Annotated in this window: 3 protein-coding genes; all 3 read left to right on the forward strand. The window is 75.9% G+C overall.

Features of this window, described 5'->3' with window-relative positions; all coding sequences use genetic code 11:
- The first annotated feature begins 29 nt into the window (after positions 1 to 29).
- The gene (locus tag ACGF5C_RS32485; protein WP_393307877.1) at positions 30 to 6149 is read left to right on the forward strand and encodes a type I polyketide synthase; all 6120 of its coding nucleotides are present in this window, start codon (positions 30 to 32) and stop codon (positions 6147 to 6149) included.
- 26 nt (positions 6150 to 6175) lie between these two features.
- Positions 6176 to 35914 carry a type I polyketide synthase gene (locus ACGF5C_RS32490; protein ID WP_393307879.1) on the forward strand — a complete coding sequence of 9913 codons (29739 nt, stop codon included), beginning with the start codon at positions 6176 to 6178 and terminating at the stop codon, positions 35912 to 35914.
- Between the two features lie 339 nt (positions 35915 to 36253).
- The coding region (locus tag ACGF5C_RS32495; RefSeq protein ID WP_393307881.1) for a type I polyketide synthase at positions 36254 to 42833 on the forward strand (6580 nt) is incomplete at its 3' end.

Raw genomic sequence — 42833 nt, forward strand, 5'->3', positions numbered from 1 at the left:
GGCAGGTGGCGCGGGATCACGTTGGGGTGGTGTATCGGGCGTTCGATCTGAACGAGGCCGGTGGGGTGCGGATCGGGCAGATGTTGTCCGAGTTGTTGGCCTTGTTTGAGCGGGGTGTGCTGTCGCCGTTGCCGGTGCGGGTGTGGGATGTGCGGCAGGCGCGTACGGCGTTGCGGCACATCAGTCAGGCCCGGCACGTCGGCAAGGTCGTCCTTCAGGTTCCGGCGTCGGTGGATTCGGACGGCACGGTGCTGGTCACCGGGGCGTCGGGCACCCTCGCCGGGGTCGTGGCCCGGCACCTCGTCGTCACCGGTCAGGCGCGTCGGCTGTTGCTGGCGTCGCGTCGCCTGCCTGCCGAGGGCAGCGACTACGCCGCGCTGGTCGCGGAGCTGACCGAGGCGGGTGCGACTGTCGTTCCCGCCTCCGTGGACGTGAGCGACCCGCAGCAGGTCGCCGACCTCGTCGCCGGGGTCGACGCCGCTCATCCGCTGACCGCCGTCGTGCACTGCGCGGGTGTGCTGGCGGACGCGACGATCACGTCGCTGGATGCCGGTGCTGTGGCCGCTGTGATGGGGCCGAAGGTCGACGGGGCGTGGGCGCTGCACGAGGCGACCGCCGACTTGGACCTGTCGGCGTTCGTGGTGTTCTCGTCGATCGCGGCGACGCTGGGTTCGCCGGGGCAGGGCAACTACGCGGCGGCGAACGCGTTCCTCGACGCCCTCGCGCAGCACCGTCGGGAGCGGGGCCTGCCGGCGACCAGCATCGGCTGGGGCATGTGGGCCACCACCGGTGGAATGGTCGGCGAGCTCAACGCCGACGACCGCCAGCGGCTGGGCCGGCTGGGCATGACGGGGCTGTCGGCGGCCGAGGGCGCGGTGCTGCTCGACGCCGCGTCCGCCGGTTCCGCGCCGGCGGTCGTGGCCGCCCGGCTGCGGATCACCGCCGACGCCGCCCAGGTGCCGCCGATCCTGCGGCTGCTGGCGCGGGCCGGCGGACGCCGGCAGGCGCGCTCCGGGAAGGCCGGAGACGGGTCGGCCTGGTCCGACCGGCTGGCCGGGCTGTCGCAGGACGACGCCCGTCGGCTTCTGGTGGACCTCGTCTGCGGGCAGGCGGCGGCGGTGCTGGGGCACGCGTCGGCGCAGGCGGTGCCGGGTGGCCGGGCGTTCAAGGAACTGGGCTTCGACTCCCTGACCTCCGTGGAGCTGCGCAACCGGTTGGCCTCGGCGACCGGGCTGCGGCTGTCCGCCACCCTCGTCTTCGACTACCCCACGCCCGAGCGGCTCGCCGAGCACCTGCACGAGCAGTTGGGCCACTCCGCGACGCCGGCCGCGACCACCGTCACCCGGGCCGTCGCCGCCGCCGGCGACGACGATCCGATCGTCATCATCGGCATGGCCTGCCGCTTCCCCGGCGGCGTGTCGAACCCGGACCAGCTGTGGGACCTCGTGGCCTCGGGCGGGGACGCGATCGGCGGCTTCCCCGCCGACCGGGGCTGGGACCTCGACGCCCTGTACGACCCGGACGCCGATCGGGCGGGCACGTCGACGACCCGGCAGGGCGGCTTCCTGTACGACGCGGCCGAGTTCGACCCGGCGTTCTTCGGAATCTCGCCCCGCGAGGCCCTCGCCATGGACCCGCAGCAGCGGCTGCTGCTGGAGACCTCGTGGGAGGCGTTCGAGCACGCCGGCATCGACCCGCGCGACACGAAGGTGACCACCGGCGTCTTCGCCGGCCTGATCCACCACGACTACGTGGGCCGGCTCGAAGCCTCGGAGGAACTGGAGGGGTACCTGGTCAACGGCACGGCCGGCAGCGTTGCCTCCGGCCGCGTCGCGTACGTCTTCGGGCTCGAAGGCCCGGCGGTCACCGTCGACACGGCGTGCTCGTCGTCGCTGGTCGCGCTGCACCTGGCGGCGCAGGCGCTGCGCTCCGGTGAGTGCGACCTCGCCCTGGCGGGTGGCGTGACCGTGATGGCCACCCCGAGCGCGTTCATCGGCTTCTCCCGGCAGCGCGGCCTGTCCCCGGACGGCCGGTGCAAGTCGTTCGCGGCCGCCGCCGACGGCACCGGTTGGTCCGAGGGCGTGGGCATGCTGCTGGTGGAGCGGTTGTCCGACGCGCGCCGTAACGGCCACCGCGTCCTCGCCGTGGTGCGCGGCACCGCCGTGAACCAGGACGGGGCGTCCAACGGCCTTACTGCGCCGAACGGGCCTTCGCAGCAGCGGGTGATCCGCCAGGCGCTGGCCAACGCGCGGCTGACCACGGCCGACGTGGACGCGGTGGAGGCGCACGGCACCGGCACGACGCTGGGTGACCCGATCGAGGCGCAGGCGCTGCTGGCCACGTACGGGCAGGACCGGCCCGTCGATCGGCCGCTGCTGCTCGGGTCGATCAAGTCCAACATGGGGCACACGCAGGCCGCCGCCGGCGTCGCCGGTGTGATCAAGATGGTCCTCGCCATGCGGCATGGTCTTGTTCCGCCGACGTTGCACGTGGACGAGCCGTCGCCGCACATCGACTGGACCGCCGGGGCGGTGGCCCTGGCGACGGAGGCGACGCCGTGGCCGGTGGTGGACCGGCCGCGTCGGGCGGCGGTGTCGTCGTTCGGGATCTCAGGGACGAACGCGCATGTGATCGTCGAGCAGCCGCCGGCGCAGGTGGTCGAGGGCGAGATCGTGGAGCGTCGGCTGCCGGCGGTGGTGCCGGTGCTGCTGTCGGCGCGGACCGACGCGGCGCTCGCAGCGCAGGCGGGTCGGTGGGCGCGCTGGTTGGCTGCCGACGAGGGGCTGCGTCCGCTGGACGTGGCGTGGTCGTCGGTGACCACCCGCCCGGCCCTGGAACAGCGGGCGGTGGTGACCGCCGTCGACCGGGACGAGTTGCTCGCCGGGCTGCGTGCGCTCGCCGCTGGTGAGCCGTCGGGCGCGGTGCTGGCCGGCGCACCGGAACAGCGCGGCCAGTTGGCCCTGCTCTTCTCCGGCCAGGGCGCGCAACGCGCGGGCATGGGCCGGGAGCTGTACGACTCGTTCCCGGTGTTCGCGTCCGCTCTCGACGAGGTGTGCGGGCACCTGGACGGGCTGCTGCCGCAGCCGCTTCGGGAGGTCCTGTTCGCGGAGGCGGGTTCGGTCGAGGCGGGCCTGCTGGACCAGACGGTGTTCACCCAGGCGGGGTTGTTCGCGGTCGAGGTGGCGCTGTTCCGTCTGGTGGAGTCGTTCGGTGTGGTGCCGGACTTCGTGGGTGGGCATTCGGTCGGGGAGATCACGGCCGCGTACGTGGCGGGGGTGCTGTCCCTGGCCGACGCGTGCACGCTGGTCGCCGCTCGGGGCCGGCTCATGCAGGCGTTGCCGGTCGGCGGCGGGATGCTGGCGGTGAACGCGTCCGAGGCGGAGGTGCTGGCAAGCCTCGACGGGCTGACCGACCGGTTGGGCATCGCGGCCGTCAACGGCCCCAACGCCGTGGTCGTGTCGGGCGCCGTCGACGCCCTCGACGAGGTGGAGAAGGTCTGGACGGCGCGCGGCGCCCGGACCCGGCGCCTGACCGTGAGCCACGCGTTCCACAGCCCGCTGATGGAGCCGATGCTCGCCGAGTTCCGCGCTGTTCTGGAGGGCCTCGCCTTCCAGCCGCCGCTGGTGCCGGTCGTGTCGAACCTGACCGGCGCGCTCGCCGACGGCGACGAGATCCGCACCGCCGACTACTGGGTACGGCACGTCCGGGAGGCCGTCCGGTACGCCGACGGCGTCACCGCGCTGCGCAAGGCCGGGGTGGACACGTTCCTGGAGATCGGCCCGCAGAGCGTGCTCACCGCCATGGTCGCCGACGTGCTGCCCGGCGAGGCGGGCGTGCTGTCCGTCGCCGTCCAGCGCCGGGACCGGCCCGAGACCCACGCGCTGATGGCCGCCCTCGGCGAGCTGCACGTCCACGGCGAGCCGGTCACCTGGCGGACCTGGTTCGCCGACTCCGGCGCCCGCCGCGTCGACCTGCCGACGTACGCGTTCCAGCACCAGCGGTTCTGGCCGGAAGCCGCGCCGCGCCAGCAGGCCACCCCGGACACGGGCGGCGACGCCGAATTCTGGGCCGCCGTCGAGAGCGGCGACCTCGCCGCCCTCGCCGGCCAACTCGGCGACGACGCGGCGGTGGACGCGCTGACCCCGGCCCTGCCTGTCCTGTCCACCTGGCGCCGCGCCCGCACCCGCGACGCGGCGGTGAACGGCTGGTCGTACCAGGTGGGGTGGCGGCGGATCGACCTGGCCGACTCCCCGGCGGCGGTCGGGACCTGGCTGCTGGTCGAGCCCGCCGGCGAGCCGTCGGCCGACCGGATCGCCGCCGCGCTGACCGCGGCCGGCGGAGACGTGCGTCGAGTGACCGTCGACCCGGCCACCGCCACCCGCGCCGGCCTCGCCGAGCTGCTGGGCGACGCGTCGGCCGACGGGCCGGTCGGCGTGGTCTCGCTGCTCGGCCTGCGCGACGAGCCGCACCCGGACCACCCGTCCGTGCCGGTCGGTACGGCGGCCACCCTGCTGCTGCTCCAGGCGCTGCACGACGCCGCGGCGACCGCGCCGCTGTGGTGCGTGACCCGGGGCGCGGTCGACGCGGGAGACGGCGAGGCAGTCCGCAGCGCCGGCCAGGGCAGCCTGTGGGGCCTGGGCCGGGTGGCCGGCCTCGAACTGTCGCAGCCGCGGGTGGGCCTGCTGGACCTGCCGGAACGGGACGTCGACCCGGCCCGGCTCGTGGCGGCGCTCGTCGCCGCCGGCGACGAGGACCAGCTCGCGGTGCGGCGCGGCGGCGTGTACGCCCGGCGGCTGACCCGGGCCACCCCCGCCGACGCGGCGGCGGCCGAGCGGTGGCGGCCCTCCGGCACCGTGCTGGTCACCGGCGGCACGGGCGCGCTGGGCGCGCACGTGGCCCGCTGGGCGGGCGGCAACGGCGCCGAGCACCTGGTGCTGACCAGCCGGCGCGGCGACGCCGCCCCCGGCGCGACGGAGCTGCGCGACGAGCTGACCGCCCTCGGCGTACGGGTGACGGTGGCGGCGTGCGACGTGGCCGACCGGGACGCCGTGGCCAGGCTGCTGGCCCGGCTGGACGACGACCCGGCGCCGCTGACCGCGGTGGTGCACGCCGCCGGCCTGAACGACGTCGTCCCGTTCGTCGACACCGACCTGGCCCGGCTCGCCGCCGTGATGGGCGGCAAGATCGCCGGAGCGGCGCACCTGGACGAGCTGCTCGGCGACCGGCCGCTGGACGCGTTCGTGCTGTTCGCCTCGATCGCCGGGGTGTGGGGCAGCGGCGGGCAGGCCGGCTACGCGGCCGGCAACGCGTACCTCGACGCGCTCGCCGAGCGGCGGCGCGCCCGGGGGCTCGCCGCCACCTCGGTGGCGTGGGGGCCGTGGGCCGACGGCGGGATGGCCACCGACGAGGCCCAGCGGGAGCTGGCCCGGCGCGGGCTGCGAGCCATGTCCCCGGCCGACGCGGTCCACGCCCTGCGGGTCGCCGTCGGGCGCGGGCGCGCCTGCCTCACCGTCGCCGACGTGGACTGGGCGACGTTCGGCCCCGCGTACGCCTCGAACCGGCCGCGACCGCTGCTGGCCGACCTGCCCGAGGCCCGGCCGGCCGCCCCGACCGCCGAGGACGAGCCGGGCGACGGCGGGCAGCCGCTGCGCGAGCAACTGCTCGCCCTGCCCCGGGACGAGCAGGACAAGCTCCTCACCGACCTGGTCCGCACCCACGCCGCGGCTGTCCTCGGCCACCCCGGCCCGGAGCGGGTCAAGCCGCAACGCGCGTTCAAGGAACTCGGCTTCGACTCGCTGACGGCGGTCGAGCTGCGTAACCGGCTCACCCGGGCCACCGGGCTGCCCCTGCCCACCACGCTGGTCTTCGACTATCCCGACCCGGCCGCCGTGGCCGGTCACCTGCTCGCCGCGCTGGTCCCCGAGGCCGGGCGGCAGGAGGCGGCCGACCCGGCCGAGGCGGCGGTGCGCCAAGCCCTGGCCACCATCCCGCTGGCCCGCATCCGCGAGGCCGGGCTGCTCGACCTGCTGCTCAAGCTCACCGACGGCGACGACGCCGAGCAGGGCCCGACCGACGAGGACGGCGACTCCATCGACGAGATGGACGCCGACGCCCTCATCCGGCTGGCGCTCGACGGCTCCGAGTCCTGACCCTTGTCCCACGTACGGAGTACATGATGTCCACGTCTGCAGATAAGGTCGTCGAGGCGCTTCGGGCTTCGCTCAAGGAGACCAGCCGGCTCAAGCAGCTCAACCAGCAGCTGACCGCGGCGGCCCGGGAGCCGATCGCCATCGTCGCCATGTCCTGCCGCTACCCGGGCGGGGTGTCCAGCCCCGACCAGCTGTGGGACCTGGTGGCCTCCGGTGGGGACGCCATCGGCGGCTTCCCCACCGACCGGGGCTGGGACCTGGACAACCTGTACGACCCGCAGGCCGACCAGGTCGGCAAGTCCACCACCCAGCAGGGCGGCTTTCTCTACGACGCGGCGGAGTTCGACGCCGACTTCTTCGGCATCTCGCCCCGAGAGGCCCTGGCGATGGACCCGCAGCAGCGGCTGCTGCTGGAGACGTCCTGGGAGGCGTTCGAGTCGGCCGGAATCGCCCCGTCGTCGGTGCGGGGCCAGAAGGTCGGCGTGTTCGTCGGCACCGCCGCCAACGGCTACGGCGTCGGGCAGGACGGCGGCGCGGACGGCGCCGACGAGGGCTACCTGCTGACCGGCACCGTCACCAGCGTCGTCTCGGGGCGGATCGCGTACGCCCTCGGGCTGGAGGGGCCGGCCGTCACCGTCGACACGGCCTGCTCGTCCTCCCTGGTCGCGCTGCACCTGGCCTGCCAGGCGCTGCGGGCCGGCGAGTTCGACCTGGCCCTGGCCGGCGGCGTCTGCGTCATGGCCACCCCCAGCCCGTTCGTCGGCTTCTCCCGCCAGCGTGGCCTCGCCTCCGACGGGCGGTGCAAGTCGTTCGCCGCCGCCGCCGACGGCACCGGCTGGGGTGAGGGCGTCGGCCTGCTGCTGGTCGAGCGGCTCTCCGACGCCCAACGCAACGGCCACCGCATCCTCGCCGTCATCCGCGGCAGCGCGACCAACCAGGACGGCGCGTCGAACGGGCTCACCGCCCCGAACGGGCCCGCCCAGCAGCGGGTGATCCGGCAGGCGCTCAGCAACGCGCGCCTCACCACCTCCGACGTGGACGCCGTCGAGGCGCACGGCACCGGCACCACCCTCGGCGACCCGATCGAGGCGCAGGCGCTGCTCGCCACGTACGGGCAGGAGCGCGGCGAGGCCGACCCGCTGTGGCTCGGCTCGATCAAGTCGAACATGGGGCACAGCCAGTCGGCCGCCGGCGTCGCGGGTGTCATCAAGATGGTGATGGCCATGCGGCACGGCGTCCTGCCCGCCACGCTGCACGTCGACGAGCCGTCGCCGCACATCGACTGGTCGGCCGGCGCCGTCGAACTGCTCACCGAGGCCCGGCCCTGGCCCGAGGCGGACCGGCCCCGCCGGGCGGCCGTGTCGTCGTTCGGCATCAGCGGCACCAACGCCCACGTCATCCTCGAACAGGCCGACCCCGCGCCCGCCCCGGCCCCCGCACCGGAGCAGCCCGGCCTGCTCGCCACCCCCGGCACCGTCTGGTCGCTGTCAGCCCGGTCCACGCCTGCCCTGCGCGAGCAGGCCGCCCGGCTCGCCCGGTACGTCCGCGCCCACGGCGACGTCGATCCGGCCCGGCTGGCCTGGTCGCTGGCCACCACCCGGTCGGCGTTCGAGCACCGGGCGGCCGTGGTGGCCGCCGATCCGGCGCAGCTCCTCGAGGGGCTGGACGCCCTCGCCGCCGGCACCCCGACCGGCACCGTCGTCACCGGCGTGGCCGGCGAGCCGGGGGAGGGCCCCGTCTGGGTGTTCCCCGGCCAGGGCGCGCAGCACGTGGCGATGGCCGCCGGGCTGATCGGCGCCTGCCCGGTCTTCGACGAGGCCCTCGCCGAGTGCCAGGCCGAGTTCGACCGCTGGCTCGACATCGACGTCCGCGCGGTGCTGACCGGCACCGACGACTCGTGGCTGGGCCGTTCCGAGGTCGCCCAGCCGGCGCTGTTCGCCGTCGGTGTGGGCCTGGCGCGGCTGTGGCGGCACGCCGGGATGATTCCCCGGGCGGTGATCGGCCACTCGCAGGGCGAGATCGTGGCGGCTCATGTCGCCGGGGTGCTGTCGCTGGCCGACGCCGTCAAGGTGCTGGCGTTGCGGGTCCGGGCGCTGGCCACCATCGCCGGCACCGGGGCGATGGCCGCGATCGACCTGCCCGCCGCCGAGGTCACCGCACGGCTGCCCGAAGGGGTGACCGTCTCCGTCATCAACGGCCCCGGCACCACGGCGGTCGCCGGGCCGCCGCAGCCCGTCGCCGACCTGGTCGCGGCCTGCGTCGCCGACGGCGTCCGGGCCCGGCTGGTGGCCGTCGACTACGCCTCGCACTCCCCGGCCGTTCAGCCGGTCTCCGACCGGGTACGCACCGAACTGGCCGGCCTCGCCCCGAGTGACGGCGACGTCCGGATCGTCTCCACCGTCACGGGGACCTGGCTCGACGGTTCCCGCATGGACGCCGACTACTGGGCCGAGAACCTCCGCCTGCCGGTGCTGTTCGACACCGCCGTGCGTACCGCCATCGACGCCGGGCACACGGACTTCGTCGAGGTCTCCCCGCACCCGGTGCTGACCATGTCGCTGACCGCGATCCTCGACGACACCGGCACCACCGGCCGGGCGCTGGCCACCCTGCGCCGTGGCGAGGACGCCGCGCTCCGGCTGCTCACCAGCCTCGCCGCCGCCCACGCCAACGGGCTGGCGGTGGACCACCGCCGGGTCCTCGCCCCCGCGCCGATCCTCACCGACCTGCCCACGTACGCCTTCCAGCGGCAGCGCTACTGGCCGGAGCGGAGCACGCCGGCGCTTGCCGGCCCGGTCAGCCCGGACGTCGTCGACGTCGAGTTCTGGTCGGCCGTGGAACGCTCCGACGTGGCCGCCCTGGCCGCCCAGCTCGACGGCGGCGCGGCCGACGCGGAGGTGCTCGCCCCGGCGCTGCCGGTGTTGTCGTCGTGGCGGAAGGCCCGGTTGCAGCGGGCGGTGCTGGACGGCTGGTCGTACCGGGTGCTGTGGAAGCCCGCCGCCCCGGCCGGCGGGGCGAACCTCGCCGGTGACCTGCTCGTGGTCCGACCCGCCGACGACGCGGCCGTGGACGGCTGGCTGGACCTGCTCGCCGCCGCCCTGCCCGACGGGGTGGCCGTGCGAACGCTGGCCGTCGACCCGGCCCGGGTCATCCGGGCGGAGCTGGCCGAGTCGCTGGCCGGGCACCGCGAGACGCCACCGGCCGCCGTGGTGTCCCTGCTCGGCCTCGCCGACGCGCAGTACCCCGGCCACCCCGGCATCCCCACCGGGCTGGTCGCCACCACCCGCCTCGTGCAGGCGGCGCAGGACGCCGACCTGCCCGCGCCGCTGTGGTGCGTCACCCGGGGCGGTGTCGGCACCAGCCCCGCCGAGCCGGTCGCCAGCGCCGCCCAGCACGCGCTGTGGGGCCTGGCCCGGGTCATCGGCCTGGAACACCCCCGCGCCTGGGGCGGCCTGGTCGACCTGCCCGCCGAGCCCGACGCCGCCACCTGGGCGGAGGTCGCCCGCATCCTCGCCGGCGCCGGCGACGAGGACCAGTTCGCCGTGCGCCCCTTCGGCACCTTCGTCCGGCGGCTCGCCCGCACCACCGCCCGCGCCGCCGGGCAGGTCACCCCGTGGCGACCGCGCGGCACCGTGCTCGTCACCGGCGGCACCGGCGCGATCGGCGCGCAGGCCGCCCGCTGGCTCGCCGACAACGGCGCCGAGCACCTGGTGCTGACCAGCCGCCGCGGTCTCGACGCCGCCGGTGCCCGCGAGCTGGCCGACGAGCTGACCGTGACGGGCGTACGGGTCAGCGTGGTGGCCTGCGACATGGCCGACCGCGAGCAGGTCGCCGCGCTGGTCGCCGGCCTGGACGAGGTCGCCCCGCTGACCGCCGTGCTGCACGCCGCCGGTATCACCCAGCTCACCCCGCTCGTCGACACCGACCTCGACGTGTTCGACCACGTCATGGCCGGCAAGGCCGCCGGGGCCGAGTACCTCGACGAGCTGCTCGGCGACCGGCAGCTCGACGCGTTCGTCACGTTCGCCTCGATCTCCGGCGTGTGGGGCAGCGGCGGTCAGGGCGCGTACGCGGCCGCGAACGCGTACCTCGACGCGCTCGCCGAGCAGCGCCGCGCCCGGGGGCTCACCGCCACCTCGATCTCCTGGGGCGCCTGGGCCGAGGGCGGCATGGCCACCACCGAGGAGGCGCAGCGGCTGCTCAGCCGCCGCGGCCTCAACCCGATGCAGCCGGCCGCCGCGCTGCTCGCCCTGCGCCGCGCCGTCGAGCACGGCGAGACCTCCCTGACCGTCGCCGATGTCGACTGGGCGCACTTCGCCCCCGCGTACGCCTCCGCCCGGCCCCGGCCGCTGCTCGCCGACATCGCCGAGGCGCGCGAGGCCCTGTCCGCCCGCCCCGCCGACGGCGTCACCGACTCCGCCACCGAGCTGCGCCAGCGGCTGCTCGCCCTGCCCCGCGCCGAACGGGACCGCCAGCTCACCGACCTGGTCCGCGACCACGCCGCCGCCGTGCTCGGCCACGCCGGCACCGACGCCGTGCGGCCGAAGCGGGCGTTCAAGGAGCTGGGCTTCGACTCGCTGACCGCCGTCGAGCTGCGCAACCAGCTCACCGGCGCGACCGGGCTGGCCCTGCCCACCACCCTGATCTTCGACTACCCCAACCCGGCGGCCCTGGCCGGGCACCTCGTGTCCCTGCTGCGCCTGGACGACGCCGAGGCCGCCGCCCCCACCGCGACGGCGGCCACCGGTGCCCTCGCCGACGAGCCGGTCGCCATCGTCGGGATGAGCTGCCGCTACCCGGGCGGGGTCAGCGACCCCGACGGGCTGTGGGACCTCGTCGCGCAGGGCCGCGACGGCATCACCGAGTTCCGCGCCGACCGGCACTGGGACCTCGACCGGCTTCTCGCCGCCGACCCCGAGGCGCCCGGCCGCTCGCACACCCGGCACGGCGGGTTCATCGACCGGGCCACCGACTTCGACCCGGTCTTCTTCGGCATCTCGCCGCGCGAGGCGCTGGCCATGGACCCGCAGCAGCGGCTGCTGCTGGAGGCCACCTGGGAGGCGTTCGAGCAGGCCGGCGTCACCCCCGACTCGCTGCACGGCACCGCCACCGGCGTCTTCGTCGGGGCTTCCCCGTCCGGCTACGGCACCGGCGACGAGACCCCCGACCTGGACGGCTACCGGCTCACCGGCGGCGCGCACAGCGTGATCTCCGGGCGGGTCGCGTACACGTTCGGCCTGGAGGGGCCGGCCGTCACCGTGGACACCGCCTGCTCGTCGTCGCTGGTGGCGCTGCACCTGGCCGTGCAGTCGCTGCGGCAGGGCGAGTGCGAGCTGGCGGTCGCCGGCGGCGTGAACGTGATGGTCACCCCGGGCGCGTTCGTCGAGTTCACCCGGCAGGGCGGTCTCGCCACCGACGGCCGCTGCCGCTCCTTCGCCGCCGCCGCCGACGGCACCGGCTGGGGCGAGGGCGTCGGCGTGCTGCTGGTCGAGCGGCTCTCCGACGCGCGGCGCAACGGCCACCGCGTCCTCGCCGTGATCCGGGGCAGCGCCGTCAACCAGGACGGCGCGTCCAATGGGCTGACCGCGCCGAACGGCCCGTCGCAGCAGCGGGTGATCCGGGCCGCGCTCGCCAACGCCGGCCTCACCACGGTCGACGTGGACGCCGTCGAGGCCCACGGCACCGCCACCACCCTGGGCGACCCGATCGAGGCGCAGGCGCTGCTCGCCACGTACGGGCAGGACCGGGACGGTCGGGAGCCGCTGTGGCTGGGCTCGATCAAGTCGAACATCGGCCACACCCAGGCCGCCGCCGGCGTCGCCGGTGTGATCAAGATGGTGCAGGCGCTGCGGCACGGCGTCCTGCCGCGCACCCTGCACGTCGACGCGCCCACCCCGCACGTCGACTGGTCGGCCGGCGCCGTCGAACTGCTCACCGAGGCCCGGCCCTGGCCGGAGACCGGCCGGCCCCGCCGCGCCGCCGTGTCCTCGTTCGGGGTCAGCGGCACCAACGCGCACATCATCGTCGAGGAGCCGCCGGCCGAGATCGTCGACGGCGAGGTGGTCGAGCCCGCCGCGCCGCCGCTGGTGCCGGTGCTGCTCTCCGCCCGCGGCGACGGCCTCGCCCGGCAGGCGAACCGCTGGGCCGACCGGTTCGCCGCGCCCGACCGGCCGCGGCTGGTCGACGCCGGCTGGACGTCCCTGACCGCCCGCGCGGCACTGGAGCACCGGGCCGTGCTGCTCGCCGCCGACCACGACGAGCTGACCGCCGGGCTGCGCGCCCTCGTCGCCGCCGAGCCCACCGACGCCGTCGTCACCGGTCGCGCCGCCGACCGGGGCCCCGTCGCGATCCTCTTCTCCGGGCAGGGCGCGCAGCGCGCCGGGATGGGCCGGGAGTTGTACGCGACGTTCCCGGTGTTCGCGTCCGCGCTGGACGAGGTGCGCGGGCACCTGGACCCGCTGCTGCCGCAGCCGCTTCGGGAGATCCTGTTCGCGGCGGCGGGCTCGGCCGAGGCCGAGCTGCTGGACCAGACCGTGTTCACCCAGGCGGGTCTGTTCGCGGTCGAGGTGGCGCTGTTCCGGCTGGTGGAGTCGTTCGGTGTGGTGCCGGACTTCGTGGGTGGGCATTCGGTCGGGGAGATCACGGCCGCGTACGTGGCCGGGGTGCTGTCCCTGGCCGACGCCTGCGCCCTCGTCGCGGCGCGGGGCCGGCTGATGCAGGCGTTGCCGGCCGGGGGCGGGATGCTGGCGGTGAACGCGGCCGAGGCCGAGGTGCTGTCCACCCTGGACGGACTGGCCGACCGGGTCGGGATCGCCGCGGTGAACGGTCCGACCTCCGTCGTGGTGTCCGGTGACCTGACGGCCCTGGACGAGGTGGAGACTGTCTGGCGGGACCGGGGCGTGCGGACGCGGCGGCTGACGGTCAGCCACGCGTTCCACAGCCCGCTGATGGAGCCGATGCTGGCCGAGTTCCGGGCCGTGCTGGAAAACCTGACCTTCTCGGCGCCGCTGGTGCCGGTCGTGTCGAACCTGACCGGGGCGCTCGCCGACCCGCAGGAGCTGACCCGCGCCGACTACTGGGTGCGCCACGTCCGCGAGGCCGTCCGCTTCGCCGACGGGGTCGCCGCCCTACGCGCCGCCGGCGTGGACACGTTCGTCGAGGTCGGGCCCGGCCCGGTCCTCACCGCGCTGGTCCGCGAGGCCCTGTCCGGGGACGACGCCGTCGTGGCCGTGCCGGCCCAGCGCCGGGACCGCCCCGAGCCGCGCGCCCTGCTCACCGGCCTGGCGGAACTCTTCGCCGCCGGCGGCGCCGTCGACTGGGCCCCGGTCTTCGCCGGCGCCGCCGCCACCCGGGTCGACCTGCCCACGTACGCCTTCGCCGAGGAGCGGTACTGGCTCCGCCCCGCCGGCCGCGCCTCCGACGTCTCCGGCGCCGGCCTCGGCGCCGCCCGCCACCCGCTGCTCGCCGCCGCCGTCCGGCTGGCCGGCGAGGACGCGGCCGTGCTCACCGGCCGACTGTCGGTGGCGGCCCAGCCGTGGCTCGCCGACCACGTGGTGGCCGGCGCGGTGATCGTCCCCGGCACCGCCCTCGTCGAGCTGGCGCTGCGGGCCGGCGACGAGTTCGGCCCCTGCCGGGTGCGGGAGCTGACCATCGCCGCGCCGCTGGTGCTCCCCGCCCAGGGCGGGGTGCGGGTGCAGGTCCGGGTCGGCCCGCGCGACGGCGCCGGCTGGCGGGCCGTCGCCGTGCACTCCCAGCCCGACCACGACCCCGACGGCGACTGGGTGCAACACGCCGAGGGCGTGCTCACCGCCGTCGACGGAGGCGACGACGCCGGCCTCGGCGCGTGGCCCCCGGCGCACGCCGTCGAGGCCGACCTCGCCGGCTGGTACGACGCCCTCGCCGGGCACGGCATGACGTACGGGCCGGCGTTCCAGGGCCTGCGGCGAGCCTGGACGGCCGGCGACGACACCGTCTACGCCGAGGTGGCCCTGCCCGCGGCCGGCCCCGACGGGGCCGCCGGCTTCGGCGTGCACCCCGCCCTGCTCGACGCCGCCCTGCACCCCACCGCCCTGCTGCCGGGCGACGGCACCACCGGCCCCAAGGCGCCCTTCGCCTTCGAGGGCGTCCAGGTGCACGCCGTCGGCGCGGACACCCTGCGGGTCCGGCTGACCCGGGCCGGCGCGGCGGTGCGGCTGCTCGCCGTGGACGACACCGACCGGCCCGTGGTGTCCGTCGACTCCCTCGTGCTGCGCGAGATGACCAGCGTCGACCCGTCGGCGGCCGCCCTGGCCGCCCGGTCGCTGTTCCGGGTCGCCTGGCAGGCCGAGCCGCTCACCCCCGGTGCCACGCCCACGGCCGCCCTGCTGGGCGCGGCCACCCCCGCCCTGCCCGGCACGCCCGCGTACCCGGGGGTCGCCGAACTGGTCGCCACCGGCGACGTACCCCCGCTGGTGCTGCTGCCCGTGCCCGCGACGCCGGCCGACCTGCCGTCCGGCGAGCTACCGGCCGCCGTCCGGACGGCCACCGCCGGCGTGCTCGCCGAGGTGCAGGCGTGGCTGGCCGCCGACGTCGACGCCCGGCTCGTGGTGGTCACCCGCGACGCGGTGCGGGCCACCGACGCCGACCCGGCCGGCAACCTGGCCGGCGCGGCCGTGTGGGGCCTCGTCCGCTCCGCCCAGTCCGAGCACCCCGGCCGGATCGTCCTGGCCGACCTCGACCGGGACCTCGACGAGCCCGCCGTCGCGCTGCTCGCGGCCGCCGCCGACGACCCGGCCGCGGCGCAGCTCGCGGTCCGCGGCGACGCGGCCCGCACCCCCCGGCTGGTACGCGCTGAAGCCCCGCCCGCCGACGCCCCGCACACCCGCGGCGGCACCGTCCTCGTCACCGGCGGCACCGGCGCGCTCGGCGGCCTGCTCGCCCGCCACCTGGTCACCGAGTGGGGCGTGGACTCCCTCGCCCTGGTCAGCCGGCGCGGCCCCGACGCCGACGGCGCGGCCGAGCTGGCCGACGACCTCAGCGCCCTCGGCGCCCGTGTCCGGGTGCTCGCCTGCGACGTCACCGACCCCGACGCCGTGCGCGCCCTCGTCGCGCGGCTCACCGACGGCGAACGCCTCGCCGGGGTGGTGCACACCGCCGGCGTCCTCGACGACGCCGTCGTGACCGGCATCGACGCGGACCGGCTGGCCCGGGTGCTCGCCCCGAAGGTCGACGCCGGTTGGTGGCTGCACGAGGCGACCGCCCACCTCGACCTCGACCTGTTCGTCGTGTTCTCCTCGATCGCCGGGGTGCTCGGCTCGCCCGGCCAGGGCGCGTACGCGGCGGCGAACGCCTTCCTCGACGCCCTCGCCGCCCACCGGCGCGACCGCGGCCTTCCCGGCCACTCCCTGGCCTGGGGCATGTGGGACACCGACGGCATGGCGGCCGGCCTCAGCGCCACCGACCGGTCCCGGGTGTCCCGCGCCGGCCTCGGCCTGATCACCGCCCCGGTCGGCGTGGCGCTGTTCGACGCGGCGGTCGCCACCGACGCCGCCGCCCTCGTACCGGCCGTGGTCGACGTGCCCGCCCTGCGGGCGGCGGCCACCGCCGGCGTACCGCCGATGCTGCGTGCCCTCGTCGGCACCGCGACCGCCCGGCGGCAGGCCGGCGGCGGCGCGGCCGGCGGCTGGGCCCAGCGCCTCGCGGCGCTCGCCCCCGACGAGGCCCGCGCCCAGGTCGACCTGCTGGTGCGGGGCCTGGTGGCGCAGGTGTTGGGGCATGGCGGCGCGGAGGCGGTGCCGGCGGACCGGGCGTTCCGGGAGTTGGGCTTCGACTCGTTGACGGCCGTGGACCTGCGTAACCGGGTCAACGCGGCGACGGGGCTGCGGTTGGCGTCGACGCTGGTGTTCGACTACCCGACCCCAGTCGCGCTCGCCGAGCACGTGCACGAGCAGCTCACCGGCGAGGTCGCGGCCCACCCCGACGCGGTGGCCGCCACCAGCGTGGACGAGCCCATCGCCATCGTCGGCATGGCCTGCCGCTACCCCGGCGGCGTGGAGAGCCCCGAGCAGCTCTGGGAGTTGCTGGCCGCCGGCGGCGACGGCATCGGCGAGTTCCCCACCGACCGGGGCTGGGACCTCGACGCCCTCTTTCACCCCGACCCCGACCACGCCGGCACCTCGTACGCGCGGCACGGCGGCTTCCTGGCCGGGGCGGCCGAGTTCGACCCGGCGTTCTTCGGTATCTCGCCGCGCGAGGCGGTCGCGATGGACCCGCAGCAGCGGCTGCTGCTGGAGGCGTCCTGGGAGACGTTCGAGTCCGCCGGAATCGACCCGGCGCGGGTACGCGGCAGCCGCACCGGCGTGTTCGCCGGCCTGATGTACCACGACTACGCCTCGCAGGTGCAGGAGCTGCCCGAGGGCCTGGAGGGCTACATCGGCACCGGCAACTCCGGCAGCGTCGTGTCCGGGCGGGTGGCGTACACGTTCGGCCTGGAGGGGCCGGCGGTCACGGTCGACACCGCCTGCTCGTCGTCGCTGGTCGCGCTGCACCTCGCGGCGCAGGCGCTGCGCTCCGGTGAGTGCGACCTCGCCCTCGCGGGCGGCGTGACCGTGATGGCGACGCCGGGGACGTTCATCGAGTTCTCCCGCCAGCGTGGACTGGCCCAGGACGGCCGGTGCAAGTCCTTCTCGGCCGCCGCCGACGGCACCGGTTGGTCGGAGGGCGTGGGCATGCTGCTCGTGCAGCGGCTGTCCGACGCCGAGCGGGAGGGCCGGCGCATCCTGGCGGTCGTGCGCGGCACCGCCGTGAACCAGGACGGGGCGTCCAACGGCCTTACGGCACCGAACGGGCCGTCGCAGCAGCGGGTGATCCGGCAGGCGTTGGCCAACGCCGGCCTGTCCACGCTGGACGTCGACGCGGTGGAGGCGCACGGCACCGGCACCACGCTCGGTGACCCGATCGAGGCGCAGGCGCTCCTGGCCACGTACGGGCAGGACCGCGACGGCCGGGAGCCGTTGTGGCTCGGCTCGATCAAGTCGAACCTCGGCCACACCCAGGCGGCAGCCGGGGCGGCCGGCATCATCAAGATGATCATGGCGATGCGGCACGGCGTCCTGCCCCGCACCCTGCACGTCGACGAGCCGTCTCCGCACATCGACTGGACCGCGGGCGCGGTCGAGCTGCTCACCGAGGCCCGGCAGTGGCCGCAGACCGGCCGGCCGCGCCGGGCCGCCGTGTCCTCGTTCGGGGTCAGCGGCACCAACGCCCACGTCGTCATCGAGCAACCACCCGCCGACACCCGGCCCGCCCCGGCCGGGGTGGCGCCCGATGCGGCCCGGCCCGGCCCGGTGCTGCTCTCCGCCCGCTCCGACGCCGCGCTCGCCGCGCAGGCCGACCGCTGGGCCCGCTGGCTCGCCGCCGACGAGACCCGGCGTCCGATCGACGTCGGCTGGTCGTCCGTGGTCAGCCGCGCCGTCCTGGAACACCGTGCCGTGGTCACCGCCGGCGACCGGAACGAGTTGCTGGCCGGGCTGCGCGCCCTCGCCGCCGGCTCCCCGGCCGCCGGGGTCGTCACCGGTACGGGGTCCGCGCGCGGCCGGCTCGCCGTCCTCTTCTCCGGGCAGGGGGCGCAGCGTGCCGGAATGGGTCGGGAGTTGTACGACTCCTTCCCGGTGTTCGCCTCGGCGTTGGACGAGGTGTGTGGGCAGCTTGATCCGCTGCTGCCGCAGCCGCTTCGTGACGTGTTGTTCGCTCCGGAGGGCTCGCCGGAGGCGGGCCTGCTGGACCAGACGGTGTTCACCCAGGCGGGGTTGTTCGCGGTCGAGGTGGCGCTGTTCCGGCTCGTCGAGTCGTTCGGTGTGGTGCCGGACTTCGTGGGTGGGCATTCGGTCGGGGAGATCACGGCCGCGTACGTGGCCGGGGTGCTCACGTTGGCCGACGCGTGTGCCCTCGTCGCGGCGCGGGGTCGGTTGATGCAGGCGTTGCCGGCGGGCGGCGGGATGCTGGCCGTGGCCGCGCCGGAGGCCGAGGTGCTGTCCACCCTGGACGGGTTGACCGACCGGCTGGGCATCGCGGCCGTCAACGGGCCGAACGCCGTCGTCGTCTCCGGGGCCGTCGAGGCCCTGGACGAGGTGGAGGCCCTCTGGCGGGGCCGGGGCGTGCGGACGCGCCGGCTGACGGTGAGCCACGCGTTCCACAGCCCGCTGATGGAGCCGATGCTCGCCGAGTTCCGGGCCGTCCTCGACGGGCTGACGTTCCGGGCGCCACTGGTGCCCGTCGTGTCGAACGTGACCGGGGCGATCGCCGACCCGCAGGAGCTGACCCGCGCCGACTACTGGGTCCGGCACGTCCGCGAGGCCGTCCGGTACGCCGACGGCGTCGCCGCACTCCGGGACGCCGGCGCGGGCACGTACCTGGAGATCGGCCCGCAGAGCGTCCTCACCGCCCTGAACGCCGACCTGCTCGCCGAGGACGCCCTGGCCCTCGCCACGCAGCGGCGGGACCGCGCCGCCGGGCAGGCGCTGCTGCACGCCCTGGCCGAGCTGCACGTCAACGGCGTACCCGTCACCTGGACCCAGTGGTACGCCGGGACGGACCCCCGGCGGGTCGACCTGCCGACGTACGCGTTCCAGCACGAGCGCTACTGGCTCGGCATCGGCCGGGCCCGGGCGGGCGACGTCACCGGCGCCGGGCTCGGCGCCGCCGGGCACCCGCTGCTCGGCGCGGCGGTCACCGTCGCCGGCGAGGACATGGTGGTCCTGACCGGCCGGCTGTCGGTCGCCACGCACCCCTGGCTCGCCGATCACGCCGTCTCCGGCGCGGTTGTCGTGCCCGGCACCGCCCTCGTGGAGTTGGCGATCCGGGCGGGCGACGAGGTGGGCGCCTCCCGCGTACGGGAGCTGACCATCGCGGCCCCGCTGGTGCTGCCAGAGACCGGCGGGGTGCGGGTGCAGGTGCGCGTCGGCGCCGCCGACGAGGCGGGCAGCCGGGGCGTGGCCGTCCACTCGCAGTCCGACGGCGACCCGGATGCTGACTGGATCCGGCACGTGGAGGGTGTGCTGGACCCGGCGTCGGCCGACGGGCCGACCCTCGACACCTGGCCGCCCGTAGGGCTCGCCGAGGCGGACCTGGCCGGCTGGTATCCGGGGCTCGACGAGCACGGCCTGTCCTACGGGCCGGTGTTCCAGGGGCTGCGCCGGCTGTGGACCGGCGACGGCGAGGTCTACGCCGAGGTCGCGCTGCCCGACAAGGCGGCCGGCGAGGCCGCCCGGTTCGGCGTCCACCCCGCGCTGCTGGATGCCGCGCTGCACCCCGTCGGGCTGCTGCTCGCCGAGGAGGCCGGCGGGCCGCGCGTGCCGTTCGCGTTCGAGGGCGTGCAGGTGCACGCCGCCGGGGCGCGCGTCCTGCGCGTACGGCTCACCCGGGCCGGCACCTCCGCGCGCCTGGTGGCGGTGGACGAGTCCGGCGCGGCGGTCGTGTCCGTCGACTCCCTCGTCCTGCGGGAGATGACGGCCGTGGTCGCCCCCGGCACGACGGCCCGGTCGCTGTTCGCACTCGCGTGGCAGCCCGAAGACGTCACCCCGGCCGACGACGCGTCCGGCTGGGCGCTGCTCTCCGGTGACCTGCTTGTCGGCGGCGTGGACCTGCCGGCGTTCCCGGCCGTCGAGGCACTGACCGAGGCGGTCGGCGCGGGCCGGGCCGAGGCTCCGCGCGCACTGCTGCTGCCGCTGCCCGCCGCCTCCGAGGGGCCCGTGCCGGACGTCGTCCGCACGGTCACCGCCGACGTCCTCGCCGCCGTGCAGACCTGGCTGGCGGCCGACGTGCTCGCCGACACGACGCTCGTCGTGGCGACCCGGGGGGCCGTGACCGCCCGTGACGGGGACCGGGTGACCGACCTCGCGGGCGCCGCCGCCTGGGGCCTGCTGCGCTCGGCGCAGACCGAGCATCCGGGCCGCATCGTCCTGGCCGACGTCGACGGCGACCTGGACGCGGGCAGTCTGGCCCTGCTGGCCCGGGTCGCCGCCGATCCGGCCGTGACGGGCGGCCAGGTGGCCGTCCGCGACGGCCGGGTGTTCGTGCCGCGTCTGGTCCGGGCGTCGGCCGGGACCGCCCCGGTCCTCGGTGCGGGAACAATGCTGGTGACCGGTGGTACGGGTGCGTTGGGCGCGCTCGTGGCGGAGCACCTGGTCACGGCGTACGGGGTGCGGTCGCTGGTGCTGGTGTCGCGGCAGGGTCCGGCTGCTGCGGGTGCGGATGCGCTCGTGGAGCGGCTGTCGGGCCTGGGCGCGTCGGCGCGGGTGGTCGCGTGTGACGTGACGGACCGGGAGCAGGTGGCCGGGCTGGTGGCCGAGGTGACCTCGGCGGGCCGGCTCGCGGGCGTGGTGCACACGGCCGGCGTGCTGGACGACGGGGTGGTCTCGTCGATCACGGCGGAGCGGCTGGCGGGTGTGCTGGCGCCGAAGGTGTCGGCGGGCTGGTTGCTGCACGAGGCGACGGCGGGTCTGGACCTGGACCTGTTCGTGGTGTTCTCGTCGGTGGCGGGTGTTCTCGGTTCGCCGGGTCAGGCGGCGTACGCGGCGGGCAACGCGTTCCTGGACGCGCTCGCGGCGTACCGGCGGCAGGCGGGTCTGCCGGCGGTCAGCCTGGCGTGGGGCATGTGGGACACCGATGGCATGGCGGCGTCGGTGTCGGAGGTGGACCGGGCCCGGTCGGCGCGGGCCGGCCTGACGCCGATGAGCGTCGAGGTCGGGTTGGAGCTGTTCGACGCGGCCCTGGCCGCGGACCGGCCGGTGCTCGTGCCGGCCGCGCTCGACGTACCCGCGATGCGGGCCTCCCTCGCCGGAGGCCAGGCGCCGGCGGTGCTGCGCGCCCTGGTCGGCGCGACGGTGACCCGCCGACAGGCCGGCCACGGCGGCGACTGGGCCAACCAGCTCGCCGGACTGGACCCCGACGAGGCCCGCGCCCAGATCGACCTGCTGGTCCGGGGCCTGGTCGCCCAGGTGCTGGGGCACGGCGGGGCGGAGGCCGTGCCCGCCGACCGGGCGTTCCGGGAGCTGGGCTTCGACTCGCTGACCGCCGTGGACCTGCGTAACCGGGTCAACGCGGCCACCGGGCTGCGGCTGGCCTCCACGCTGGTGTTCGACTACCCGACCCCGGCCGTGCTTGCCGAGCACCTGTACGAGCAGGTTTCCGGCCAGCTCACCGCCCGGCGGTCGGCCGTGCGTGCCGTCGCCGCCGACGAGCCGATCGCGATCGTCGGCATGGCCTGCCGGTACCCGGGCGGGGTCGACAGCCCCGACCAACTGTGGGCGTTGCTGGCCGCCGGCGGGGACGCCATCTCCGAGTTCCCCGCCGACCGGGGCTGGGACCTCGACGGCCTCTTCGACCCCGACCCGGACCGCAGCGGCACGTCGTACACCCGGCACGGCGGCTTCCTCGCCGGGGCGGCCGAGTTCGACCCGGCGTTCTTCGGTATCTCGCCGCGCGAGGCGGTCGCCATGGACCCGCAGCAGCGGCTGCTGCTGGAGGCGTCCTGGGAGACGTTCGAGTCCGCCGGCCTGGACCCGCAGGGGCTGCGGGGCAGCCGCACGGGCGTGTTCGCCGGCGTGATGTACCACGACTACGCCTCCCGGCTGGCCGACCTTCCGCCGGACGCCGAGGGCTACGTCGGCACCGGCACCTCGGGCAGCGTGCTGTCGGGACGGGTGGCGTACACGTTCGGCCTGGAAGGCCCGGCGGTCACGGTCGACACGGCGTGCTCGTCGTCGCTGGTCGCGCTGCATCTGGCGGCGCAGGCGCTGCGCTCCGGTGAGTGCGACCTCGCTCTGGCGGGCGGCGTGACCGTGATGGCCACGCCGGGGACGTTCGTCGAGTTCTCTCGGCAGCGGGGTTTGTCGGCCGATGGGCGGTGTAAGTCGTTCGCGGCGTCGGCGGACGGCACCGGCTGGGGTGAGGGCGTGGGCATGCTGCTGGTGGAGCGGCTGTCGGACGCTCGTCGTAACGGCCATCGGGTTCTGGCCGTGGTGCGTGGTAGCGCCGTGAACCAGGATGGGGCGTCGAACGGGTTGACGGCGCCGAACGGGCCGTCGCAGCAGCGGGTGATCCGGCAGGCGCTGGCCAACGCTGGCCTGTCCACGGCCGACGTGGATGCGGTGGAGGCGCACGGCACCGGGACGACGTTGGGTGATCCGATCGAGGCGCAGGCGTTGTTGGCGACGTACGGGCAGGACCGGCCGGCGGACCGGCCGTTGCTGCTGGGTTCGATCAAGTCGAACATGGGGCACACGCAGGCCGCGGCGGGTGTGGCGGGTGTGATCAAGATGGTGCTGGCGATGCGGCACGGGATGGTTCCGCCGACGTTGCATGTGGATGAGCCGTCGCCGCACATCGACTGGACCGCTGGGGCCGTCGCGCTCGCCACCGAGGCGACGCCGTGGCCCGCAGTGGACCGGCCGCGTCGGGCGGCGGTGTCGTCGTTCGGGATTTCGGGGACGAACGCTCATGTGATCATCGAGCAGCCGTCGGCTGAGGTGGTCGAGGGTGAGGTCGTGCAGCGTCGGGTGCTGCCGGTGGTGCCGGTGGTGTTGTCGGCGCGGACGGAGGCGGCGCTCGCGGCGCAGGCGGGTCGGTGGGCGCGTTGGTTGGCCGCCGAGGAAGGGCTGCGTCCTCTGGACGTCGCGTGGTCGTCGGTCACCACCCGTCCCGCCCTCGAACAGCGGGCGGTGGTGACCGCCGCCGATCGCGAGGATCTGCTGGCGGCGCTGACGGCCCTTGCCGGCGGTGAGCCGTCGGGGTCGGTGCTGACCGGCGCTTCCGACCAGCGTGGGCACCTGGCCCTGCTCTTCTCCGGGCAGGGGGCGCAGCGTGCCGGGATGGGTCGGGAGTTGTATGACTCGTTCCCGGTGTTCGCGTCGGCGTTGGACGAGGTGTGCGGGCACCTGGATTCGCTGCTGCCGCAGCCGCTTCGTGACGTGTTGTTCGCTCCGGAGGGCTCGACGGAGGCGGCGCTGCTGGACCAGACGGTGTTCACCCAGGCGGGGTTGTTCGCGGTCGAGGTGGCGTTGTTCCGGCTGGTGGAGTCGTTCGGTGTGGTGCCGGACTTCGTGGGTGGGCATTCGGTCGGGGAGATCACGGCCGCGTACGTGGCCGGGGTGCTCACGTTGGCTGATGCGTGTGCCCTCGTCGCGGCGCGGGGTCGGTTGATGCAGGCGTTGCCGGCCGGGGGCGGGATGCTGGCCGTGGCCGCGCCGGAGGCCGAGGTGCTGGCGTCCCTGGACGGGCTGGCCGACCGGCTGGGCATCGCGGCCGTCAACGGGCCGAACGCTGTCGTCGTGTCGGGTGCCGTCGACGCCCTCGACGAGGTCGAGAGGGTCTGGACGGCGCGCGGCACCCGGACCCGGCGCCTGACCGTGAGTCACGCGTTCCACAGTCCGCTGATGGAGCCGATGCTGGCCGAGTTCCGCGCTGTTCTGGAGGGCCTCGCCTTCCAGGTGCCGCTGGTGCCGGTCGTGTCGAACCTGACCGGGGCGCTCGCCGACGCCGACGAGATCCGCACCGCCGACTACTGGGTGCGGCACGTCCGGGAGACTGTCCGGTACGCCGACGGGGTGGCCGCGCTGCGCGCCGCCGGGGTGGGCACGTTCCTGGAGGTCGGCCCGCAGAGCGTGCTGACCGCGCTGACGGCGGACGTCCTGGCCGGCGACGAGGGCGTGCTCGCCGTGGCCGCCCAGCGCCGGGACCGGCCCGAGACCCACGCGCTGCTGGCCGCCCTCGGCGAACTGCACGTCCACGGCGTGCCGGTCACCTGGGCGCAGTGGTTCGCCGGGGCGGGCGCGCGGCGGGTGAACCTGCCCACGTACGCGTTCCAGCACCAGCGGTACTGGCCCGCTTCGGGCCGCCTCCGCGTCGGCGACGTGTCCGGGGCGGGGCTGGGCGAGGCCGGGCACCCGATGCTCGGCGCGGCCGTGGACCTGGCCGGCGACGACGAGGTGGTGCTCACCGGCCGGCTGTCCCTGGCCACGCACCCCTGGCTGGCCGATCACGCGGTGTCCGGCGTGACGTTGGTCCCGGGCACCGCCCTCGTGGAGTTGGCCGTGCGGGCCGGCGACGAGGTCGGCGCCTCCCGGCTGCGGGAGCTGACCGTCGCCGCGCCGCTGGTCGTACCCGAGGCGGGGGGCGTGCGCGTCCAGGTGCGGGTGGAGGCGTCCGACGGCTCCGCGCAGCGTGCCGTCGCCATCTACTCCCGACGGGACGACGACCCCGAGGCGGGCTGGGTCCGTCACGCGGAGGGCGTCCTCGAAGCGTCCTCGCCGGACGAGCCGACCATGGGCGCCTGGCCGCCGGCCGGCGCGTCCGAGGTGGACCTGACCGGCTGGTACGCGACGCTCGCCGGGCACGGCCTCGCGTACGGGCCGGTGTTCCAGGGGCTACGGCGGGCCTGGACGGCCGACGGTGAGGCGTACGCCGAGGTGGCCCTGCCCGACGACGCGGCGGGTGAGGCGGTGCGCTTCGGCGTCCACCCGGCGCTGCTGGACGCCGCCCTGCACGCCGTCGGGCTCCTGCTGACCGACGAGGCGGCCGGGCCGCGGGTGCCGTTCGCGTTCGAGGGCGTGCAGGTGTACGCCTCCGGCGCCTCGGTGCTGCGGGTGCGGCTGACCCGGGCCGGCTCCGGGGTACGGCTGGTCGCCTCCGACGAGTCGGGCACGCCCGTGGTGTCCGTCGACTCCCTCGTCCTGCGCGAGATGACGGGTCTGTCCGCCCCGGGCGCGGCAGCCCGGTCGCTGTTCGAGGTGCGCTGGCAGGCCGACCCGGCCCCGGCAGCCCGGCAGCCGTCCGGCTGGGCGGTCCTGACCGGCGGCGCGGACGAGCTGGTGGCCCGGGCCGGGTTGCCGGCGTACGCGGACGTGGCGGCGGTGCTCGCGGCCGTCGAGGCGGGCGCGGACGCGCCCCAGGTCCTCGTGCTGCCGGTTCTCGGCGTGTCCGAGCCGGCCGGCGACCTGCCGGAGGCGGTCCGGTCGGTGACGTCGGACGTGCTGCGTTCGGTCCAGGCGTGGCTGGCCGCCAACTCCCTGGCCGGCTCGCGGCTGGTGGTGCTGACCCGGGGCACGACGGCGGTTCGGGACGCGGACCGGATCGGCGACCTGGCAGGCGCCGCCGTCTGGGGCCTGCTGCGGTCGGCCCAGTCGGAGCACCCCGGTCGGGTCGTCCTCGTGGACCTGGACGGCGAGGTGGAGCCGGCGCTGCCCGCCGCGCTCGCCGGCTTCGTCGGCGAGGGCTCGGACGACCAACTGGCCGTCCGGGAGAGCCGCGTCTTCGTGCCGCGTCTGCTCCGGGCCTCGGTCGGGACCGCCCCGGTCCTCGGTGCGGGAACGGTGCTGGTGACCGGTGGCACCGGTGCGCTGGGCGCGCTCGTGGCGGAGCACCTGGTTACCGCGTACGGGGTGCGGTCGCTGGTGCTGGTGTCGCGGCAGGGTCCGGCCGCTGCGGGTGCGGATGCGCTCGTGGAGCGGCTGTCGGGCCTGGGCGCGTCGGCGCGGGTGGTCGCGTGTGACGTGACGGACCGGGAGCAGGTGGCCGCCCTGGTGGCGGGCGTTCCGGGCCGGCTGGCCGGGGTCGTCCACACGGCCGGCGTGCTCGACGACGGCGTCGTCGAAGGGCTGACCCCTGAGCGGCTGGCCGGCGTGCTGGCCCCGAAGGCTGCCGCTGGTTGGTGGCTGCACGAAGCCACGCTCGGCCTGGACCTGGACCTGTTCGTGGTGTTCTCGTCGGTGGCGGGCGTCCTCGGTTCGCCGGGTCAGGCGGCGTACGCGGCGGGCAACGCGTTCCTGGACGCGCTCGCGGCGTACCGGCGGCAGGCGGGTCTGCCGGCGGTCAGCCTGGCGTGGGGCATGTGGGACACCGATGGCATGGCGGCGTCGGTGTCGGAGGTGGACCGGGCCCGGTCGGCGCGGGCCGGCCTGACGCCGATGAGCGTCGAGGTCGGGTTGGAGCTGTTCGACGCGGCCCTGGCCGCGGACCGGGCTGCGTTGGTGCCCACGGTGATCGACCTGCCCGCCCTGCGGGCGGCGGCCACCGGCGGGACCGTGCCGCCGATGCTGCGCACCCTCGTCGGGCCGACCGTGACCCGCCGCCAGGCGGGACAGGGCGCCGGCGGTTGGGCCGGGCGACTCGCCGGCCTCACCGAGGACGAGGGCCGGGCGCAGGTCGCGCTGCTGGTCCGGGGCCTGGTTGCCCAGGTGCTGGGGCACGGCGGCGCGGAGGCGGTGCCGGGGGACCGGGCGTTCCGGGAGTTGGGCTTCGACTCGCTGACGGCGGTGGACCTGCGTAACCGGGTCAACGCGGCGACGGGGCTGCGGCTGGCGTCGACGCTGGTGTTCGACTACCCGACCCCGGCGGCGCTCGCCGACCACGTCTGGTCCGAGCTGGCCGGCGTACGCGCGGCGATCGCCGAGCCGGCCGCCACCACGTCCCTCGGCCTCGACGAGCCGATCGCGATCGTGGGCATGGCGTGCCGGTATCCGGGTGGGGTGGACAACCCGGACCAGTTGTGGGAGCTGTTGGCCACGGGCGGGGACGGGATCTCGGAGTTTCCGGCGGATCGGGGCTGGGACCTGGAGACGTTGTTCGATCCGGATCCGAACAGCAGCGGCACGTCGTACACCCGGCAGGGCGGATTCCTGTACGGGGCCGCCGAGTTCGACCCGGGCTTCTTCGGGATCTCGCCGCGGGAGGCGCTGGCGATGGATCCGCAGCAGCGGCTGCTGCTGGAGGCGTCGTGGGAGACGTTCGAGTCGGCGGGGCTGGACCCCGTGCGGCTGCGCGGCAGCCGCACGGGTGTGTTCGCCGGCGTGATGTACCACGACTACGCGACGCGGCTGATGGACCAGCCGGCCGAGGTCGAGGGTTACGTCGGCGTGGGCACGTCGGGCAGCGTGCTGTCCGGTCGACTGGCGTACACGTTCGGCCTCGAAGGCCCGGCGGTCACGGTCGACACCGCGTGCTCGTCGTCGCTGGTCGCGCTGCACCTCGCCGCGCAGGCGCTGCGGTCGGGGGAGTGCGACCTCGCCCTCGCGGGCGGCGTGACCGTGATGGCGACGCCGGGGACGTTCATCGAGTTCTCCCGCCAGCGGGGCCTGGCCCAGGACGGCCGGTGCAAGTCCTTCGCGGCGTCGGCGGACGGCACGGGCTGGTCGGAGGGCGTGGGCGTGCTGCTCGTGCAGCGGCTCTCCGACGCCCAGCGGGAGGGCCGGCGCGTCCTGGCGGTCGTGCGCGGCACGGCCGTGAACCAGGACGGGGCGTCGAACGGGCTGACCGCCCCGAACGGGCCGTCGCAGCAGCGGGTGATCCGCCAGGCCCTGGCCAACGCCCGTCTGACCACGGCCGAGGTGGACGTGGTGGAGGCGCACGGCACGGGCACCACGTTGGGCGACCCGATCGAGGCGCAGGCGCTGCTGGCCACGTACGGGCAGGACCGGGACGGCCGGGAGCCGTTGTGGCTCGGCTCGATCAAGTCGAACATCGGCCACACGCAGGCCGCGGCCGGCGTGGCGGGTGTGATCAAGATGGTGCTGGCGATGCGGCACGGTCTTGTTCCGCCGACCTTGCACGTGGACGAGCCATCGCCGCACATCGACTGGGCGGCCGGGGCCGTCGCCCTGGCCACGGAGGCGACGCCGTGGCCGGCGGTGGAGCGGCCGCGTCGGGCGGCGGTGTCGTCGTTCGGGATTTCCGGGACGAACGCGCATGTGATCATCGAGCAGCCGCCGACCGAGGCGGTCGAGGGTGAGATCGTGGAGCGCCGGGTGCCGCCGGTGGTGCCGGTGGTGTTGTCGGCGCGGACCGACGGGGCCCTCGCCGCGCAGGCCGGCCGGTGGGCGCGCTGGCTCGCCGCCGACGAGGCGCTGCGTCCCCTGGACGTCGCGTGGTCGTCGGTCACCACCCGCCCGGCACTGGAACAGCGTGCCGTCGCCGTGGTGACCGACCGGGACAGCCTTTTGTCCGCGCTGCGGGTACTCGACGGCGGAGACCTCTCCGGCGCCGTCGTCACCGGTACCAGCGGCGAACGCGGCCAGTTCGCGGTCCTCTTCTCCGGCCAGGGCGCGCAGCGCGCGGGCATGGGCCGGGAGCTGTACGCGGCGTTCCCCGTCTTCGCGTCCGCGCTGGACGAGGTGTGTGGTCACCTGGACCCGCTGCTGTCGCAGCCGCTGAAGACGGTGCTGTTCGCCGAAGCGGGGACGCCGGAGGCGGCGCTGCTCGACCAGACCGTCTTCACCCAGGCCGGCCTGTTCGCCGTCGAGGTGGCGCTGTTCCGCCTCGTGGAGTCGCTCGGCGTCGCGCCGGACTTCGTGGGCGGGCACTCGATCGGGGAGATCACGGCCGCGTACGTAGCCGGGCTGCTCACGTTGACCGACGCCTGCGACCTCGTCGCGGCGCGGGGCCGGCTCATGCAGGCCCTGCCTGCCGGGGGCGGGATGCTCGCCGTGAACGCGTCCGAGGCGGACGTGGCGTCCACGCTGGACGGGCTGACCGACCGGCTGGGCATCGCGGCCGTGAACGGGCCGTCGTCGGTGGTGGTGTCGGGTGACCTGGCGGCCCTGGAGCGGGTGGAGGCCGTCTGGCGGGACCGGGGCGTGCGGACGCGGCGGTTGCCGGTCAGCCACGCGTTCCACAGTCCCTTGATGGAGCCGATGCTGGCCGAGTTCCGCGCGGTTCTGGAGAGCCTCGCCTTCCGGCCGCCGCTGCTGCCGGTGGTGTCGAACCTGACCGGCGCCCTCACCGACGCCGAGGAGATCCGCACGCCGGATTACTGGGTGCGGCACGTGCGCGAGACTGTCCGGTACGGCGACGGGGTCACGGCGCTGCGGGCCGCCGGGGTGGGCACGTTCCTGGAGATCGGCCCACAGAGCGTGCTGACCGCGATGACGGCGGACGTCCTGCCCGGCGATGACGGCGTGCTCGCCGTCGCGGCCCAGCGCCGGGACCGGCCGGAGAGCCAGGCGCTGCTGACGGCCTTGGCCGAGCTGCACGTGCACGGCGTGCCGGTGACCTGGGCGCAGTGGTTCGCCGGGGCGGGCGCGCGGCGGACGGACCTGCCGACGTACGCGTTCCAGCACCAGCGCTACTGGCCCGAGGCGGCTCCTCGACCGCAGGCCGTCCCGGAGCGCGACGCCGAGTTCTGGGCAGCCGTCGAGAGCGGCGACCTCGCCGCCCTCGCCGGCCAGCTCGGCGGCGACGCCGTGGACGCCCTCGCGCCGGCCCTGCCCGTGCTCTCCACGTGGCGCCGCAGCCGGGACCGGGGAACGGCGCTGGACGGCTGGTCGTACCGGATCGGGTGGGAGCCGGTGCGGCCGGCCCCCACCTCGGGGCTGTCCGGCCGGTGGCTGGTCGCCACGGTGGGTGGCGGCGCCGACGCGGGCGTGGCGAAGACGCTCGCCGAGGCCGGCGCGCGGGTGGACACGGTGACCGTGCCGTCCACCCTCGGCCGGCGGGAGCTGGGCGAGCGGCTGCGCTCGATCAGCGGCGAGGGCTGGGCCGGGGTGTTGTGCGTCCTGCCCCGGCAGGACCGGCCGCTCGCGCACGCGCCGGCCGTTCCCGCGGGTACGGCCGGGCTGCTCACCCTCACCCAGGCGCTGACCGACACCGGCCTGCCCGGACGGGTGTGGGCGCTCAGCCGTGCCGCCCTGCCGGTCACGGCCGGCGAACCGGGCGGCGACGTCTGGGCGGCCCTGACCTGGGGCCTCGGCCGGGCCGTGGCCCTGGAGCAGTCCGACCGCTGGGGTGGGCTGATCGACCTGCCCGCCCGCGCCGACCGGGGCACCCGGGCCGCGCTCGTCGCGGTCCTCGCCGACGGCACCCTCGACCAGGTGGCGGTGCGCCGCAACGGCGTGTTCGGCCGGCGGCTGCTGCCGTCCGCCCCGCCCGCCGGGGCGGGCTGGCGGCCGCGCGGGACGGTGCTGGTCACCGGCGGTACGGGCGCGCTGGGCCGGCACGTGGCCCGGTGGCTGCTGGCCAACGGCGCCGCCGAGGTGGTGCTCGCCTCCCGGCGTGGCCCGGATGCCCCCGGCGCGGCCGACCTGGTCGCCGAGCTGGGCGCCGTGCGGGTGGTGGCGTGCGACGTCACCGACGCCACCGCCGTCACCGACCTGGTGGACGACCTGCCGGGGCTGACCGCCGTCGTGCACACCGCCGGCGCGTCCGGCGGGACCGCGCCGGCGTACGAGCTGACCGACGGCGACCTGGCGGAGACCCTGGCCGGCAAGGTGCTCGGGGCCGTCCACCTGGACGGCGCGTGCCGGGACCGGGACCTCGACGCCTTCGTGGTCTTCTCCTCCGTCGCCGGCGTCTGGGGTGGCGGCGGCCAGGCCGGCTACGCGGCCGGCAACGCCCTGCTCGACGCGCTCGTCGCGGCCCGCCGCGCGGCCGGGCTGCCCGCCACCGCCCTGGCCTACGGCCCGTGGGCGGAGGACGGCATGGCCGCCGGGGAGACCGCCGACGGCCTGCGCCGCCGCGGATTCGCCCCGCTCGCGCCCGACGCCGCCGTCGCGGCGCTGGGCCGCTGGGTGAACGCCCCCGAGCCGGCGCCGGTGATCGTCGACGTGGACTGGTCCCGGTTCGTCGCGGCGTTCACCGCGGCGCGGCCCAGCCGCCTGTTCGACCGGGTTGCCCCGGCCGTCGAGGCGGAACCGGAGCGGCCGGAGACCGAGGCGGGCACCGACGGGCTGCGCGCCCGGCTCGCCGCGCTGCCGACCACCGGCCAGGAGAACCTGCTGGTCGACCTGGTCCGCGCGGAGGCGGCGGCGGTGCTCGGCCACGACTCCACCGACCAGGTGCCGGCCGGGCGCGCGTTCCGCGAGCTGGGCTTCGACTCCCTCGCGGCGGTGCAGCTGCGGGACCGGCTGGGCCGGGCCACCGGGCTGACCATGCCGTCGACCGTGGTCTTCGACCATCCGTCGGCGGCGGAACTGGCCCGCTTCCTGCGTACCGAACTGGTGGCCGGCGCGGACGACGGCCCGGCGGCCGCCACCACCGTGCTCAGGCCGCCCGTGGACGAACCCATCGCCATCGTTTCGATGGCCTGCCGCTTCCCCGGTGGGGTGTCCTCCCCGCAGGAGCTGTGGCAGCTGCTCGCCGACGGCGTGGACGCGGTGACGCCGATGCCCACCGACCGGGGCTGGGACCTGGACGGCATGTTCGACAGCGACCCGGAGCGGGTCGGCACCAGCTATGCCCGCAGCGGCGGCTTCCTGCGCGACGTGGCCGGTTTCGACGCGGCGTTCTTCGGGATCAACCCGCGGGAGGCGCTGGCGATGGACCCGCAGCAGCGGCTGCTGCTGCACACCACCTGGGAGGTGTTCGAGCACGCCGGCATCGACCCGCGTCGGGTACGCGGATCCGAGACCGGCGTCTTCATGGGCACCAACGGGCAGGACTACGCGACCCTGCTGCTCGGCGCCCGGTCGGAGGTGGAGGGCTACCAGGCGACCGGCAACGGCGCGTCGGTGGTCTCCGGCCGGCTGGCGTACTCGTTCGGCATGCAGGGCCCCGCGGTCACCGTGGACACGGCGTGCTCGTCGTCGCTGGTCGCGCTGCATCTGGCCGCGCAGGCGCTGCGTTCCGGCGAGTGTGATCTCGCGCTGGCCGGCGGTGTCACGGTGATGTCGACGCCGGGCGCGTTCCTGGAGTTCTCCCGGCAGCGGGGTCTCGCCGCCGACGGGCGGGTCAAGGCGTTCGCGGCCGGCGCGGACGGCACCGGCTGGGGCGAGGGCGTCGGCGTCCTGTTGCTGCAACGTCTCTCCGACGCCGAGCGGGAGGGCCAGCGCGTCCTGGCCGTGGTGCGGGGCAGCGCCGTCAACCAGGACGGCGCGTCCAACGGGCTGACGGCCCCCAACGGGCCCGCGCAGCAGCGGGTCATCCGGCAGGCCCTGGCCAACGCCGGCCTGGCCCCGGCCGACATCGACGCCATCGAGGCGCACGGCACCGGTACCACCCTCGGCGACCCGATCGAGGCGCAGGCGCTGATCGGCGCGTACGGGCCGGACCGGCCCGCAGACCGGCCGCTGTGGCTCGGCTCGGTGAAGTCGAACATCGGCCACACCCAGGCCGCGGCCGGCGTGGCCAGCCTGATCAAGATGGTGCTGGCGCTGCGGCACCGGACGCTGCCGGCGACCCTGCACGCCGACGAGCCGTCCCCCCACGTGGACTGGGCGTCGGGCCCGCTGGCGCTGCTCACCGAGGCGCGCCCGTGGGACCCCGACAGGGGGCCCCGCCGGGCGGGTGTCTCGTCGTTCGGCATCAGCGGCACCAACGCGCACGTGATCCTGGAGGAGGCGCCCGCCGACGTCGTCGTCGACGCGGGGCCAGCCGACGGGACCGACCGGGTCGCCGACGCCGCGCTGCCGTGGCCGGTCGCCGCCGCGACGGCCGCCAGCCTGCGGGAGCAGGCCGACCGCCTGGCCCGCCGGCTCGCCGACCCGGCCGACGGGGACGCGGCGGGCCGGCCCGGGACGGTGGCCTGGGCGCTGGCCGACGGCCGGGCGCACCTGGCCCACCGGGCGGTGGTCGTCGCCGCCGACCCGCAGGCCCGGCTGGCGGCGCTGCGGGCCCTCGCCGCCGGGGACGCGCACCCCGCGCTCGTCCCGGCCGGCCCGGCCGCCTCGGGCGGCACCGCCGTCCTCTTCTCCGGGCAGGGGGCGCAGCGCGCGGGGATGGGCAGGGAGTTGTACGCGGCGTTCCCGGTGTTCGCCTCGGCGTTGGACGAGGTGTGTGGGCAGCTTGATCCGCTGCTGCCGCAGCCGCTTCGTGACGTGTTGTTCGCTCCGGAGGGCTCGCTGGAGGCGGGCCTGCTGGACCAGACGGTGTTCACCCAGGCGGGGTTGTTCGCGGTCGAGGTGGCGCTGTTCCGGCTGGTGGAGTCGTTCGGTGTGGTGCCGGACTTCGTGGGTGGGCATTCGGTCGGGGAGATCACGGCCGCGTACGTGGCCGGGGTGCTCACGTTGGCTGATGCGTGCGCCCTCGTCGCGGCGCGGGGTCGGTTGATGCAGGCGTTGCCGGCGGGCGGCGGGATGTTGGCGGTGAACGCGGCCGAGGCCGACATGGCGTCCACCCTGGACGGTCTGACCGACCGCGTCGGGATCGCGGCCGTGAACGGTCCGACCTCCGTCGTGGTGTCCGGCGACCTGACGGCCCTGGACGAGGTGGAGGCCGTCTGGCGGGGCCGGGGCGTGCGGACGCGCCGACTCCGGGTCAGCCACGCGTTCCACAGCCCGCTCATGGAACCGATGCTCGCCGAGTTCCGCGCTGTCCTGGAGGGCCTCGCCTTCCAGGCGCCGCTGGTGCCGGTCGTGTCGAACCTGACCGGGGCGCTGGCTGAGGGCGACGAGATCCGCACCGCCGACTACTGGGTACGGCACGTCCGCGAGGCCGTCAGGTACGCCGACGGCGTCACCGCCCTGCGGGCCGCCGGCGTCGACACGTACCTGGAGATCGGTCCCGCCGCCGTGCTGACCCCGATGAACGCCGACGTGCTCCCCGACGACGGCGGCACCGTCGTCGCCGCCCAGCGGGCCGGCGTACCCGAGGTGACGGCGCTGCTCACGGCCGTCGCTTCCCAGTACGCGACCGGGCGGGACGTCGACTGGGCGGAGGTACTGACGCCGCTCGCCGGCCCCCGGCCGGCTCCGCGCGACCTGCCGGAACTGCCGACGTACGCGTTCCAGCCGCAGCGGTACTGGCCGACCCTGGCCACGCCGCTGGGCGGGGTTGCGGACCGGGCCGACACCGAGTTCTGGCGGGCGGTCACCGACGGCGACCTGGACCGGCTGGGCATCGACGCCAGTCAGCCGCTGAAGGAGCTGCTCCCGGAGCTGGAGTCGTGGCGGCGCCAGCAGCAGCAGGACGGCACGCTCACCGGGTGGCGGTACCGGGTCACCTGGCGGCAGCGGCGGTTGACCGGCGGCGAGCCGGGCCGCTGGCTGCTGGTGGCGCCGCCGCGGGAAACCACGGAAACGGTCGCCGACGCGCTGCGGGCGGGAGGAGCCGCTGTACACGTGCTCACGGTGGACCCGGCGACGGCTCACCGGGACGGCCTCGCCGCCGACCTCGACCGGGCCTGCGCGGAGCACCAGCCGACGGCGCTGCTGTCGCTGCTCGCCCTCGACGAGGCGCCGCACCCCGAGCGGGACGCCCTGCCGTCCGGGCTCGCCGCGAACCTGCTGCTCCTCCAGGCGCACACCGGCAGGGAGGCCGGGGCGCCGCTGTGGCTGGCCACGACCGGGGCGGTCGCCAGCGACGAGGAGCCGGCGACGCGGCCGTGGCAGGCGACCACCTGGGGCCTCGGCCTGGCGGCCGCGCTGGAGCACCCTCGGCACGTCGGGGGCCTCGTCGACCTGCCCGGCACCGTGACCGGGGAGCTCTCCGCCGCGCTGGTCGCCGCGCTGACCAACGTGGAGGGAGAGGACCAGGTCGTCGTCCGCCCGTCCGGCGTGCACGTCCGGCGCCTGCTGCGGGCCACCGGCCCGACCGGGGGTACGGGCTGGTCCCCGCAGGGCACCGTCCTGGTCACCGGCGGAGCGGGGGCGATCGCCCGGCACACCACCGCCTGGCTGGACCGGCATGGTGTCGCCGTGGTGCCGCTGGACCAGCCGGCCGGCGGGAAGCTCACCGACCGGATGGAGCAGCTCGCCGCCGACGGGCGGCCGGTGACCGCACTGGTGCACGTACCGGCCGACACCGGCACCGTGCCGCTGGCCGAGCTGACCCTCGCCGACCTCGCCGCGGACCTGCTCGCCACCGTCGGCGACATCCCCCGGTACGCCGACGAGCTGGAGAACCGGGCCCTGGGGGCGCTGGTGCTCTGCTCGTCCACCTCGGGGGTGTGGGGCTCCGGCGGGCGTTCCGGCCAGGCGGCCGGCGACGCCCTGCTCCAGGTCCTCGCCGCCAACCGGCGCCTCGCCGGCCTGCCGGTGACGTCGGTGGCGTTCGGTCCCTGGGCGGCCGGCCTCGCCGACGCCGACCTGGAGCAGCTCGGCCGGCGCGGCCTGCCCGGCATGGACCCGGAGTTGGCGGTCGCCGCGCTGCGCCGGGCCGTGGCCGACGGCGCGCAGCTCGTCGTGGCCGACGTGCGGTGGGACCGGTTCGTGCCGGCCGTCGCCGCCGTGCGGGCCCGGCCGCTGTTCGGCGAGGTCCCCGAGGCGCAGGAGGCGCTGCGCGGCCTGCACACCGACGAGCCGGCCGACGACGGGGCTGCCGCCGCGCTGCGCGAGCGGCTGCGACCGCTCGGCGACGCGGAGCGGGACGCCGTCCTGGTCGACCTCGTGGCCACCCAGGCCGCGGCGGTGCTCGGCCACCCGGGCACCGGCGAGCTCGGCCCGGCGCGGGCGTTCCGCGAGGTCGGCTTCGACTCGATGACCGCGGTGGAGCTGCGCAACCGGCTCCGGGCGGCCACCGGGGTGAGCCTGCCGGGCAGCGTGGTCTTCGACTACCCGACCCCGCTGGCGCTGGCCCGCCACCTGCGCACCCTCGTGGTGGAGGAGGGGGCGACCGCGACCGCCGGCCTGCTGTCGGAACTGGAGAAACTGGACGGCCTGTTCGCCGCCAGCGCCCCGGACCAGCTGACCCGGCAGAAGCTGCTGGTGCAGTTGCAGGCTTTCATCGCCCGCTGGGGCGAGGACCGGCCCGCACCGGCCGAGGCCCCCGTGACGCAGACGCTCGAGGGGGCGAGCGACGCCGAGATTTTCGAATTCATCCATCGGGAACTCGGCGGCCCCGGCGGCAATGTCGGCGGGGTTTTCTGAACAATTGGCGACCCATTTGTGGGGCGCGCCCACGGGGCCGGCCGCGGCGGCTGACATTGCCGCCGCCGCCGGCCCCGCAGAGCCGGCGGCGGGGCGTTGGCAGGCCAGCCTGCGACCGCTCCGACGGTGGTCCTGCTAGGGGCGGCCGTAGGGGACGCTAGGGGTTGTGACCGCTGCCGGCCGGAACTTACCTTCCTCCGGGAAGTAGGACCTGGTGGGCACTGCAACGCTGTTGATTTTTGCAATTCGTGGTCGGGCTTAATGGGCTGTGGTGTCGCGGCTTGAGGCGTCTGTGGACGGTATCGGGTCGTCTTTTTCCGGCCCGAAAAGGTGGCGTTAATGGCGACTGAAGACACTCTCCGGGAATACCTGAAATGGGTTACCGCGGACCTCCACCAGACCAGGAGGAAGCTCGGAGAACTGGAGGCGGCGCACCGGGAGCCCATCGCCATCGTCGGTATCGGCTGCCGCTTCCCCGGCGGGGTGCGCTCGCCCGAGGACCTGTGGCGGCTGGTCGCCTCCGGCCGCGACGCCATGTCCGACTTTCCCACCGACCGCGGCTGGGACCTGGAGCGGTTGATCCATCCGGACCCCGACCACCCCGGCACCTCGTACGTGGGGCAGGGCGGGTTCCTCGACTCGGCCACCGAGTTCGACCCCGGCTTCTTCGGCATCTCCCCGCGCGAGGCGCTGGGCATGGACCCGCAGCAGCGGCTGCTGCTGGAGACCTCGTGGGAGGCGTTCGAACACGCCGCCATCGACCCGGCCACGCTGCGCGGCCACCAGGTCGGCGTCTTCGCCAGCACCACCGTCCAGGACTACGCGGCGCTGCTCCAGTCGCCCCCGCCCGGCGTCGAGGGGTACGTCCTCACCGGCACCGCCGCCAGCGTGGTCTCCGGCCGCATCGCGTACGCGCTCGGGCTCGAGGGTCCCGCCGTCTCCATCGACACCGCCTGCTCCTCGTCCCTGGTCGCGCTGCACCTGGCCTGTCACGCCCTGCGTCAGGGAGAGTGCACCCTCGCGCTGGCTGGCGGCGCCACCATCCTGTCCACCCCCAGCGCGTTCGTCGGCTTCTCCCGCCAGCGCGGGCTCGCCCCCGACGGGCGGATCAAGGCGTTCGCCGCCGCCGCCGACGGCACCGCCTGGGGCGAGGGCGCCGCCATGCTGCTCGTGGAGCGGCTCTCCGACGCCCGCCGCAACGGCCACCCCGTCCTCGCCGTGGTGCGCGGCAGTGCCGTCAACCAGGACGGCGCGTCCAACGGCCTCACCGCCCCCAACGGCCCGTCCCAACAGCGGGTCGTGCTCCAGGCCCTGGCCAGCGCGCGGCTCTCCCCGGAGCAGGTCGACGCGGTGGAGGCGCACGGCACCGGCACGAGCCTCGGCGACCCGATCGAGGCCACGGCCCTGCTCGCCACGTACGGCCAGGGGCGGCCGGCGGACCGCCCGCTGCGGCTCGGCTCCGTGAAGTCGAACATCGGTCACACCCAGGCCGCCGCCGGCGTCGCCGGGGTGATCAAGATGGTCATGGCCCTGCGGCAGGACACGCTGCCGGCCACCCTGAGCGTCGACGAGCCCACCCCCCACGTCGACTGGTCGGCCGGTGCGGTGTCGCTGCTGACCGAGGCGCTGCCCTGGCCGCGTGGGGAGCAGCCCCGCCGCGCCGGTGTCTCCTCGTTCGGGATGAGCGGCACCAACGCCCACGTGATCATCGAGGAGGCACCCCAGGAGACCCCGGACGCCACCACCGCCCCGGTGGCGTCCGGCGCGGACGCCGCCGCCGGGGAGACCGCCCCGGTGGCGGCGACCGACCCCGCCGCCGCGCTGGTGCCCGTGGCGCAGCAGCCTCGCCTGCTCGCCTCTCCTGCCACGGTCTGGCCGTTGTCGGCTCGGTCCGCGTCGGCGCTGCGGGAGCAGGCGGCCCGGCTCGCCCGGTACGTCCGCGCCCACGGCGACGTCGATCCGGCCGGGTTGGCCTGGTCGCTGGCGACCACGCGGTCGGCGTTCGAGCACCGGGCGGCGGTGGTGGCCGCCGATCCGGCGCAGCTCCTCGAGGGGCTGGACGCCCTCGCCGCCGGCACCCCGGCCGGCACCGTCGTCACCGGCGTGGCCGGTGAGCCGGGGGAGGGCCCCGTCTGGGTGTTCCCGGGGCAGGGCGCGCAGCACGTGCGGATGGCGGCGGAGCTGATCGGTGCGTGCCCGGTCTTCGACGAGGCCCTCGCCGAGTGTCAGGCGGAGTTCGATCGCTGGCTCGACATCAACGTGGTCGCCGTGCTGACCGACACCGACGACTCGTGGCTGGGCCGTTCCGAGGTGGCCCAGCCGGCGCTGTTCGCCGTCGGTGTGGGTCTGGCGCGGCTGTGGCGGCACGCCGGGATGATTCCCCGGGCGGTGATCGGCCACTCGCAGGGCGAGATCGTGGCGGCTCATGTCGCCGGGGTGCTGTCGTTGGCCGACGCGGTGAAGGTGCTGGCGTTGCGGGTCCGGGCGCTGGCCACCATCGCCGGCACCGGGGCGATGGCGGCGATCGACCTGCCCGCCGCCGAGGTCACCGCACGGCTGCCCGAGGGGGTGACCGTGTCGGTGATCAACGGCCCGGGCACGACCGCGGTGGCGGGGCCGCCGCAGCCGGTCGCCGACCTGGTCGCGGCGTGCGTCGCGGACGGTGTGCGGGCTCGGTTGGTGGCGGTGGACTACGCCTCGCACTCCCCGGCGGTGCAGCCGGTTTCGGATCGGGTGCGCACCGAACTGGCTGGCCTCGCCCCGAGTGACGGCGATGTCCGGATCGTCTCCACCGTCACGGGGGACTGGGTCGACGGCGCTCGGATGGACGCCGACTACTGGGCGGAGAACCTGCGGCTGCCGGTGCTGTTCGACACCGCGGTGCGCGCGGCGATCGACGCCGGCCACACGGACTTCGTGGAGGTTTCTCCGCACCCGGTGCTGAGCATGTCGGTGACCGCGATCCTGGACGACACGGGCGCCGCTGGTCGGGCGTTGGCGACGCTACGTCGTGGTGAGGACGCCCGTGTCCGGTTGCTGACCAGCTTCGCCCTGGCCCACGCCAACGGGCTGCCGGTGGACTACCGCCGGATCCTCGCCCCCGCGCCGGTGCTCACGGGCCTGCCCACGTACGCGTTCCAGCGCGAGCGCTACTGGCCGGAGTCGGTGGCGCCGGCCGCCACCGGACCGGTCAGCCCCGACGTCATCGACGTCGAGTTCTGGTCGGCGGTGGAACGTTCCGACGTGGCGGCACTGGCCGCCCAGTTCGAGGGGGGCGCCGCCGACCTGGAGGTGCTCGCCCCGGCGCTGCCGGTGTTGTCGTCGTGGCGGAAGGCCCGGTTGCAGCGGGCGGTGCTGGACGGCTGGTCGTACCGGGTGGTGTGGAAGCGGGCGGCCCCGGCGGCGGGCGGCGGCGTTGTGGCCGGTGACCTGCTGGTGGTGCGGCCGGCGGACGACGCGACGGTGGACGGCTGGTTGGACCTGCTCGCCGCCGCCCTGCCGGACGGGTCGGCGGTGCGGCAGCTTGCCGTCGACCCGGCCCTGGTCACCCGGGAGGAACTGGCGGAGCGGCTGGCCGGGCACGGGGACGCGCCGCCGGCCGGGGTGGTGTCCCTGCTGGGCCTGGTGGATGCGGAGTTCCCCGGTCACCCGGGCATCGCCACCGGGTTGGTCGCGACGACCCGTCTGGTGCAGGCGTTGCAGGACGCCGACGTGTCCGCACCGCTGTGGTGTGTGACGCGGGGTGGGGTCGGCACGGGCCCGGCGGAGCCGGTGGTCAGCGCCGCGCAGCACGCGCTGTGGGGGCTGGGCCGGGTGGTGGGCCTGGAATACCCGCGGCAGTGGGGTGGGCTCGTGGACCTGCCCGCCGAGGCCGACGCGGCGACCTGGGCGGAGATCGCCCGGATCCTCAGCGGCGGCGCCGGGGACGAGGACCAGTTCGCGGTGCGTCCGTCCGGTACGTTCGTCCGGCGGCTCGGCCCCGCCACCGTTCGTACGTCGGGACAGGTGACGCCGTGGCAGCCGCGTGGCACGGTGCTGATCACCGGCGGCACCGGCGCGATCGGGGCGCGGGCCGCGCGTTGGCTCGCCGAGAACGGCGCGGAGCACCTGGTGCTGACCAGCCGCCGCGGTCTCGACGCCGCCGGTGCCCGCGAGCTGGCCGACGAGCTGACCGCGACGGGCGTACGGGTCAGCGTGGTGGCCTGCGACATTGCCGACCGCGAGCAGGTCGCCGCGCTCGTGGCCGGCCTGGACGAGGTCGCCCCGCTGACCGCCGTGCTGCACGCCGCCGGCACCGACCACCTCACGCCGCTGGTCGAGACCGACCTGGCCGTGTTCGACCACGTCATCGCCGGCAAGGTGCTCGGCGCGCTGCACCTCGACGAGTTCCTGGCCGACCGGGAACTCGACGCCTTCGTCACGTTCTCCTCCATCGCCGCGGTGTGGGGCAGCGCCGGCCAGTGCGGGTACGCCGCGGCGAACGCGTACCTCGACGCGCTCGCCGAGCAGCGCCGTGCCCGGGGGCTCACCGCCACCTCCATCTCCTGGGGCGCCTGGGCCGAGGGCGGCATGGCCACCACCGAGGAAACCCGGCAGCTGCTCAGCCGCCGCGGCCTCAACCCGATGCAACCCGCCGACGCGCTGCTCGCCCTGCGCCGGGCCGTCGAGTACGGCGAGACCTGCCTGACCGTCGCCGACGTCGACTGGAGCCGCTTCCACCCGGCGTTCACCCTGGCCCGGCCCAGCCCGTTCCTCTCGGAACTGCCCACGGTGCGGGCGCTGGCCGAGGCCGAGGCGGAAACCGCGGCCGCGCCGGCCGGCGCGACCGACGCGCTGCGTCACCTGGTCGACCTGCCCGAGGCCGAGCAGGAGCGGGAGCTGCTCCGGCTCGTCAACGAGCAGGCCGCGCGGGTGCTCGGCCACGCCACCCCGGACGACCTGCGCGGCCGGCCGTTCAAGGACCTCGGCTTCGACTCGCTCACCGCCCTGGACTTCCGTACCCGGCTGAACGAGGCCACCGGGCTGCGGCTGCCGGCCACCCTCGTCTTCGACCACCCCACTCCGGCCGACCTGGCCCGGCATCTGCGCGAGACGGCGTTCGGCGCGGACCGCGCCGCCGCGCCCGTCGCGGTCGCCGTCACCGCCGGCGAGCCGATCGCCATCGTCGGCATGGCATGCCGCTACCCGGGAGGCGCCGAGAGCCCCGAGGAACTGTGGCGGCTGGTCACCGGGGGCGTCGACGCGATCGGCGAATTCCCCACCGACCGGGGCTGGGACACCCCCACGCCGGACAGCGGCTACACCCCGGCCGGCGGCTTCCTCCACGACGTGACCGGCTTCGACCCGGCGTTCTTCGGCATCTCGCCCCGCGAGGCCCTGGCGATGGACCCGCAGCAGCGGCTCACCCTGGAGGCGTCCTGGGAGGTGCTGGAACGGGCCGGGCTCGACCCGACCGCCCTCAAGGGCAGCCGCACCGGCGTGTACGTCGGCGCGTCCACCTCCGGCTACGGGAGCGGGCTGACGGAGGTGCCGGAGGGCACCGAGGGCTACCTGATGACCGGCGGCTCGCACAGCGTCATCTCCGGCCGGGTGGCGTACACGCTCGGGCTGGAGGGCCCGGCGATCACTGTGGACACCGCCTGCTCGTCGTCGCTGGTCGCGCTGCACCTGGCCGGCGAGGCGCTGCGCCGGGGCGAGTGCGACCTCGCCCTCGCCGGCGGTGTCGCCGTGATGGCCACCCCGGACACCTTCGCCGAGTTCTCCCGTCAGGGCGGCCTCGCCGGCGACGGGCGGTGCAAGTCGTTCGCCGCCGCCGCCGACGGCACCGGGTGGGCCGAGGGCGTCGGCATGCTGTTGGTCGAGCGGCTCTCCGACGCGCGCCGCAACGGCCACCGCGTCCTCGCCGTGCTGCGCGGCTCCGCGGTCAACCAGGACGGGGCGTCGAACGGGCTGACCGCCCCGAACGGGCCGTCCCAGCAGCGGGTCATCCGCCAGGCCCTGGCCAACGCGCGGCTCACCACCGCCGACGTGGACGTGGTCGAGGCGCACGGCACGGGCACCACTCTCGGCGACCCGATCGAGGCGCAGGCGCTGCTGGCCACGTACGGGCAGGACCGGGGCGACGCCGAGCCGCTGCTGCTCGGCTCGATCAAGTCGAACATCGGGCACGCCCAGGCCGCGGCCGGGATGGCCGGTGTGATCAAGATGGTGCAGGCCATGCGGCACGGGGTCGTCCCCGCGACCCTGCACGTGGACGAGCCGTCCCCGCACATCGACTGGACGGCCGGGGCCGTCACGCTCACCACCGAGCAGCGGCCGTGGCCGGAGACGGGACGGCCGCGCCGGGCGGCGGTGTCGTCGTTCGGCGTCTCCGGCACCAACGCCCACGTCATCGTCGAACAGCTGGAGGAGCCCGCCGAGCCGGACGGCGCGGAGCCTGCCGAGCCCGTCGAGCCCGCCGAGGGCGGCCCGGACGGGCTGGTCCACTCGGGCGCGGTGCTGTGGCCGCTGTCGGCGCGGTCCAGCGCGGCGCTGCGGGTTCAGGCGGAACGGCTCGCGCGGCACGTCCGCGAGCACGACGGCCTCGACCCGGCCGCGGTGGCCTGGTCGCTGGCGACCACCCGGGCCGCACTGGAGCAGCGCGCCGCCGTCGTCGGGGCGAGCATCGAGGACCTGCTGGCCGGCCTGGACGCCCTGGCGACCGGCGCGCCGGCCGGCCACGTCGTCGGCGGCACGGCATCCACCCACGGGGTGGTGTTCGTGTTCCCTGGTCAGGGCGGTCAGTCGGCGCGGATGGCGGCGGGTCTGGTCGGGCGGTGTCCGGGGTTCGACGCGCGGCTTGCCGAGTGTCAGCGGGCGTTTGCTCCGTATCTGGATGTGGACATCGTGTCGGTGTTGACGGGGGATGACGAGTCCTGGT

Source organism: Micromonospora sp. NPDC047620 (assembly GCF_043205005.1).
Classification (GTDB): domain Bacteria; phylum Actinomycetota; class Actinomycetes; order Mycobacteriales; family Micromonosporaceae; genus Micromonospora.

Bases quoted from the DNA above. Each gene is read 5' to 3' on its own strand.
- ACGF5C_RS32490 (WP_393307879.1), top strand. From the start codon at position 6,176: ATGTCCACGTCTGCAGATAAGGTCGTCGAGGCGCTTCGGGCTTCGCTC.